Raw genomic sequence first — 41552 nt, 5'->3', positions numbered from 1 at the left:
GCCCCTGAGGGCGCCACGGCAAGCAAAAGAACAACAGTCAGATCAGAGCTTGCAACCGGTCTCTTCGACGGTGCGGGCTACTTTCTCGCCGTCAAATATCTGCAGGTTGTTCAGCGTGCGGATGCCATGCTCTGGATGCATGGAGCCGGAAACACCCCAGTTCGGGCTGACCATGGCCTGGTTATCGCCTTTGCGGAACGTCACCGTGCCGTTCGGGGCGTCCATGCTCATGCCGCTGAGCGCCTTGGCAACAGCCGGCCCCTCGGTGCTGCCGGCCGCTTCCATCGCCTGCTTATAGGCGTAGATGGCAGCGTACGCACCCTCAGCGTTATAGCTCGGAGGGTTGCCGTAGGCATCAAGGTAGGCTTTCACGAAGCGGTCGTTAATGTCGTTGTCGTAGGCCTCGTACCAGTAACGTGTAGACAGGTGCACTCCCTCAGGCATTTCCTCGCCCAGTGCGGTCAGTACTTCAGTCGCTGCGCCCACGGTAAACATGACCTCCAGGTCCTCTTCGAAGAACCCGCGGGTGTTTGCCTGGCGGACAAAATTGACCAGGTCACCACCCCAGACAGAGATCAGAACGCCCTCGGCGTCAGAGTCCATGACCCTGTCAATGAACGGGGTGAAATCCTCGGCGCCGAAGCGCGGGAAGTTGGTCTCCGACATCAGGTTGACGTCCGGATTGATCTCTTTGAGGTAGTTTCCGAAGAATTCCCAGGACTGATGGCCGAAGGCATAGTCCGGACCGATGGTGGTCCAGTTGGTGGCATCGGTTTCTGCAGCCACCAGCGCGGCGGCCTTCATATTCTGGGCCACGTTGACACTGATACGGTAGGTGAACGAATTACACAACTTGCCGGTGACATCCGGCGTGGCAGCGTGGGTAATGATCAGGGGTTTCTGTAACTCCGGCATGGTTGGAACCATACCCTGTGCCACGCCAGAGCTGTCCAGGCCCACGAGGGCGTCCACACCCTCCGAGTAGACCAGTTTGCGAGCGGCCTGGATGGCTACTGAAGCCTTCCCCTGGGTGTCCTCATAGACCATTTCGACCTGACGACCCAGAATGCCGCCGGAGCTGTTGATTTCATCCACTGCCAGGTTGATGCCCTTCTGGGCAAACTCACCATAGGTGGCAGCACTGCCAGAGAGGATGTAGAGGCCCCCGAGCCGAATTGGCTCCTCAGCATAACTGATACCAGCGGTACCAAGCGTAGCGGTTGCGGTCATCGCAACCAGCAGTTTCTTGATGCTTGATGTTTTCATGGTAATGCTCCTGTGTTCTTGTCTTTTTTGTCACTGGAACTTTCTGGCCTGTTAAATCAAGCCACGATTTCATTGTCATAAGTTCGTCGTTCGCGTTATCGCAACCTCCTGCTGACCATGGCCAGCGTAGTCATCAGGACAACGTGTCCCTTAGAATGTTTTTTCGGATCTTGCCAGTGGCGGTCTTGGGCAATTCACCCAACACGACCTTCCGCGGCGCCTTGAAGTGCGCCATTTGCGCCCGACAAAAGGCGATGATCTCCTCGGGCGTGGGTTCTTCGCCATCATCGATCGGATTGATAAAGGCGCAGGGAACCTCGCCCCATTTTTCGTCGGCCATCGCCACCACTGCAGCCTCAGACACTTTCGGGTGCCGGTATAGCACCTCCTCCACTTCCAGGCTGGAGATGTTTTCGCCGCCGGAGATGATCACATCCTTGGCCCGGTCGCGGATTTCGACATAATGATCCGGGTGCATGACGGCCAGATCACCGGTGTGGAACCAGCCGTCGCTGAAGGCCTTTTCGGTGGCTTCCTCATTTTTCAGGTAGCCCTTCATCACCGTGTTGCCACGAATACAGATCTCGCCCATGGCTTTTCCGTCTGCAGGCACCGCCTCCCCGCTGACCATATCCAGCACCGCAACTTCATCCAGGCCGTGCGTGGAAACGCCCTGGCGGGACATTTTTAACGCCCGTTCTTCCAGCGGCAATTGCTGCCATTCCGGCTGAGGCACACAGAGTGTCGAAGGGCCAAACGTTTCGGTCAGGCCATACAGGTGGGTGATCTGGAAGCCAATTTCCTCAGCCTTGCGAATCACACTACTGGGAGGCGCTGCGCCGCCCAGAGCAAACTGGGCTGGCCGGGAAAGTGTCAGGCTGGCGCGCCCCAGCTCCTGTATCAGCAGGTTCATCACCACCGGCGCCCCACACATGTGGGTCACGCCGTAGTCTTCGATCCGCCGGTAGATCTCCCTGCTATCCACCTCCCGAAGACACACATGGGTGCCGCCAACGGCGGTGATTGCCCAGGTATAAGCCCAGCCATTGCAGTGGAACATTGGCAGGGTCCACAGGTAGACGGTCTCGGCCGTCATGTCGAAAGCCATGGCGTTGGTCATGGCCGCCAGGTAGGCACCGCGATGGTGGTAAACCACGCCTTTGGGATTGCCTGTCGTTCCAGAGGTGTAGTTCAGGGAAATGGCATCCCACTCGTCTGTGGCATGCTGCCAGCCGGCTTCCGCATCGCCTTCCTGCAGCAAAGTTTCGTAATCAAGATCCGCCAGACCCTGGCTCTTCCCTGCCTTGCTATCGATGGCAACCAACAAGGGATTAACCTCAAGCTCGGCTACGGCGGCTCGGACCTGCTCTTCCCACTGGGTGTCGTAAAACAGAACCCGTGCTTCACCATGGGCCAGGATAAAGGACAGGGCCCCGGCATCCAGACGGATGTTGATGGCGTTCAGTACCGCACCCGACATAGGCACGGAGTAATGGGCCTCAAGCATTTCGTGGGAGTTGGGACACAGGATTGCTACCGTGTCGCCCGTCTCGATACCGCGTCGACACAGGGCACTGGCCATCTGACGGCAGCGGGCGTAAAGCTCCCGATAGGACAGGTTCATGTCATCATCAATCACCGCCAGCTTGTCCGGGTACACCCGAGCGGACCGCTGCAGCAGCGTGAGCGGGGTGAGTGGCGAATAGTTTGCGGTGGTCTTGTTCAGGTTCTTGTACTTGTTCATTTCACACCCATGTCACACCATCCGGGATTGTTCGGGTTATTTCAGGTAGCCCGGATTGTTTACTTTCAGCCGAGTCTCCGTAATTGCGCGAAGAACCGCCCGCAACTCACGGTCGCCGCCGTCGACAACGCGTTCACGAAGCGCCCTGGCCAGCGTCCGATCACCCTGCCCCGGGTCCTCCGGAAGCACGTGCCCGGCCAGAAAACGGGAGAGCATGACGTCGGTTGATTCAGGCTCTCCCGCCTCTCGCTGTTCCTGTTCGCGGATGGCCATGCCCATTGCATTGGCGATCATCAATGCCTCGTATTTGCGCTCTCCACTAAGCTTGGGAGCCAGAGAATCGAGCAACACCTGGCGAGCCTCGGCCAGCAGGTCACGAGTCTCAGGTCGATTGATCATTGCCATCCTCCAGTTCCTGAATCTGGTTCAACAGGTCATATTCCATCTGAGCGACCATGCGGCCGGTTAACGCCAGCTCGAGCGAGCGCTGCTCACCCGACATGTGACGACGCGCCTGTTGCAGGGCAATGGCGGCCCAGCGCACCAGCGCCATGACCTCCCAGTAGTTGACCCTTGCTGGACTAATGCTGGCTCCGGTTACCTCCCGGTAGCCGTCCAGAAGATCCTGTTTATCTCCAATTCCGCCCACTTCCCGTTCATCAGCGCCGAAACGCCAACTGCGACTGCAGAGCCACCCCAGGTCTTCGCAAGGGTCGCTCCAGGCGGCGAATTCCCAATCCAGAATGGCAGTCAGTCTGTCGCCGCTTATCATGTAATTGCCGGTTCGGAAATCGCAGTGGCATAGAACAGTGAGATCTGGTTCCGGGGCGTTATCCTCAAGCCAGTTCAGTGCCCACTCCAGCACCGGGTGTGGCTCACCAATCTCTTCCAGATAGCGGCGGTAAAGGGCGACCCGGCTAAGGGCCGGATTATCCGGGTTGGGCATCGCCAGAAAGTCCAGCGAATCGTCCGGCGGCCTGACGCTGTGAAGTCTCGCAAGCTCTGCGCCAAACGTTCGAACAAGAGCGCGGCGCTGCTCGTCAGTAAACTCCGACTTGACCAGCTTGCGTGGTGACGCACTCCCGGCAGCCCGAGCCATGACATAGAACACCTGCCCGGTGACCGCAGTATCCTCGCACAGCCAGAGAGGTTCAGGCGCCGTTACCCCGGCACCGAAAGCGGCCTGCAACACCCGAAATTCCTGCGGCCTGGTCAAGCTCTCGGCCACCCCGGACGGTGCGTCCTGCCTCACCACAAATTCGTGCCGCCCAGGACGGTTACCGCCCTCCAAATCCAGCGTTAGCCCGAAGTTATCCTGGATCGCCCCTCCGGAAAGCTTGTCGAAAGAGACGACCGTTGCGTCGGAGGCTCCAGTCTGCCGCACGATAAAAGTGGCAAAGGTATCCTCAAGTGCAGACATCAGGCTTCGACTCCCCAGTGCCAGAAGTCTGTACGCTCAGCCAGGAGTGTTCTCGAGAACACCATTTTGTGCACTTCCGATGCGCCATCCACCAGCCTTGCCTGGCGGGCATAGCGATAGATCCACTCCAACGGGGTATCCTTGGAGTACCCCCTGGCGCCGCAGAGCTGGATTGCCGTGTCTACCGCCTTGTGCAAGGTATCGGCCACCGACACTTTGGCCATGGAAACCTCTTTTCGGGCAAAATCACCCTGGTCCAGTTTCCAGGCAGCGTGCATGGTCAGTAATCGGCCGATCTGAATCTCCATTGCCGCCTCTCCCAGCAGCCACTGCACCCCTTCGCGTTGTGCCAGGGGCTGACCAAAGGATTCCCGGTTATCCACATAGTCGGTGGCAATCTCCAGGGAGCGTCTCGCCAGGCCCAGCCATCGCATGCAGTGGGTAAGACGGGCCGTGCCCAGTCGAATCTGGGTCACTTTGAGACCGTCACCCACCTCCATCAGCCGATTCTCGTCCGGGATTTCCAGGCCATCAAAGCGCAGCTCGCAGTGGCCGCCGTGTTCTTCCGGCCCCATGATTGGAATACGCCGGATGATCTCCCAGCCCGGATCGTCTTTGTGAAACAGGAAAGCACTCAGACCTTTGCGAGTATCTTCAGACGTGCGCGCAATCAGAATGAAATGGGAGGCTTCTGCTGCTCCGGTGATGAAGTGCTTGTGGCCATGAATCACCCAACGATCGCCCTTGCGCGTCGCGGTAGTCTGCATCATGCCGGGGTCCGAGCCACAACCGGGAGGTGGCTCGGTCATGACGAAAGACGAACGCACCCTGCCCTCAACGATGGGTTTGAGCCAACGCTCCTGTTGGGCCTCTGTCCCGACTTTCGCAAGCACGGTCATGTTGCCGTCGTCCGGTGCCGCGGAATTGAACACCACCGGCCCGAAAATCGAACGGTTCATTTCCTCGTAACAGGCAGCCATACCCGAGATATCGAGCCCCTGACCGCCCAGGCGCTCGGGAATCTGCAAGCACCACAGGCTTTGCTGCTTTGCCTTTGCACGCATCTTCTCAAGATAGTCTGTCGCAATGTTCTCGTGCTCATCGTAGGCTAACGGGTTCTGCTCCAGCGGCAATAGCTCCTGTTCGACGAAATCCCGGATGCGTTTTCGGTACGACTCGTTCCTGGGGTCCAAATTGAAATCCACAGCCCACTCCTTACAACGAGGATTGAAGATGGCCGCCATCCACCACAAGGGTGCTGCCGGTCATATAGTCGGAAAGTCCGGAAGCCAGCAGCAACAACGGACCACTCAAGTCATCAGCCTGCCCCAATCGACGCTGAGGAATACGGCGGATCATTTTCTGGCCGGGTTCACTGGCAAAGAAATCGCGGTTCAGATCGGTTTCTATGTATCCCGGCGCCAGTGCGTTAACGCGAATTCCGTAACGGGCCCATTCCAGCGCAAGGGCACGGGTCAGTTGCTCGACACCAGCTTTGGCGGCGGCATAAGGCGCCACGTTGCCGGCCACGCGATGACCAAGGATGGAAGAAATCATGATGATGCTCCCGCCCCGATTGATTGCCGAGAGACGACGGGCGGCTTCGTTGCCAACCAGCCAGCATCCCTTGAGGTTTGTGTCGATCACCCGGTCCCAATCCTGACCATTAAGATCCAGAGCCTTCTTGCTCGTTGCCACACCGGCATTGGAAACGACAACGTCCGGGATGGCGACCTCATCAGCCATGGTATTGAAGGCTTCAGAGACACTGGACTCGTTGGTGACATCCATAGTGACTACGTGGATACGATCAGCATGTTCCGGAAATTCGGCCTTGAGGGACTCAAGTGCCTCTCGGCGACGGCCACTGACAATGACGCTGGCGCCGGCTTCAACGAGACAACGAGTAAAGCTCTGACCCAAGCCACCAGCAGCACCCGTTACCAGAGCAGTCTTGCCGTCTAGCCGCATTGACCCATTTGCGTTGCCTGAATTCGTTTGATTGGAATTGTTCATATCGCGACCTCCGCCAACAAAAATAGAACGAGCGCTCGTTTTATTCAACCCTTAAATTAAATTGTTAATAAACTGGAGGCGGAAGTGCGTCACAAAGACAAGGCTCTGACTGAGACCATCTTGCTTCTGGTGTGAAAAAACTGAATCAACAACGCCGGTAGATTCAGGCGACAATGTACTATAGGCGTCACTGCCACCCTCCCTTTATGGGAGGTCTGGCATCAAACCAAAGGACATCCATTATGACGAAACTCGCCCTGGTAACCGGTGCCAGCGCCGGAATTGGCCGCGAGGCCTGCGCTCTCTTTGCCCGGGAAGGTTGTAGGGTTATCGCCCTGTCCCGACAGCCCAGTGGCATTGAATTCGCAGATCTGGAGATGACGCTGGATCTTGAGTCCTTTGAGAAAATCGAGGGGCTTGCGGGCGAGCTGGAAACCGAAATTGCAGCAGCCGAGCGGGTTATTCTGGTCAACAACTCCGGTTACGGGCAATTCGGCGCGCTTCGCGATCTGTCCGAATCCATGTGGCAAAAGCAGTTCTGCACCCACGTATTCGGCCCCATCAAGCTGGCCGCCGTCTGTCTGAGGCTCTGCGAGCAACATGAAGTACCCTTACGGGTCATCGCGGTGAGCTCCGTCTTATCCATAGCGCCCCAGAAAATGAAAGGCGCCTACTGTGCCGCCAAATCCGCGATGAACGCGGCTCACGACAGCTTCTGGTTTGATGAGCAGGACAGCAAAAGCCTGGAAAGTGTCTCGCTTGTGCTTCCCGGGCCCGTGGCGACCCGGTTCAGAGAACATGCCCTGGCCGCTCTGCAGCCCGTGATTGACCGGGCAAGTGCGGTGCATCGGGAAAAGTACAAAGCAATGGAAGCAGCGCTCGCACCTGGCGCCAGAATCAAGCCGTTTACAGCCAGTGCGTTGGATGTTGCCGAAAAAATTTACCAGGCTGCGGAAGTGGGACGTCCCAAGCCAAGGTATCTGGTTACGCCTCAGACTTACATTGCTGCGTTTGTCACGCGGTTTATGCCGCACTCTGTCCAGCGGAGAATTCTGGGGTAGTTGAATCTAAGGTAGAAAAATTGGAGGCGCGGGTCGGAATCGAACCGGCGTACACGGAGTTGCAGTCCGCTGCATAACCACTCTGCCACCGCGCCGGGAAAAGTTCGAAGGGGATTCGATACTTTTATGCTCTCAGGTGGGCATTGAGAGACTGTGTTAATTGGAGCGGGAAACGAGATTCGAACTCGCGACCCCAACCTTGGCAAGGTTGTGCTCTACCAACTGAGCTATTCCCGCTTGATCAACGAGGGCGTATTCTACGGATTAGGCCGTTTGCGTCAACCACTTTTTTCAACTTTCTGTTTTAGTTCAGATTCTGATCGATTGCACTCGAACGCAGCAACCCCCAACACGCGAATTTGAGCTAGTATCAAGGAACACCCATCGCCAATCCTCAACAAAGGAGACGGGATTTCCAGATGCCCTCCCCTGGCAAGCTTGAATTCCAGAACGGCCAATTGACCGTCTCGGGCGACTGGACGCTTCCGAACTACGGCCGCTTGAAGCGGGATGTCCAAAAAGCCACCGCAATGGAGTTACCTAACGGGCATTCGGTCAATCTGGCAACAATCAATGCGCTGGATACCGCCGGCGCATCCCTGTTGGTGGACCTTCTGGGTGCCAGTCAACTCCATGAGCTTACCGAGTTAACCCCCGGGCTTTCCAGCGAACGTCAGGAACTGCTGCGCCTGGTTGCCAACGCGATGGCCAGCCCTGAAGGAGAAAAATCCCTCCGATCCAACCCGATCACTGAGTTCCTGGCGGGTGTTGGCGAAAAAATCGAAGACTTCTGGCATCAACAACGGCTGTTGATTGGGTTTACCGGCCAGATACTGGCGACATTGGCGAGCATTCTTGCAACACCCTGGCGATGGCGTATCACATCGCTGGTGGCCCATGTCCATCAGACCGGGCTCAATGCCCTTCCCATCGTGGCGCTGCTGACGTTTCTGGTGGGCGCGGTGGTTGCATTTCTGGGCGCCACCATTCTCGATGATTTCGGCGCCACCATTTACACCGTGAACCTGGTGGCCTTCTCGTTCCTGCGGGAATTCGGCGTTCTGCTGGCCGCTATCCTGCTGGCTGGCCGCACGGCCAGCGCCTTTACCGCGCAACTGGGCTCCATGAAAGCCAATGAGGAGATTGACGCTCTACGCACGTTCGGCCTGAGCCCCGTGGAACTGTTGGTTATCCCCCGGGTGCTGGCGATGGTGGTTTCGCTTCCGATATTGACCTTCGTCGGCATGATCAGTGGCATTATTGGTGGTTCGCTGGTGTGCGTCGTGGCGCTGGATATCTCGGTTCCGCAAATCCTGAATATCCTCGAAACCAAGGTAAAGGTCGTCCACCTTCTGGTTGGGCTCGGAAAAGCCCCGGTCTTTGCGTTTGTGATTGCCGTTATTGGTTGCCTGGAGGGCTTCAAGGCTAGTGGAAGTGCCCAGTCCGTCGGTGAGCACACCACCTCCGCCGTGGTACAGTCGATCTTTATGGTGATTCTGCTGGATTCCATAGCAGCGATATTCTTCATGGAGATGGGCTGGTGAGAAAAGAGGCCGCGCACCAGGATGTGGTTATCAGCGTGAAGGGCCTTTGTAACCGCTTCGGTAGTCATGAGGTACATACGGATCTCAATCTTGACCTTTATCACCGGGAAATACTGGGGGTGGTTGGCGGCTCGGGAACCGGAAAATCAGTATTGATGAGAAGCATTGTCGGGCTTCACGCTGCGGATTCCGGGACCATAGAGGTCTTTGGTGAGCAGTTGCAGGCTCTTTCTCAACAACAACGCTCCCGTGTAGAACGGCGCTTTGGCGTGCTGTTTCAGAGCGGTGCCCTGTTCAGCTCCCTGACTCTCCAGGAAAACGTTGCCCTGCCGCTGATTGAGCATGCCAAACTGTCCCGTACTGACGCGGAACACTTGGCCCGGGTGAAGCTCGCACTGGTCGGCCTGCCAGCCAACGCGGCCGGAAAGTACCCCGCCCAGCTGTCAGGTGGCATGGTCAAAAGAGCCTCGCTCGCAAGGGCCCTGGCGCTGGACCCGGAGGTGTTGTTTCTGGACGAGCCCACGGCCGGGCTCGATCCGATTGGCGCCGCTGCCTTTGACCGACTGATTGTTACGCTTCGGGACGCCCTTGGCTTCAGCGTGTTCCTGGTGACACACGATCTGGATACGCTGTACACGACCTGCGACCGGATTGCCGTGTTGGCGGCCCGGCATGTCTTGGTTGCGGACCGACTGGCGGTGGTGGAAGCCACGGACGACCCCTGGATTCGCGACTACTTCCACGGGCCAAGAGGCCGCGCCGTCAATCGCATCCGGCCGGCCACGGGGCAATAAACATAAACAACCGGAAAGTAGCAAGGAAGTCGGGAGAGGCACGCTGTTATGGAACCCAGAGCACATCACGTCCTGATTGGGCTGTTCACATTGGTTGCGCTTGCCAGTGCACTCGCGTTCGCCTTGTGGCTGGGCCAGGCGGGCAACGACCGCGATTATGCCTGGTACGAAATCATTTTTGATCGGGGCGTCAGCGGGCTATCGGAGGGCAGCCCGGTCAAATACAGCGGCATTGAGGTGGGCGACGTGGCCGAACTGAGCCTCGACCCAAATGACCCGCGCAACGTCAGGGTGCTCATTCGGGTATACGACGATGTGCCCATTAAGGAAGACACCCGGGCTGGCCTGGCGTTAACCAACATTACCGGCAGCATGAACATCGAATTGAAGGGCGGCACCCCCGGAAGCCAGAAGCTGACAGGAAGCCGTGAAACCCCACCGACCATCCAGGCCGAACCCTCGGCCTTTACCACCCTGATGGCTTCCAGTGAGGAACTGTTTGCCAAGCTTGATCAATTCCTCACCAACGCAAATGCCATGGTGTCCAAGGAAAACTCCCGCAACCTCACCCGCAGCCTCAAGAACATCGAGGCCGTGTCGTCTGGGTTGATGGATCAACGCAGCGAACTGAGCAATCTGGTGACGAGTTTCGATCAACTCAGTGTACAAACCGAGGCCACGCTGAAAACCTTCCGTCAATTTGGCAGCACAGCGAACACTTTGCTGGACAAGGAAGGCCGCCAGTTGATGGCCACTGCCCAGAGCGCCATGGATTCACTGGAGACCGCTACCGCGCGACTTGAAGCACTCACCGCCCGCAACGGGGGCTCCCTGGACCAGGGAATGCAGGGCATCGGTGAACTGGCGCCCGCCATGCGGGAACTGAGATCAACGCTGCAAAACATGGACAGTCTTATCCACCGCCTGGAGGACGACCCGGCCGGCCTTCTGCTGGGCCGCGAGCCGATACAGGAGTTTAATCCATGACACTGACTGCATCACGGGCACTGCTCTGCATGGTCGTTGCCGCCACGTTATCCGCTTGTACTCTGTTCCCGGATCGACCGGCCAATCGAATATTTCAGTTACCGGCTTCCACGGTTGAGGAATCCATCACTGACAACAAACCATTCAGCACAACCCTTCGGTTCGTAACGCCCCTGGCCGAAGGCCCTGTTGATAGCTCGCGTATTCTGGTGAAACCGGAGGGCAACGAAATAAAGGCCTATCAGGGAGCGCGCTGGAGTAAGAAGTCTCCCATCCTGGTTCGGGACCAACTGATCGATGCCTTTCGCCGGGATGGCCGCTTCGCTGGCGTTATTACCGGAACCAGTCCGGCCCGCAGTGATCTGACCATGGCAGGAGAACTAAGCGCGTTCCAGAGTGAGTATCAGGACGGCATGCCGGTAGCGCTGATCAGGCTGGACCTGCATCTCATCGACGAGCGCACCCGCAATACCCTTGCCAGCAAACGCTTTGAGTACCAGCATCCGGCGACAGGGGAACAAGTTGAAGCAGTCGTGGAGGCATTTGGCGAGGCCAGTAACGCACTGGCCAACGAGGTGATTCGCTGGACGGTCGAACAGCGCCCCTAACCCGTTAACCCTGGTGTTTTTCCGGAAAAAGGTCCGGCCAGGCGGCCTTTAGATAGAGAATCATCGACCAGAACGTCAGTACCGCTGCCACGTACAACAGGGCCGTACCGGCCTGGGCCCAGACGACACCAGGAGGAAATGCCAGCAGCATGATAATGGCCACCATCTGCGCTGTTGTCTTGATCTTGCCAATGTAGGAAACCGCCACACTCGCACGGCTGCCGATTTCCGCCATCCACTCCCGCAATGCTGAAATCACGATTTCACGACCGATAATCACCGTGGCGGGAATCGTCAGAATGAAACTCGCGTGGGCTTCAATCAGCACGGTCAACGCTACCGCTACCATGAGTTTGTCTGCGACGGGGTCCAGGAAGGCACCAAAAGGTGTGCTCTGGTTCAGTTTCCGGGCCAGGTAACCATCCAACCAGTCCGTCGCCGCCGCCAGCGCAAACAGGCCGGCACTGACGAGGTAGCTCCATTGCGCCGGCAGGTAGTAGATAATCACGAAAACCGGGATCATCAGAATCCGGGAAAGGGTGAGAATGTTCGGTAAATTCATGCTATCCCTACTCGTCATGCAGTACTGCGTAGATGGTTTCTGCCAGGTTCCTGCTGATTCCCTGAACCTTGGACATTTCGTCGATACTCGCCTTGCGTAGCTCCTGGATACCGCCAAAATAACGTATCAGATCGCGGCGGCGTTTGGGCCCTACACCTTCGATTCCCTCAAGGGTGGATTGCCGGCGTTTCTTGTCACGCCGGGCCCGATGGCCAGTGATGGCGAAACGGTGCGACTCGTCTCGGATATGCTGGATCAGGTGCAGTGCCGGCGAGTCTGCGGGAACCCGATAGAGGTCGCCGGTCATGGCATCAATCAACTGTTCCATACCCGCACGCCGGGTGACCCCCTTGGCAACACCAATCAGCGGAATGTCCGTAACACCAAGTTCATCAAACACTTCCCGGGCAATGTTCAACTGGCCCTTACCACCGTCGATGAACACCAGGTCCGGGCGTTTGCCCTCACCTGCCACCATGCGTTTATATCGGCGCGTCAGAACCTGGCGCATGGCTCCATAGTCATCACCGCCGGTGACACCCTCGATATTGTAGAGCCGGTAGTCGCTTTTCAGCGGCCCATTCTCGTCGAAAACCACGCAGGATGCGACCGTGTTTTCACCATGGCTATGACTGATGTCAAAGCACTCCATACGTGACGGCGTTTCAGCGAGATCCAGCAGGTCGCGCAGGGCCAGCAGGCGGCGATAGACCGTTTCCTTGCTGGCCAGGTGGGTCAGCAATGTCTGCCTGGCATTCGTCATGGCCAGATCCAGCCAGCGCCGGCGTTCTCCACGCACATTCTTGCGTACCCGGGTGTCACGACCGGCGGATTCTGTCAGCGCCTGGGACAGCAGTTCCTGGCCGTCGACGTCCACCGGCACCAGGATGTCCGGTGGAATTTCCCGGCGGGTGCTACCGCCGAAATAATACTGCCCCAGAAAAGCACTTAACAACTCAGCTTCGGACTGCTCAATGCTGTATCGCGGAAAATAGTCCTTGGTACCGAGCACGCGCCCACCGCGCACGATGATCACCACGATGCACACCACACCAGCATCCTGGGCTATGGCCACCACGTCGGCATCACCCCCTTCGCCGTCCACGCTTTGCTGCTCCTGAACGTGCCGCAGGTGATTTATCTGGTCGCGGTAGACACCGGCTTTCTCAAATTCCAGATTCTTCGCCGCGGTTTCCATGGCCGCCATCAGATCCCGCAGGATCGCGGGGTTCTTGCCTTCGAGGAACATGGTGGCGTGGCGCATGTCTTCCCGATAATCCTCGGGGGAAATATAACCGACACAGGGTGCCGTGCAACGGTTGATCTGATACTGAAGACAAGGACGTGTGCGGTTTCGGAAATAGCTTTCACTACAGGATCTTATACGGAAAATCTTTTGTAGAATATTAAGACTTTCCTTGACCGCCCCGGAACTCGGAAACGGTCCATACCAGGTACCGCCGCCTTTCTTCGTGCGCCCCCTGCGAAACGTCAGGGAGGGATAGTCATCGTGCGAGGACAGATATATATAAGGGTAGGATTTATCATCCCGCAGCAGGATATTGTATGGCGGCCGCAGGGATTTGATCAGGTTCTGTTCAAGCAGGAGTGCTTCGGTTTCACTGCTGGTGATGGTGACTTCGATGGAGTCAATTCGGGAGACCAGGGCTTCGGTCTTGGGCGCCAGGCCGGATTTGCGGAAGTAGCTGGTCACCCGTTTCTTGAGGTTCCGGGCCTTACCCACATACAGCACATTACCAGCGGCGTCGTACATGCGGTAAACGCCGGGCCGCTCGGTTAACTGCTTCAGGAAGCTTTTGGTGTCGAACTCCCTGTTGTTCCCTGCCTCGGCAGAATCAGCCGATGCGTCAGACCTTGTCGGCATCGAGCAACCCGAGCCTGACCGCCATCAGCGCCAACTCAACGTCACTGGAAATTTCCAGCTTCTCGAAAATGCGGTAGCGGTAACTGTTTACAGTTTTTGGGCTGAGGCAAAGCTTGTCGGAAATGTCCTGCACTTTCTGGCAGTCCACCACCATCATGGCAATCTGCATTTCGCGCTCGGACAAACGGTCAAACAGGGATAGCTCGCCGTCTTCGTCCCTCGCATCGCCGCCTCCAAGCTGCTTGAGCGCCATTTTCTGGGCAATTTCCGGGCTGATGTAACGCTGTCCGGAATGCGCCATGCGGATGGCACGCACCATTTCCTTGATGTCGGCGCCCTTGGTGATATAAGCCGATGCGCCGGCCTGCATCACCCTGGTTGGATAGGGGTCATCGGCACAGGCAGTCACCACGATCACCCGCACAGCGTCGTCAATGCGCAGGATTCGCCGTGTCGCTTCCAGCCCCCCGATACCAGGCATGCGGATGTCCATCAACACGATATCCGGGCTGTCTTTACGCACAGAATCAATAGCATCCTCGCCTGAAGATGCTTCGCCGATGACTTCAATATCGGGGTTGTCCGCCAGCATCCGGGTAATACCGGACCTGACCAGTTCATGGTCGTCAACAACCAATACCCTGATCAAAACTCACCTCGCACGCGGCTTTTATGGGAATTTACGAATTGTACCGGTTAAGGGTTCCCGACGGTAGATGCATCCATCAATACCGGGACCCACTGCTCAGGACACAATCATCAGCGGGGCACGCCCAGGCTTGCGGTATTCTCTACCGGATCGAACCAGACCACCAGATCCCCCCGCCGAGCCGCCGATTTTACCCGCTCACGCTCTGCCATGGGGTTCTCAGTGTCGTTCAGGCCGTGGTACCGAGTGCAGTATTCGTCAACCAGCCCGTCAAGCTGGTCCTCTGAAAGCAGCCCCACATCCACTACGAATTTCTCTTCACGTGGGTCCGGCTGGGGCTCGTGGCCTGCTTCGTCGGTCATTTTCAACTCCACCTCAAAGCAGCCATGGTAATGGGTTTGGCGAGGCTGTAGAAGACCGATTATCAGGCTTTTTTTTCACCACTTGGCGTTGACCGGTCGGTCAGGCTGCCTTAAACCGGGAAATCAGCTGACGCATGGTGACCGATTCCTGTCTCAGGTATTCACTGATCTGGCGGGTGTTATCAACACTGGTGATCAGGGAACCCGAACTGTCATCAAGCGCCCTTGACCGCCGACCGACACGGTCAATCTCTTCCCTCTGAACCACAACCGCATCCCCAATTTCAGCACTGCGAAGCTCCAGCTCCGTGAACTGACTCGCGAGACGCTCCAGGTGGTTTTTCAGGGCATCAAGGTTCCGCCGGTTCATGCCACCGGCATCGCGCATCTCGTCCAGCAGACCCTCAACGCCGGAAACCCCGGTTACCAGGTCGGTCACCCATTGGCGAATTTCCCTGGTGGAGTCCGACGTACGCTTCGACAGGGTGCGCACTTCGTCTGCCACCACGGCAAATCCCCGACCGTGTTCGCCGGCACGGGCCGCTTCAATCGCTGCATTCAATGCCAGCAAATTGGTCTGCTCCGCGATATCGGCAATGACGCCGATCACGCTCTCGATTTTGCCCGAGGATTCACTCAATGCCTGGATAGATAGGGACACCCGCCCAATCACCTCCACCGTGTGTTCAGCTGCCTGCTCACTGTTTCTGAGCCCTTCCTGAACCACCGCATTGGCCGCCACGGCATCTCGTACCGTAGTGGCTGAGTTCTCGGTGGCTAAATCAATGGCCGACGCCTGGTTCGCAATGGCCGCCATTGACTGGCTGACATCATGAATCTGCCGGCGGGTAGTATCAGTGGACGCCTGGACGTCCTCTGCCTGAGAGTCCAACGATGTGGACCGGTCATTGATGCTGTGGGCAGCCGTCCTCACTTCTCCGATAAAGAGCTCAAACCGGCTAACCAACCCTACCAGCGCGCGCGTCACACCAGCCACTTCATCGTGTCCGGTAATAACCGGGCGCCGGGAAAGATCTGAGGTCTCGTCCATTTCCCGGAGGCCGGACTCCAGCAACTGCAGGCGGCCAATCACTGAGCGCCGAAGCCAGAGCGTCATCAAGACCACAGACATCAGGAATACAGCAGAGCCGGCCAACAGCCAGATTTTCTGGGTATCCAGAAAGGCCAGCAGGTCCTGACTACGAACTTCAATGATGTTGCGGCTGGCTTCCTTACGGTTGTTGATCGCCGTGAGCATCGGGCCGAGGGCCGGGAACAAGTCAAAATCCACCACTTGCCCTACTCGATAGTAGCTCCGCCCTTCGATACCCGGTCTCATGGATTCGATGAGCGCCAGCACGCTCTCAAACAACGCTCGATTATCCGTCGCCCACTCGCTCAGCCCGGCATTGTCCTCGATTGCACGCCAGTGCTCCGGCAGCACCTCGGTCAATGCCTGGAATTCCGCATCGATTTCATCCCAGAGCATCAGTTGCGCCTTGATCTTGTAGGCGAGGTCCTGCAACCGGCGATGGTCCTGTTCAAGATCTTCCAGCAGCCACGACTCCATAAGACTTTCCCGAACCAATGCCTCTGAAGCGGACTCCGCACGGGTCATAATGCTCGATGACAGGGCCGCCAATGCGGCCAAAGCAAACACCGATAGAAAGGAAAAGAACAGAATACGGCTGCGGACAGTTCTGAGCATGGTATCTCCACTGGGGGTATCGTCCAATGGAGCTTATGCCTGTTTTGTGACACTTTTATGTCGCGGAAGGCGCCATTTTCCAGTCGGCAAGCCTCCGATAGACCATCATCGAATGTCGAATACGCGGGAAATCCCCTACGCTCATTCTTTTACCCATTGCGCCCAGCGCGATATTCTTTAGGTTGGCATTGATTCCGAACAGGCGTAAACGATGGTCCACAGCAAGCCTTTCTCACAGGCCTGTGTAAATAACAGGCAACCAATACTGGAATGCATCAAAACGGTGTTCACCGAGCCGGCCACCATATTGGAAATTGGAACGGGAACGGGGCAACACGCTGTTTATTTTGCAGCGGAGCTCCCCCACCTGACGTGGCAGCCCAGTGATCGGCCTGGAGGCGCCGATCATTCGCTCGGCTGGATCCAGGAGGCTGACCTTGCCAATATTCGCCCACCTCTAGAACTGGACGTTTCCCTGGGAAGCTGGCCGGTAGACACCATTGATGGCGCCTATTCCGCCAACACGGCTCACATCATGTCGTGGGAAGAGGTAGAGGCAATGTTCGCCGGGCTGGCTAAACGCCTCATTGCCGGCGGCCTGTTCTGCCTCTATGGGCCGTTTAATTATGAGGGGCAATTTACCAGCGACAGCAATCGCCAGTTCGATCACCACCTACGGAGTCAGGCCCCGCACATGGGCATCAGGAACATGGATGACATGCTGGAACTGGCGGGCCGAGTTCGGTTCGGGCTTGAAAGCGATTTCGAAATGCCTGCCAACAATCGACTGCTGGTATGGCGCAAACTGTAAAAAGCCACTCGATGTCAGGAGGGATCACGCAATGAGCCACCAGAGACTCACAATGCTGATCAGCGGCAAGGTCCAGGGCGTCTGCTATCGCGCCTCCGCGGCCGACATGGCCAACAGCCTGGGTGTTACCGGCTACGCCAGAAACCTGCCGGATGGCCGCGTAGAAATTGTTGCAGAGGGCTCACCGGCGTCACTGGTTTCGCTCAGACAGTGGTGCCGGGACGGCCCTCCCTCGGCAATCGTCGACAAAATCAACACCACCGAAGACTCTGCAACCGGTGAGTTCACTAACTTTGGAGTTCGGTAACCACCGGCTGGATGACACTACTCGGAACATTTCTTCACACCCTTGAGACCACGCTGCCGGTATTCGCCATGGTGTTTATCGGCCTTGGTCTCAGGCGGCTCGGCTGGATCAATACCAACTTTATCAATACAGCGTCGGCACTGGTCTTCCGCGCGACTCTGCCAACCCTGGTATTCCTCAGTATTGTACGCGCGGACCTGGATACCACCCTCAACCCCGCACTGCTTGGATTCTTCGTAGCCGCCACCCTCGCCAGCTTCCTCTTCTGCTGGCTTTGGGCCATACGTACCGCACCAGCGATGGACCGGGGTGTGTATGTGCAGGGCGCTTTCAGGGGCAACTGCGGTATTGTGGGCCTCGCCCTGGCGGCAAGCCTCTATGGCGACTTCGGGCTTTCCGCCGGGGGCCTTCTCCTGGGCGTGGTCATTATTTCCTACAATGCGCTCTCTGTGGTTGTCCTGACAGCCTACCAGCCGGGTCAGGCGGCCAGCTGGGGGCGCATTCTCGGTGATATCGGGCGCAACCCGCTCATTCTGGCGGTGGTCATCGCCGTTCCCTTCGCCTGGTCCGGGTTACAACTGCCGAACTGGCTGATGACCAGCGGTGACTATTTCGCCTCACTTACCTTGCCCCTGGCGCTGATGTGCATTGGCGGCACGCTCTCCTTGAGCGCCATGCGTACCGATCGCAAGCTGGCGATCAGTGCCAGTGTGATGAAGATGGTGACGTTACCGGTATTGTGTACATTCGCTGCCTGGCTGGCCGGGTTTGAAGGGCGCGAACTTGGGCTGATGTTCCTGTTCTTCGCCAGCCCGACAGCCGCCGCCAGTTTTGTCATGGTCAAGGCGCTGGGCGGCAACGACCGCCTGGCAGCCAATATCGTGGCTTTGACCACGTTAATGGCCAGTGTAACGGTTACGGCGGGGGTGTTTGTGTTGCGGACGGCAGGGGTGGCTTAAGTGGCATGCAATAAAAAACCCCAGCATCTCTGCTGGGGTTTTGTATTGGCGGAGAGGGAGGGATTCGAACCCCCACACACACCCGGACATAGATGGACTATCCTGTAAAATCAGCCCATTAGAAAAATGTTGCAGGACATTGGCGGACAACATAGGCTTTATTTTTGCCCCAAATCTGCCCCAAATCCTTGCGGGAAAAGTAGCTAAGAAAGGGACAATCGAATGCCGGAAGACAGTAACGACATTTTCAAAAGGATTCAGGAACGTATTTCAAAGTACTCTTGGTGGCTAAACAGGCCTAACCCACCGGACCTCAAGCACGAAATTAATCGCTTGATCGAGGAAGCTATCACGGTGACTGCTCGTGAGTATCCCAAGAATGATGGGCGAACAGATGAACTCAAGCCGATCGTGGAGGAGTTGGTGCGAAAAAATGGCACCTACCAAAGCATTGTAGCGGCGGTTGCTACTTACGAAAAGAGACATACCGAGCACAATAACCAGCACTTGGAACTACGAAAGATAGAGAACGCTCAAGGGCTAAGGACCCTTATGTGGCGTACTGTCTCAACGTTCGCATTCGCTTCCGTAATCTTTTTCTTCTATTGGTTGGCAGGTTGCTTAGGCGTGCAACTTCCCTTATCTCGATTCGGAATGTAACACCCGTTACAGCGCTCCCTTGACATGGTAGAGGTCCCCAGTTCGAATCTGGGTGGTCCTACCAAACCTGCAAAAGTATCAGCACCTTACGAACCACCTCTTTTCGTGCCTCGTTTCTTTCCCAACAGTTTCCCAATATTTTCCCAAAATAGATCGCTTATACAGTACTCTCCGTAGCCTTATTCGAACTCCATACTAGAACGGGTCACAGGCGTGAGAATCACAACGAAGATGATGCTGCAACTGGAGCAATCTATAGCCCCCGACGCCCAGGCAGAAGTCCGTATCTATTCCGGTGGATGCGATATCAGGGTGACATGGAATAAGGGGTTGAGAGAGGCAAACCAGAACCTGGGGGCCCAGCAACTGTCGACGATTGAGGAATTCAGGGATGAGCAGATGGATAGAGCGTGGCAAAAATTGATCAGAAAGTTCCAGGGCTTGCGCGACCACAAGCGCTGACGGCCACTGTAAGAGATCTCCTACACAAAGCTAATCCATTTCCAGCAGATATCGTGTCCGTACCAGGTAAACTATCTCCGGGCTCATGACGGGCCCAGCGCCGGCAAGGATGCCATGGCAAACGCGACACCTGCCCAGTGGTGTGACTTCGGCGAGAGAGCTGCCTGTGAGTGATTGCGGAGGGGTCGGACCCCCTCCGCCTTTTTGGCCATAGGATGGCCAGCGTTAATCCTCTATGCCACCAGTAATGCCCCAGATTACCTGGAGCACAACCGCTATCACTTCCCCTGGATCCCTTGCCGGGACATTCTGAAGGTAGAACGAAAGCAGGTTCAGCACAGCCTTGATGAATTGAACTTCCATAATCAACTCCTATTCATTGTGTTGGTATCAATAAGACACCGGCCTGTGCTGAAAAACTGAAGAATTTGTTTTACTCTTAGTTTGCGGTAAGGAAGCGACCAACTTTTAAACCGCTCTCAACAAGCAGGCCTTAGTGCCTGCTTTCTTTTTATACACTAACCGCAAAATCCGCAAGCATTAGTTGCTGTCAACTTATCTTGGTTACTCGTTGTTTTTAATATATTTTCCATTTAATTATGAGTATACAATATGATAACGTGTCGTCTACTGCGACAAGGGTTTAACGAGGGTCTGAGCATTCGTTTAACAATATTGACTACAAACTGTAATGGTCTTTGTGACAATTAATCGCGCTCGAAAACAACCAAACTGACATTATTGTTTTGTGATATGCATCACACTTTTGGCAAAACAAATACAATCTTTACCTGGTGATGTGCGCCTCCTTATATGAGGCCAACCGAACAAAGTAGATATCCGCCCGCCTCAGTTCGCTCCAGTATCTCTTCAACAGGGTCATTGTATCCGCTGACCTCATTGAATGTGACAAGGCTCCGCTGATCAAACGCGACCGGATAGTTCATGGCTAAACCCGTTATTGAATGTGGACCAGTGGTGTATGATGCTGCAGTCATCAAAAACTTACTGCCAATTTCCAGGGGCATCTGGGGAAGAACATCGATAGTGGTATTCGTATTGGACCCAGTAATGCCCACTTGAGACGCGATGTCTACTCCGTAACTTTTATGCTCGATGCCTGACGGCAACGTAAGTGCCTCGATCTCTTTAATGCGCTCACCGTTTCGCCAGATCTCTACGATCTCTCTCATGGGCTCAGAATCAATGCTGCCAGAAGCGGTTAGATATCCGCCGTTGGCCGCCTGAGCAGTGTATGTGTCATCAACACTTTCGTTCAGGCTGTAGGTAAAACCGCCCAGTACAACTGCGCAAAATCCGAAGCGAACATCAATGGCCAGTAGATCCTCTGCCCACCTGATTCCTCCGCGCTTCTCCGACTCCGAATTGGTAACAGACACACTGTCTCCGGCACTACCTCTGATAGTTCTCATATGCAGATCGGTATTGATAAAGGGGGGATCGCCTTCGCTAAACAATGTAACCGCATCGCTAGTGAATATCTCGAAAGCCGAGTCTCGATCTGTGCTTGTTATCCTGGTTCCTGTTGTGTCAAACCCTGGCCCCTCGATCTCAATCCAGTCGGAATCAATAGAAGTCTCGCTGCCGGGGCGGCGCTCATAGGCGATAACTTCTCGGTCCCCAACGAAATCACAGTATATTGGCACGTCATGCGAGACGACTTGCTCGGAAACATCCACCGTACCCGTCTTGATAATGGACGCAGGAGGCGGCGGATCTATATCAACGACATAGGTATCAACGGTTGTTCGTGACCCCACAGGCTCCGCCCTGGTCCATAGCTGCTCAAGCGAAAAGCCGGTGTTGATGTCATACCGGACCAGATCGATGTGCAGGTTTTCGTCATCTTCCAGATCGCCAACAATCGTGCAAACAGCCTTGGTGCCATTTTGAGAAAAATAGAAGTGGCTCTGCGGAGCCATCCCAGTCATAAGCGTAGTCTCGTGCATAAACTGCAGGAGCCCGAAGGGTTGAAGCAAGGCGTCTACTGTTATCCGAAACACCTTAAAGGTCTGACCCGTTGCGTAAGACTCGTCAGACGCCACCACCACCAGCCACCGCTGACCGCCTGCGTCTTCGTATACGGAAGCGCCATGAACGTTGACAAATGCCCCGGCTTCAAGCTGTTCCGACAGGTCAAGAATGACCTCCAAGTCGTGATATATATTGGGTCCAGTTTTCCAGGCTGCCAGGAAACCGGTGAAGCTGAAATCGATCTGGTCAAGGCGATGAGCCCGGCCAGGCGGGCCGTCCCAAGATAGAACAAGCTTTTCCGTATTGAACCAGTTTTTGGTTCCATAGCTCCTGGCATTGCCGCGCTGAATGACAAGCTCGCTTGCGTCCGGCTTGGCAGTCCATGCGCTGCTTGTGCCATCATCCGTCCCCAGCGGCGGATTAATCTGGCCGCTCATGTCCTCGAAAGGCTCGCCGTAAGTCTGCTTCGCAGCTTTATAGGTGGGGGCCGGGCCTGGCTCCCATTTTGCCGGCTCAAATACAAACCCAAACAATGAGCACGGAACCGGATCAGATTCGAAACCTATTACCAGCGGCCCATTGGATGTGAATCGTACCAATACTCGATCGCCTTCCTTGAACGCCGAGCCATTGCAGTCCATGTAGACGATGGGTACATCCATCAACAATTCCGCTTCGTTGATCGGTAGCCCCTGGGCGCTGGACCTTGCATCATCAAGGCGAAGAGTACACAGGTCCGTCTGGAGCCTCGTGATCTCGCCCACTCTATAACGCGGAAACCACTTCTGAACACCTGGCAACACAGCTGCATTGAAGTAAATCTGCACTCCGGACTGCGCAAGATTGGGAAATAGAGCGCCATCCCGCGCAGGCTGATAGCCGGCTTCGCTGTCGTAACCAGGTTGGATCACAACACCCTGGCCACCCTCATCATTTATGTCGACAAGCCCTACATCGCCAGAGAGGTTCAGGGTGTAATCAGCACACCAGGCGTCAATCTCATAACCTTCCGGGACCGCCTCAAGCCGCCCTCGACGCTTCAGGGCTGACAGGTTCTCAGAGATCAGAGTGGTTACCGTTATTTCAGCCAATCGAACAGCGGTTTGTAGCCGAACCAACTCACTCTGCAGTTGGGTGATCTGTTCCCGGACTCCTGCGGTACCAGCCTGCAGACCTGGAATTAACAGGTCTATATCTCTCGCCTTGTCTTCAACCAACGCCTGGGCCTGCAACAGCTCAAGTTTGGCAGTGGGGAGCTCCACAGCGAGTTCTGCGATCCGCTCATTCAGTTTGACCAGCTCCAACTGAATGCGATCAACCGCCAACTTCTGTCGTACGCGATACTTGCCCTCACCCAGGTGGCTTACGATCTCACCTTTTGACATTATCGCTCACCCACTTCGCAGAACTTGTCAGTCTGATTAACGTAATAGTTGATGTAGTCTGCCTGGAAGGAATCATTCAACGCGGTAACGGTCATGCCCGGCTGCAGGAAGAGATCAATGTCACAGAAAACCCGGCGTTTTCCATTGGGTTTGCTGGTGCTCCTTATCCCTGTAAGCGCCCGGCTCCCAACCGAAAACGGCTTCCCTCGCATATACCCGGAAACTGTCAGTGTGAGTGAGGAACGCCCCTGGTCTGGCCTCGCATCGTCAAATGCGGAGCGTAAGATTTCCTCAAACTGCACCTGACCAGTAGCAAGCTTGTACCCCTTTTGGATAACCAGTTCACCGTTGGATCGAGCTTCAATATCGTCAACGTACTGATCCGCAGCCGGGATCACCGCCTGCACATACGCCGAACGGCTCCCAGCCTGGTTAGTGGCCTGCCAACTGGAGATTCCGCCAATGTACAGATCATCCAATCCGTCCGGTGCGCCAGTGAGGACCAAGCGATAGAGTTCCTGAATTTGCGTGGGCGGCAGTTTTGACACCCAATCCTGAAAGGCTGCCGCCTGGAAACGGATTGGAAATAGAGCATCCATCGAGACAACGACAGGATCGACGTAGACGCTGAACTCCGCATGGATTGGCAAAGTGGCATCAAGAGCTGCATCGTAAGTGATCGGCGAAGTATCGGTTATCAGAGGCTCAGCGATTCCGGCACTGTTTAAATCGGTAATCTCTTGCTCTGTGAATTTGCGATCCCAGATCGAAGCATCCTGGAAGATCCCGTCCACAGTCGTCCCAAGCAAATAGTATTCGCCATCTGGGCTAGCCCCGAAAAACGATCTCGCTGTGTAGCTTGCCGTGTTATAAATCAGGAAATTACCGGATCCAGGAAGTGAGTAAATCAGACTCCCGTTGACGTAGAGCCCGGTACCGTTCACGTCCCCCGCAACCACTACGTCGTGCCATTCACCAACTTCAAATGGATCCGGAATGAAATCGGAACCACTGTTGAGATCACCTGCGGCAAAGAATACCTGGCCACTCTCAACGCTGATCAGCACCCCGTAATTGTTGACCTGGCCAAGCTGGAAAAGACTCATCGAGTGAGACGAATTAACGTCCTCGACCAACGAGGTGTGAAAATACCGGATTCTGACAGTAATTGCTGAAAACGCTGGTAATAGCTCCGACTGAGGCAGTCGCAACGTGGCGATCTTCTCGAGATCTCCAGATGTCCCGTCCCAATTCACCGCCATGTCTCGGCCGAGACCTCCGGGGGTGGCGACCACCGTGGCATCATACTCTGCAGGGCTGAGCTCTGGGCCCGAGAAGCTATCTCCAAAACACTCAGCATTCCATCCGCCAACCACGTCGGCAACCCCGGTGCCGCTGGCCTCGTCCATCGGCCAATGATGGACAATTCCGTCCGCGGTTGCTGCAGCAAGATCAGAATACTTCGCCATCAGACAGGCATCCGGATAACGCCGGAAGTCAGATTGACCGGCTCACCTTCTACAACGGTAACCGGGCTCACAATCACGGATGCGCCACTTCCAGAGCCTCCCGCAGACAGGTACATGATCTCTGTGCCGCTTTTGTTGAGCAATCGCACCCAACCTGCATCACCACCTGCAGGTGCCTCATCCTCATCCGTCCAGCCGCTGAATGTGATGACCCCGTTCAACTCACTACCAACGGCAGAGCTCAAGGTAAAAGTAGCCAACAGAGTATCCGTTATAGTATTGCCCAGGCTGGCAGGCATTGTGCCGGTGTACAGCTCCATCACCGGATCAGATCCGCTACCAGAGGCAAGATCCGCCAGAACGGCTTGGGCCAGAGTCTGGCCGAGTGATACACGGATTTTCATTGATCAATCCTCTTCTCGATCAGAATCTTGATTTGGGCTTCACCATTGCTGATATTAAACGGGCCAGGCGCACCGATGAAACAGCCCTCCTTTGTGGAAACAATCAGCCGGCTATAGGTCTTGGCCAGGCGTCGAACGTTCTCAACAACCTCCTCTGAACGTGCTCTCCAGCGGATATCAAAAGTTCTATCCGCATCGGAGTATCCGAAATCAGGAATGGCAGCCCCTCCATCCAATGTGGGGATTCGGTTGTTCCGCCGTTCGAATCCCAGAAGTCCATCCGGCGATACATCAGCAAGATGCACATGCCCGTTCAGATCAAACAAAGGTGCCGTGATAGAAACGTTCATGATCCAAGCCCCAGCAGCATTTCCTCACCCTCGGCATTCACCTTGACTTGGAGGTTTTGAAGAATGTCGTACCAGATGGCTTCCAGGTGGGGGGCCAGTCCTGGCGCTTCCACCTTCAATAGCGCATCTCCTCTGGACAGCTGCCTGGTTTTCTCTCGGATGTAGGCTGCCTGTGCTTGGCTGATCTCGCTTTGATCGTCGAGGGCTTGCTGTCGAAACTCCTGTTCCTTTCGGATCTGACTGGCTATTTCAATCTGAGTGGACCGGCTGGCATCATCAAACCCACCAAACAGTTCCGTAATAACTGAGCCGGTGTTCTCAAAAGTTTTTCCAATCGTCTCCGCAATGGCCTCCACCTGCTTTGCGTTGGCCTCAACCTCCGCGATATCCAGCGAGATGCTGGCCTCGATGTTCTTGATCCGCTCGTTACTGGCAATGCTTTCCATCTCGATACGGAATTTTTCCGATTCCTCAACGGCCTTTTCCGTTTTCTTCGCCGTGTCTTCCAGGGCTTTACCACTCTGGATGATGGTTCCAGAGAAAGAATTGATCTTGCCGGTGGCCTCGTCGTAACCCAACTCAAGGCTCTTGTTGTTGTCGACGAGCTTCTGTGTATTTCTGGATACGTTCTCAAGCGCTCCGCCACTGCTCTGAGCAGTCTTATTCAGATCATCGATCGCACCAGCGATGCCACGCTGGCTTTCTGCCGCCTGATCACTGGAGTTCGCCGCAGCAAAAAGTTCATCTGCGTATTTCTGCCAAGCAACCTGTTGATCATTTGTCGCTACGGTCGCTTCACCCAGGGAACGATTCAGAATCTCGTTGATCTCTTTAAGGTCTGCAGAATCCTTCGCCGCCCTGCGAACTTCCGATGAATACCCCTGCCACTTGGCCTCTGCCAAAGCGACTTCATCAGCATTCACATACTCCGCGATCCTGACGCCAATCGAACCAATACTTTCCTCGATCAAATCATTGATCACCGTACCGATACCGAACCCAGCAGCCGCAGAGCCCACCAGCGCAGTACCAATCAAGCCAAACTTGCCAGCCCCGGAAGCGATAGCTTTAACCGAGTCCAGATTGCCAATGACCGCTTTGAATCCTTGAGCACCGGCCAAGGCAGTCAAGCCAGTCCCAACCGAACTCAGGCCGCCGGCCAGGCCACCTATTGCCGGAAGAACCGTGTCAATGGCCTTACCAACACCCAGGATCTCACCGATACTTCTTTTCGTGCTGTCGTCCAGGGATTCGAATTGTTCGATGCCTTCACCAATGGCATCAAATAAAGGCTGCAGGCCATCAGCGATTCCGGCAGAAATAGAAACCAAAGCCGTGAACGCATCCACCACACGCTGCATGGCAGCCTGCAGTCCTTCCACGGTCGACAGATCCACATTGCCAAAGAGTCCTACGAACAGGTCATCGAGCTCGCTGCCCAGGTCACCAAAGGACGCAAGAAGATCAGAGAAATCCAACCCCGAGAGAGCCTCAGGGAAGTTTTCGGCGATAACCTGAAGCTTCTGGTCGATGTCCTGAGCGAGCCCCTCCAGTCCATCCAGGATCGGAGCAAACGCGCCATCGTCCAGGCGTATCTCATCACCCAGAGAATTGAAGATGCTGGTAACACTTTTGACGGCGGACCGGGTTTCATCGGTAAGGCGGCCACCCAGGCCAATCAGAGCGGATTCAACGTTGTTTCGGAGGGTCTGGCCAAGGTTGGCCAGCGTGTCGGAAAGCTCCTGAGCGGCCGTTCTTGAAGCCCCAGCATTGTTATTGAACGCTTCCAGGTTCTCTGCGAATTTCTCGGCAGCATTCCCGGTGAGCGCCAGAACAGGAGCAAGCGCCTCAACGGACCCGAACAGCTTGGCGATGATCTCAGTGTTTCCGCCGGTAGCTTCATACACATCCTGAAGAACACCTGCAAAGCCCTTGCTCTCCAAAGCGGCTGCATTGAATTCCAGGCCCAATCCCTTGGCCAGATCGCTGGCTTCCTTGGAGGGCTTTAGAATTGAGTTAATAGCAGCACGAATACCGGTAATGGCTTCCGCTGTTCCGGTACCAGTCTCAGCGGTAATGGTTGCGATGGCACCAGCCATCTCGTCGAACGACAGTCCCGCTGCGGCTGCGATAGGCGCAAGGCGGCCAATGGCAGCAGACAACTCAGGAATAGTGGTCTGACCCAGCTGGACGGCCGTGAAGAAGGAATCAGCATAAGCGCCCGCCTCATCCGCAGACGCCCCAAACGCGTTCATTACGCTGACCAGGGCTGTGGTGGTGTCTCCCAGGTCTGCCTTGCCTGCAATCGCCAGCTGCTCAGCCGCCGCAATCAGCTCCAACGAATTCTGATAATCGACACCAGCAGAGATAGCGCCATAAGTGGCACTGGTGATTTGCTCAAGTGATGCGGTAGAAGTTTCGGAATACGCGAGGATCTGTGCCTGGAAATCACGGAGGTTGTCCGCCGGCTGCCCAATCAGCGTGGCAATTTCCCCGAACGCTGTATCAAAGTCATCAGACAGCTTCACCGCAAAGGCTGTAATCCCAACACCAGCCGCAGCCAGCGCCAGGTCCAGCTTAACGATGCTGTCTGTGATATTGGCCAGAACGCCTGTGACGCTACCAGTCTTATCAACCAGGCTATCGAGCCCACGACCAACTGAACTGATCGCGCCCCCAGTGTTGTCCACACCGCCGAAGATCAGCTCTACCGTTTTCTTAAGGTCCGCCATGTTTTCTCCGGGCATAAAAAAACCCCGCCGGAGCGGGGTTCTGGTTTAATTCGGGATTTATCTAACTACAGTAGTAAGCCACTTCTGATTCCCAACGGGTAACTCGGTCTTCAGCGTCTCTTCGTTCACTTTGCTGGTAGCCACGCCTAAGCAACAGGTCTAGTTCGCTTTCGTATCTCTGAAGAACGATCTTCGCTCTCCGGCAAGACTGAGATTCCGACGGGCTCTGCCGGGAAGTAGGAGCATAGTCCACGTCAGCTTTGTGCCCTGCCCTTTCCTCATCAATCTGCTCGAGCATCTTCCTCTGCCGGTCAGTGACCATCGTCCCTGTTTTGCTCTCTCTAATCTCCACCTCCTCCTGCTGACCAGGCGGAGGCTGCGTGCCAAAGTGAACATTCCCGTTTTCATCGGTCCACTTATAAACCTGGCCATAAGCGGTTGATGCGAGGAGTAATAAGAGGGTAAAGAGAATGCGCATGGATTACCTCCGTGTAACGTTTTGTAAAACCATAGCACATCAATTCTTGCTGTGCGCCTCAAGCCACAGCCGCCAAAGGCTCACTTCCGTTTCGGTAAGGTAGCCCTCTGGAAACACATCAGGCCGGATTTCGAACAAAAACCGGCCCTTGCGATCCGCCAGGGCTAGGCTGGCTTGGATGTCTGGCTCTTTCCAGAGGGCTTTCGCTTTACCTGGGCAACCTTCCCTTGGCCAGTCAGGTTGTAGATATGAACCGTAAGCTCCAAGAAATCCATCGGGTACGCATCGGCGATGCGAACCACATCCTGAATCTTCAAACTCGGCTTAAGTACCGCCATCTGTACGTGAGACAGCTTCTTAGCCAGGGCTTTCGGGGTGCCATCACCAAGTCCCAATCCATCAAGCAACCCCTTCGCTCTTTCAGATTCAGTGCCCGCCAGTCGCTCTGCGACTTCCAACAGTAGCTTGCTGTTGTCCGCTTCCTGGTCGGCTTTAGCCAGCTCTTCGGCGGTTAGGCCGCGCACCTGAAAGACAACTGGTAGTGCCTTAGTCTCTTCACCTTCTCCCTCATACCCACCAAAGCCGCTGGCAGTGAGCCCAGAAAGCGGGACATCCTCCACCCGCTCCTGGAACTTGGCCTTTCTGAAATTGGCCAGGTCAAAATTGCTCACAGCGAGACCTCTTTGCCCTTCTCATCCACGTTGATGGTGCAGCTCGCAACGATGTCACCACCGGCCGGGAAGGTCCGAGCAATGGACAGCACGCCCTGTTCAATGAAGTGCTGCGGCCGGTTCTTGTCCGGATAGAAGCGGAAGTAAAGGTTTTCACCCTGAACAGAGGCGATGGTGTCACTGATGCCATCAGTGAGATCCACACTGAACGTAGCGTTGTTCAGGCTCTGAGAACGGGAGTTCTTCACCCGGGTGTAGGTCTGTTTACTGGATGAAGAATATCCAACCTCAGAAGGCACGAAGTCGTAGGCATCGAACGCTTCGATGAACTCCGGAGTGGCAAAACTCGCATAAACCCCTTTTGCCACCTGACCAGTATGGATCTTCTTCAGCGCCGAACTGAAGCTAACCTCACCGCTCACGTAGTCAATGGTCGGGATGGGGAACACCGCACTTTCCATGTGGACGTTGACCAGCTGGAAGATCTCGCCCGCTGCAACAGCACCAGAGCTCCCGCTGCTGAGGCGCACCTGGGAAAGTTCAATCGAACCAACCGGGATTAGCGGAGGCCCGCCGGCATCTGCTCGGGTTTCAGAGAACCCGGTACCCTCGGAACCAGCGATCGCTGTTACATCACCAGCACTGTCACAGACAATGCTGTTGATGATATGCGTATCCGAGGCGGCCCGAGTTACAGAAACACTCGCCTGGGCGGCCACAGCCAGTTCAACACCGGAAACAAAGGCGGTGAATGCTGCGATCGCAACTGCATCGCTGCCAGCAGCTGGCGTGCAGGCGGCCCCAGTGACCACGCCATCAGGCCGAACAACAGGCGCAAAGCCCGCAGCCTGCGACCAAAGTTCCTCACCGGACTCAAAGGTTTGAGCATCGCCGGAATCAGACAATGCAGTCATGGGAAAGGCGTTCTGCCCGCCTTCGAATTCGAGCAGCGCGTTATCTGTAGACATGTGGTTTCTCCTGGTTTTCGAGCGCCACCGGGCGCGGGGTTTGTCTGTTCGGGAGTGTTACTCGTAAGGGGTGGTATTGCTGGTCTCGTAAACGATCTGGAAGGTCACCAGAATGATCATTTCCGTTTGGCCCGGGTCCGGGGAATCCAGAACCGAATCCGTATAATTGATGTGCTTGCACAGCCCGCCAAGGGTGTGGGTATCGTTCAGGGCGTTGTCCAGCATCGATGCCAGCATCTGGTTACCCTGTACGCTGGGGTTAACTGTAAAGTCCCGTTTTGCCATCTCCCCAACATTGAGCGTCAAGGTCATTTCATACTTGCGGTATTTCAGTTTCTCCGCTGTCTCCGTGGGATCCCAGAGTACCCGCATCGGCAGATCTTCACGGCTATCAAGCTGCTGGCCACGTTCAGCACCCAATCGGTCAGCGAAGGCCTGAACGATCTGTTCACGAATACTGTCCGGCATTAGAAGCCCCTCAGAATGGCGTCAATTTCATTTTCGAATTGCTGCATCTGGTATAAGGCCAGCGGCCCGGCGATATCTTCTTTCACATCGGTGAACACCTGGGACAGTGAAGGGCCATAGAACACCTTGATCCTCCCGCCAGCACTGCCGATTTTTGAGCGCCGGCCCACAATCGCGACCCGGCCGGACGTACCTGGTAACACCATGTAGAAGGGCTTGCCCTGTATCTCGCTATCGCTGGCCAGTACCTTGGCGCCACCAGACGGCTTGACCTTCACCCGGATCCCCCGGGGCGGGAGCGGCGGAGGTTTCAGCCAACTCGTCTTGTCACCGGCAATACTGGTATCCGTGGAAAAGCGAGACAGCAAAAGGCCCCGGGACGGCGTGGAAATCTTCGCCTGCAGGTTTTTCTGTGACGCCTTGGTGATCGTCATCAGGCTCTTTACATAGGCCGCATTGAGCCGAACCTGCTTCCGGATCTCCTTGCTGGATTCCGTCCGGCTCTTCGTGACTGTCTTGTTCAGCGAACGGGCATGAGCACGGGTGGCTCCATCTGAGAACTTTGCCAGCAACGCCCGCACTTCCTGCAGGCTGCTTCGATCAACTCTCGCTTCCATACACCCAGTGCCTCGTCACATAGCCGTCATCGGTGATCAGGCCGTCAAACACCCAGGTGGCGCTACCGACAACAACCTTGTCACCACGCTTGGGCCTGGCCACATACACCTTCCGGATTTCCAGTTCATCGCGGTGCGTTGGCAAGTTGCTCTCGAAGGCCTGGCGTTGCTCAACCTGCAGATCAATGATCACCCTCACCTCGAAAGGCGGATTGGTGCCATCGTCGTAGAGGCCAGCGTCACCGAACTGATCATCAATGGCGGACTCAAGCCGGCCCGCCATTGAATCGAACTTACTCACCGTCAGTCGCCTGTGGCGCCGTCGCCGCCAGTCTCGTCGTCTCCTTCGCCTTCATCGGATGCGTCACCACTGGCATCAGGTGCGGCACCGGAAGCAAGAACCGGGCGGGAGTCTTCTTTGGCATCGTCTTCGATGACTCGAACACGTGTCTTGTTTTTCTTGATCTCAGCAGCCGTCATTTCGGTTTTGGTACCAGCCTTAATAACGGTCTTTGCGCCGGTGGTTTTATCCCGGTCTTCAACCCGCTTGATAAACACCACCTTGGTTTTCTTAGCAGCCATGTGATTCACCTTTCAGTTTGCAATTCAGATATGAAAAAGCCGGCACTACAGCCGGCTTAGATCAGCGTTTTAGTGCTGCGATTACGGAGTTGGCAGGACCTGGGCACACAGAGTTGCGTCAATCCGGCGCAGGATGGGGAGCGGCCCGGACTGAGTCATGATGTACTCAATGCCGGGATCGTCTGTGGTGAAGTTCTTAGGCCACATCTCCGTTTCCTGGTATTGCGCATTGGCATCCAGAATCGCGCCATAGGCGCGAACACCACTGGCACCCGCAGCGCTAACAATCACCACGTGGCCATAGGGAATGAAGTACTGCTTATTACCCTGGGAATCCTTGTACCAGCCCTTGTATTCCCAGAGTTCCGGACCAGTTTCGCCAAAGCGGCCACGATAGAACGCATCAGTTTCCGCAGGAGCCATCTCGAAGGTGGTTTCGGACCCGCGACGAGTACTAGCCAGTTCTTTGAACTCTTCGTCACCAACGGCGGCCCGGAAGGTTCCAGGGCCAAAGATCACATGAGTGGCCGGCGCTTCCAGGAGGTCAAACCAGTCCTCGATATCCTCCACTGGATTTGCAGTGGTCTGGTTCCATGCACCAGCACCCCCAGAGATATCGATCGTTAGGTTTGCATCACGGCGGAAGTCCAGCAGCTGCTCTGGATACTTCGGGCCAGAGACAACGACCTGGCCCGTCTGCAGTGCCTGTGAAAGCATCCACTCCTCACGGCGGCGAATTTTCTTACGATGAGTAGCGAGCAGGTCAACGCGGATAGCATCCGCACGCTGTTCAGGCGTCAGCGGGCCATTAAAGCCTTCACCAGGGCGACGTTCGAGCACGCGAGAGGGATCTACCACATCCTTCGGTTTGAGGTAGGGTGGCACGAATTTCCGGAGCTCTCCTCCTGGCTGCTGGCTTACCTGGCCAGGCACGTACGGGCTCACGAAAGGAGCCAGCTTAAAGTCCTCATCCCAGGCATCAAATGCAATTTCCTTGGTACCGAACGTCACGAATCCTGGGCAAAGCAGGTTCAGCAAGAACGGCATGAACGGATCCAGACGGCGGGTACCGTCCAGCAACTCAACGGTGCTGTAAGTCATGGGGTGATCTCCTCAGATCTGGTTAATCAGGTGATGCTGGTAACGCAGTGCTACCGGGCGATCACTCCGGGGTTACAAGTGAAATCGGGGTGCCATCGAAAGCAGCCAGTTGCTCAACTGCGCTCCAGCTGCTGTGGAAGCTCACCTGGGTTTTGTCCAGATCGCCGCCCTTGGCATAGACCACATTCATGGACGCACTGGTCGCGTCCGCGTCATGGTTCAAAACACCAACTGGAATCTGCGAACCATCCGAAGCATCCTGCTGGGATTCAACCAGGTTACCGGTCGCTGAAACCCGCCCGATCACGGTTCCACGTTCAAGGTTCTGTCCACTGGCGAGCGTGCCACTGTCGAATGCCACTAGCCCGCCGAGAATGAACGGGGCTGGCTGGTAAGGCACGAATGAAGAGCCTGCATAGATATCAGACATGATTGTTTCCTCTCGTTAAAACGGGTTGACGAACCGCCCGCCAGCGGCGAGCCGTTACGGTTCAGTGGACTTTCTTGCCGCAGCCAGTCGCAGCTGTATAGGCAGCCGCCAGTTTGGCCCCGCCTTTCAGCTCGCCACCCTCGCCTGCGCCATCAGCATCCGCGCCAATCTCCGGCTGCTTGGTGTTGTTCATGGCAGCGCTCAGAAGGCCACTTGGGCCAGATGCTTTCTGCTCCGGCACTTCAGCTGCAGCCAGAGCGGCCTTCGCTTCCTCAACCGACATCTTCGTGTTGAATGCGAAGTGTTGGGCCAGCTTGCTGCGGCCTTCCGCTTCGTCGCACTGAAGAATGCCGGAAATACGGGCCTGCTCAGCAGCGGCGGCATCAGTGGCCACCTTGTTGGTGTCAACAGTTTCCGGTTGCTCAGTGCTGGCGTCCGGGGCGGGGGCCGGTGCAGTTGCCGCCGGCTTGGTCTTTGATTCAACCGTCATAGTGCTAACTCCGATTGTCGTGGTGGTTTGGATGTAGTCAGAGAAGGCGGCCAACATGTCGTGGCCATTAATGAGCTCGTCCGCAAATCCAACATCGATCGCGTCCTGCCCGGTGTAGATGGCCGCCTCAGTGGCAAGCACATCCGATGCAGAAAGGCCGATATGAACGCCCACCATTTCCGCAAACTCATTGCGAAGACGGTCAGACTCGGCCTGGAATCTTGCGAGCACCTGCTCAGGCAAGTTTTCGTAAGGGTTGCCATCCACTTTGAAAGCACCCGAGTGGATCAACGTCACGTCGATACCGTTGGCTTTCAGCTGCTCTTCAAAACTGGCATGCATCATCACAACACCCACAGAACCTGTGCGGGCGCTAGTGGTGGTGTAGCGGTAATCGGTGGCGCTATGCAGGGCCATGCCGGCGCTGCAGGCCATATCGTAGGAGATCGAAGCGATAGGCTTCTCACCGCGCAATTCATTCAGCCTGCGGGCTGTATCAAAGCAGCCAGACACCTCACCACCTGGTGTATCCATGTCCAGCAGAATGCCGTTAACAGTGGGATCAGCCAGCGCTTCCTCTACCCGGGCAATGATGCCGTCATAGCCAGTCATCCCGGAGTACGGTTGCAGGTGGCCAAACTTATGCACCAGAGTGCCTGACACTGGGATAACAGCGATGCCACCCAGCACTTCATAAGGCCGGTTTCGCGGGCGATCCGATCCAAACGAATCAGCCCGCATCCTCAGCTTTTCCTGAGATTCAATCAGACCGAATTCATCCTGAAGGCTGGCAATGCCCAACCGGGGCGCCAGTGCGCCAAGAAATACCCGGGCATACCCAGGCTCCAGCAACAGCGGCTGATTCAGCACACGGGCTGCAATATTCTGGTTTCGCATAGTTTTCTCCGGGCATTAAAAAACCCCGCCGGGGCGGGGTCGCTGGTTAGATCTTCAACTAGAAAAAGTCGGGCTTTGCTATGGACCTGGTTAGGGCCATGAAACCTTTCTGTAGGTCCGTCTTACCAATCGCGAGCCAGCGACCGTCCGGAGGTGTCGAGCCATCCGCCCCGTTTGTCTTTACGCGCCCTTCGAGATCGGCGATAAGATCTCCCACCTCTGCAGCCTTCTCTTTAATCGCGTTCATCATTGCGATCTCCTGGCCGTTCAACTCTCGATATCCTTTGATCTTCCGGTGCTGATTATCCACAGTATCGTTCCTCCGAATTGGTTGCAGGGGCGGGACTCGAACCCGCGACCTTCGGGATATGAGCCCGACGAGCTACCACTGCTCCACCCTGACATAACTCACGTTGCGGCCACTTCCTCCGGTTCTTCCTGATCGGGGGCAAGCGCCAATGCCTTGACCCAGCTGGGCGGTGGCAGGCCGGCTTTACGCCGCTCATCCATCTCCCGCACTTGCTGGGCAAACACTTCCTGGTAATCCTCGCCCATCTTCGCCAGCTCTTTCTCATAGGTGGAAAGGCCAGACTCAATGAGCAAGATGGCTTCCTTCACTTCCTTCAGGCCATCGATCGCAATGCGGCCAGAGCCGATCCATTCACAGTTGCACCAGGAAGCCTTGGCTTCGTAGAAGGTCCGTGACGCGGAGCTCGGTAGGCGGATGCGCCCACTATCAATGGCCTCTTCCAGCCAGAGCGCAAACACCATCGAGGCAAAGCGGCTGGGAATGATCTTCCGGCGCCCCATGAAGTACCGCCAGCTTTCCATCATGCTGGCCCGGGCCGTGCTGTAGCTCAGTTGCCGGTAATCCTTCGTCAGCGATTCGCTGGATGTATTGGTGCCGGCTGCGATCCAGCGTGTAATAGACGATTCCAGTTCGCTGAAACCGTTGTCTGCATTGCCACTGGTGAGAAGGTTCAGGTTCTCGCCAGGCATCAGGTGGGGGATCTTCACACCGTTCAGGCGAATGTCCGCGCCTTCGTGGTAGTCCGCCAGCGTGCTCATGTAGTTGGTCAGTTTATCGGGACTGATATCACCGCCAATGATCTCCATGGCAGCTTCACTGCCCAGCTCGCTTTCAATCACCGCCGCGTACATCGCGTTCACGATGGCGTTCTGCAGCTTGGTCTGTTGCAACTTGCTCAGCTGGGGGAGCTGTTCCATAACGCTCAGGAACTGGTTTTCACCACGCGTTTGCCCATCGCCACGGGGTTCGAAAACGTGCAGGAACTGTTGCCGCCCCCAAGCCGTTTCCCGTGGCACAAACGTCCAGCTATTCCCCATCCCATCGGATAGGCCGTAGCCAGAGATGTCATGGTTGCGAACCCAGTACCCAGTGGCCGCACCAAAGCGGTCCACCCGAACGCCCGCCCGCTGGCTGTTGCTGTCCGGGCCATGGTGCGGGTTACACACGCGGTGATGGTTGACCAACTTGATAGCCGTGTTGAAGAGCGCACCAGGGCGATCCGTGATCCACTCAGCGGAGGCCATGCCCTCACCGGCGCTGGTATGGGTTGCCGTGATCTCACGGCACATCATCGTCAGGGTGCGCTTGCGCTCTGCATCCACGTAGCAGTTGATCGGGTCTTCCGCATACTCTGTGAACGCGTCCTCAACCTCTTTAGCGAAGGCCCGGGCGTCCTCTTCACTCATGCCGAGGGCCCGCCACTTTGGCTTGTAGCTCAGCCGGAACATGTGGCCAACGATGTTATCAACGTGCAGCTGCACACCGTTTTTGGCCAGGGCGTGGTTACGAACCAGGTCCTCTGCCCTTGCGTTACCCCGCTTCAGGTCTGGCAGGAGCGCAGCATCAGCGGTGCGCGCACGCGGATTCCAGCGCTGGAGCTGGCCACCAAAGCCCCCACCCGTGCCGGTGTAGCTCTCAGCCTTACGCATGGGCTGGCCAGTCGCATCCAAAAAGGTAATGTCAGGCGCTTTCACAGGATGAACCTCGCAGGCCCACGGCGGCGGCCGGCGCCACCAAGCTGGCTTTCCAGGCTGGCAATGTACGCGGCAAGGTCTCTTTTACTGGCCTGAGAGAATTCCACCATTCGTCCGTTGCGCTCAATCCGCACAACAGCCTGCCCAGTCAGCAGATTGTGGTATGCCTCCCGGGCTTCGAGCAGCTGGGTTTCAAGACTCATCGCATTCTCCGGGCAATATCAGCCAGGCTTCCGCCCTCGGAACTGGCCTTGGAAGTTTTTACGGGTGCCGCTGCCGGGCGCTCTTCAGCCACCCTGGTTGGCGCAGCGGGCGCCAGGAGGTCGCCCTGCTTCAGCGAAGCCTCGCGGGTGTCCCATTGATCCGGCTTGCGCACATGCAGTTTCAGAACACGGGCCGCGTGCAGCGCGTAGACCTCGCAGTCCAGCGCCTCGTTTCGAACACCTGATTTCTTCTGGTACACCTTGCGGCCCCCGCGTTGCCGTGACGGTGCCTTGATCTCACTCAGTACCTGGGTGAAGTAATCCGAGCGAACCTGGTCATAGAAGTGAATCCGACCCGCGCCGTGGCCTTCCAGTTTCAAGCGGCCAAAGAACAGGTCCTTCGCTTTGTGGGTACCGATGATGTGAACCTGAAGGCCGTATTTGCTGGCCTTCGTCGTCTTGTTGTTCAGGTCCACCTTCTTCGGCGGGCTGACAATTTCACGGTTCAGGTTGTTGGATTCACCCTTGCCGGCCATCACTTTCACGCCACGGCGCCGGCGCGATCGCACATAGTTGTAGATCGCATCGTTGGTCTGGCCGTCTGATGAGTCGATCGTTGCCGCCGATACGTGGATCGGGAAGCCCAGAGCATGCTGATACTCTCCGAAAATGTACCGGTCGAGCTCGTCATACACTGGGTCTTTCGGGTCAATGCAGGTGCGCGCGGCGGAGATCTCGCCCCAGAACACCAACCAGCTTTCCTCTCCCCGGCCCCAGGCACGAACCACAATGGCCAAACGGTCATGCTGAACGTCGACACCAACCGTCAGTTCCAATCCACCAGCTGGTACCGAGAACTCTGGGTACTCATCCGCCCTCTCCCGGAGCGTGTCTTCACCAGGTACATCGGTGCGGTATTCATAAGCCAGGCCAAGGCAACTGTTCTCGAAAACGATCATGTCGCTTTCGTCGCCTTGCTCCAGTTCCCTGCGGGCCTTCAGGTAACGCTCAACGAGCATGGCCAGCTTGGAACCCGGGAACGGGCTATAGAGCTCGTTGATGTAGAACCCAGCCACGCCACGGAACGGCTTCTGAGCCTTCCAATATCCCTTGCGAACATTCCGGTTTTTGTCCACGTCCCGCCAGGGCACACCACAGTGCGGGCAGACATACCGGGCGGTGCTGGGCTGCGCGGTACCAAGGATCTCGTCGGGCACCTCTGCCCCTTCATCCCACACCATGTTTTCCCATGCCAGGACATGCTCATCACCACACTCATGGCACGGCACCATGAACATGCGCTGATCACTCGCCTGAAAGGCCTTATCAACGCGGGACAATCCCTTGACCGTGGGCGTTCCGCCGAAGATCACCTTGCGGTATTCGTACGTCTTCGCCCGCTCCTCGAGCAGCTTGACCGAGTCGCCCTGCCCCCTGACGTTGGTGTTACAGTCGTCAGGCTCTTCGACACAGACCACCGGGGCGGAAAGTGACTTCACATTGTCGGGTGCGTTGGAGGCCACCAGGGCCAGGAATCCGCCCGGGAACTTCTTAAAGTCAGTCCGGTTGCCGGTGCTCCTGGACGTGGACACATCCACCAGCGGCCGCAGCACAGGTGATGCTTCCACCATCGGCACAAACTTCTGATCCAGATACTTCCGGATCGTCTTGTCCTTTGGGAACAGCAGCACGATTGGGCACGGATCGTTGTGGATCCGGCGGGCCAGGTAGTTGTTCCACACGCCGTCAGTCCACGCCACCTGGGCAGACTTCCGGCAGACCACCTCTTTAACCTTGGGATCGTCCAGCGCATCCAGCATGCCAGGCACCCACGGCGTGAGATCCGTGGAGTACTTGCCCGGCATCGGGCTGCTTTCTTGCGCAAGCCAGCGGTGGCGATTAGCCCATTCAGTTGAGCTGATCTTCTCCGGTGGCTCGAACTTCGCCAGCGCCTGTGCTATCACCCGCTCCAGGTTCGCTGCCAAGGCCTGCCAACTGGCGGAGGATTGATCGAGAATGCTCATTCAGAAGCTCGATATCGAGATCGATGTCATACAACGTATCGATCTCAGTCTTGAGTTTAGGGTTACCTGTCAGGACACCTGTCCTGATTGACAACACCACCTGTTCCAATCGAGCCCCTACCAGTGCCGCTGGCACCAGTTCTTTCATATCCTGCGCATAACCCAGCTCTTCCCGATCGCCTTTGATGCGCTCCAGGCGCTCACGCGCAGACTCGTGACGGGCGCCGTGTACCGCACGCTCCATCAGCCAGTCGTGAACATCCTGGGTGTCGTACTCGTTTGCCTGACCCCGGCCGCCAGCCTTGGCGATCGGGAAAGAATGGTCCTTCTGGTAAGCGGTGAACGACCTTTCGGAGATGCCGAAGATCTCAGCGAGTTCCCGCTTGTTGACTCGCTTACCCATCGCTAACTCTCTGATTCAAAACCAAGGAAGGAAGGCTAAGGGTGCGCTAAGTCTGCGAAAAATCCGCGAGTCTGCGCCCCCTCAGTGGAGCCACCTGCCAGAAGGACCCGTGCCAATCAGGCAGTGACCTTGAATTCAGCCGCCCCGCCCGTAGCAACGCACCGGATAGCGGTAACGGCGTTCACCATCAAAGAATCCGTGTACCCGCTAACATCGCCCTCCGCCCAGGGCTTACCCACTGCGGTTTCATTAAGAACAGCTGTGACATCATCCTGTGTGTATTCAACACGAGCGTTACCATCCGCCGGATCTACACTCACCAGCACGTGGTCGATACCGGGAGGGAGGAACAACCACTCCCCTGTAGCCGTATCCACCGTCTCATTGTGTAGGAAGCGCTGCCGGTGGACTGCTCGGTTGTTGGAGAACTGCTGGTCCTGCAGGTCTGGAGAGAGCGTCTTTGCCATGGGTTCACCTGAAGAGTGTTTGGTTAACTGATCCAGACAGCGAACGGAAAAGCGGCTGAAACAAGCCCCGGGGGGATGTAGCAACCGACTCCACCACATTGAGGGCGGCCGTCACAACGGTCTCATTACCGGCGCTATCGACGCCTGTTAGCGTCATCAAGTACTCACCTAGCGCGAGTTCCGGAAACTGTTGACTCCAAGATCCTGCCGACGGTGTGATGTTGTAGCTTGAACTGTGAGTGACATCGACTCCCTCCAGGTCAAGCACCAGACTATCCGCATCACCTGCACTGCCAGATGCAATTGGAGTGGTATCAGTTGTGTTCAGAGCTCCAATCGAGATAACCGGAGCAATGTCGTCGACGACCGTGACCTCGAACACGTCCTGGGTGCTTCCGTCTGCACTGAAGGCCGTGGCCGTCAGGTTGAACGGTGAAGCCGCGATATCGTCCTTGTTGGTGGTCCCGGACAGAACCGAACCGCTGAAAGATAGTCCAGAGTCGGCCGGTATCCCGCCAATACTGTAGGCCGCCGCCCCGGAGAAATAATCGTCCAAGTCGAGCGATACAACATCCTCCTCGCCAAGACTTAGATCCGGTATCGGCGTATCCAAGACAGGAAGAACCGCTGCCCGGGTAGTAGCAGACAGACTGGAGGACTCACTACCGATTGAGATCGAACCGGTTGCCTCCGACGAGAAGTCGTCAATGGTCCTGATTCTCGGCTTAACCAGGTCGCCGGCTTGCACATTGGTACTGGTAGCGCTGAACCCGCCATAGCCAGAGCCGGAATCCACCGCGTACTGAACATCGGTACCAGAGACAACCACGGCAATTTGTTCGCCGGCGTCAATGCCGCTCACCAGAATCGGATCGAACTCAACCCACTGGTCGAGCGCCTGGTTGGTCAACGGATCGACTGTGAAGGGGTCAGGGGTTGTGTCCACCTGCTCTTCAACAGTGATCGTCGCTGTCCACTGAGCCGTGGCGCCATCCGCGTATAGGATCTCAAGGGTTACCGTGTCATCACCCGTGAAGCCCTCATCCGGGGTGTAGATATCGTCAACATCGTTGCCCCAGAGGCTGCTGGTTTCAGCAGTAGCAGCATCAATGGTTCCGTTGCTTGGTGGCGTCACAATCCGAAAGTAACTGTCCTCCGTGAGCGACTGACCAGCGAAAAGGCTGTTGTCATCCACCGGCGAGTATGGCGCTGTGTACTGGTGCGTGATCGCGTAGGCCACACCGGAGATCGTGTCCGTCTCAGTGGCACCAGAGATCGTCACGTCATAGGTGCCCGCAGCCAGGGTTACCGGCATACGAACCTGAATCACATCATCGGCTGGATCGTTGTCAGGAATGTTCGGGAACGCCACACCGTCGATGTCACCGGAAGTGATGGACTCGGTGAAGTCAGAGACATTGATGTTGACCAGTTGCCCTTGGTTTACGGCGTTGTCGCCGTCTACGTTGGAGATTGTTGGCGTATCAGTCGGATATGTGACCGGCGCAAAATCCGTGTCTGCAGTCACCGTGCCAGACGGCGTAAGTACTAGGCCGCCCACCTGGTCGGTCCATGACGTAACATTGTCACTACCGTCAACAGCCAACCC

General features: G+C 56.3%; 44 protein-coding genes and 3 tRNA genes. 10 read left to right on the top strand and 37 right to left on the bottom strand.

Annotation, left to right across the window (positions count from 1 at the left end; translation table 11 throughout):
- Positions 1-42 precede the first annotated feature (42 nt).
- The 6 genes from JJO78_RS07820 to JJO78_RS07795 form a co-directional block, all read right to left on the bottom strand.
- Positions 43-1266, bottom strand: a complete 1224-nt coding sequence (locus tag JJO78_RS07820) for an ABC transporter substrate-binding protein (RefSeq protein WP_085680781.1) — start codon at positions 1264-1266, stop codon at positions 43-45.
- Between the two features lie 133 nt (positions 1267-1399).
- Complete coding sequence (locus JJO78_RS07815) at positions 1400-3010, bottom strand: long-chain-fatty-acid--CoA ligase (RefSeq protein ID WP_273623282.1); 1611 nt, start codon at positions 3008-3010, stop codon at positions 1400-1402.
- Positions 3011-3046: 36 nt separating this feature from the next.
- Positions 3047-3409, bottom strand: coding sequence for a DUF6285 domain-containing protein (locus tag JJO78_RS07810; protein WP_273623281.1), 363 nt, complete (start codon positions 3407-3409; stop codon positions 3047-3049).
- Entirely contained in the window at positions 3393-4430 is a 1038-nt protein-coding gene (locus JJO78_RS07805) for a phosphotransferase family protein (protein ID WP_273623280.1), read from the bottom strand. The genes JJO78_RS07810 and JJO78_RS07805 overlap by 17 nt, the downstream gene beginning before the upstream one ends.
- Positions 4430-5635, bottom strand: coding sequence for an acyl-CoA dehydrogenase family protein (locus JJO78_RS07800; RefSeq protein WP_273623279.1), 1206 nt, complete (start codon positions 5633-5635; stop codon positions 4430-4432). Before JJO78_RS07800 ends, JJO78_RS07805 begins: the two co-directional genes overlap by 1 nt.
- A gap of 10 nt (positions 5636-5645) precedes the next feature.
- Positions 5646-6446 (bottom strand): SDR family NAD(P)-dependent oxidoreductase, encoded by an 801-nt coding sequence (locus JJO78_RS07795; protein WP_085680789.1) that lies wholly within the window; start codon positions 6444-6446, stop codon positions 5646-5648.
- A 242-nt stretch (positions 6447-6688) separates the two neighbouring features.
- Between JJO78_RS07795 and JJO78_RS07790 the strand changes: the two genes are divergently transcribed.
- Positions 6689-7507, top strand: coding sequence for an SDR family NAD(P)-dependent oxidoreductase (locus tag JJO78_RS07790; RefSeq protein WP_273623277.1), 819 nt, complete (start codon positions 6689-6691; stop codon positions 7505-7507).
- A gap of 21 nt (positions 7508-7528) precedes the next feature.
- On the opposite strand, the gene JJO78_RS07785 is transcribed toward JJO78_RS07790, so the two are convergent.
- Positions 7529-7602, bottom strand: a tRNA-Cys gene (locus JJO78_RS07785).
- Positions 7603-7668: 66 nt separating this feature from the next.
- A tRNA-Gly gene (locus tag JJO78_RS07780) sits at positions 7669-7744 on the bottom strand.
- A 182-nt stretch (positions 7745-7926) separates the two neighbouring features.
- On the opposite strand from JJO78_RS07780, the gene JJO78_RS07775 reads away from it, so the two are divergent.
- From JJO78_RS07775 to JJO78_RS07760, 4 genes are read left to right on the top strand one after another with little or no spacing between them, the layout of a single operon-like run.
- Entirely contained in the window at positions 7927-9051 is a 1125-nt protein-coding gene (locus tag JJO78_RS07775; RefSeq protein WP_273623275.1) for an MlaE family ABC transporter permease, read from the top strand.
- On the top strand, positions 9048-9845 hold the full coding sequence (locus JJO78_RS07770; protein ID WP_273623273.1) for an ABC transporter ATP-binding protein: 798 nt from the start codon (positions 9048-9050) through the stop codon (positions 9843-9845). Before JJO78_RS07775 ends, JJO78_RS07770 begins: the two co-directional genes overlap by 4 nt.
- Before the next feature lie 48 nt (positions 9846-9893).
- The gene (locus tag JJO78_RS07765) at positions 9894-10832 is read left to right on the top strand and encodes an MlaD family protein (protein ID WP_273623271.1); all 939 of its coding nucleotides are present in this window, start codon (positions 9894-9896) and stop codon (positions 10830-10832) included.
- The gene (locus JJO78_RS07760) at positions 10829-11440 is read left to right on the top strand and encodes an ABC-type transport auxiliary lipoprotein family protein (protein ID WP_085680799.1); all 612 of its coding nucleotides are present in this window, start codon (positions 10829-10831) and stop codon (positions 11438-11440) included. The genes JJO78_RS07765 and JJO78_RS07760 overlap by 4 nt, the downstream gene beginning before the upstream one ends.
- 4 nt (positions 11441-11444) lie before the next feature.
- Here the strand turns inward: JJO78_RS07760 and pgsA are convergent, their stop codons facing one another.
- The 5 genes from pgsA to JJO78_RS07735 all read right to left on the bottom strand — a co-directional run bounded on the left by pgsA (position 11445) and on the right by JJO78_RS07735 (position 16606).
- Complete coding sequence (gene pgsA, locus JJO78_RS07755) at positions 11445-12002, bottom strand: CDP-diacylglycerol--glycerol-3-phosphate 3-phosphatidyltransferase (RefSeq protein WP_036207967.1); 558 nt, start codon at positions 12000-12002, stop codon at positions 11445-11447.
- A 7-nt stretch (positions 12003-12009) separates the two neighbouring features.
- The gene (uvrC, locus tag JJO78_RS07750) at positions 12010-13887 is read right to left on the bottom strand and encodes an excinuclease ABC subunit UvrC (protein ID WP_273623269.1); all 1878 of its coding nucleotides are present in this window, start codon (positions 13885-13887) and stop codon (positions 12010-12012) included.
- Complete coding sequence (gene uvrY / locus JJO78_RS07745; RefSeq protein ID WP_036207973.1) at positions 13871-14536, bottom strand: UvrY/SirA/GacA family response regulator transcription factor; 666 nt, start codon at positions 14534-14536, stop codon at positions 13871-13873. The genes uvrC and uvrY overlap by 17 nt, the downstream gene beginning before the upstream one ends.
- A 110-nt stretch (positions 14537-14646) precedes the next feature.
- Positions 14647-14898: a hypothetical protein gene (locus tag JJO78_RS07740; RefSeq protein WP_036208476.1), complete on the bottom strand. Its 252-nt coding sequence runs from the start codon at positions 14896-14898 to the stop codon at positions 14647-14649.
- A 100-nt stretch (positions 14899-14998) separates the two neighbouring features.
- A complete protein-coding gene (locus JJO78_RS07735; protein WP_273623267.1) occupies positions 14999-16606 on the bottom strand; it encodes a methyl-accepting chemotaxis protein in 1608 nt (535 codons plus the stop codon).
- A gap of 211 nt (positions 16607-16817) precedes the next feature.
- Between JJO78_RS07735 and JJO78_RS07730 the strand changes: the two genes are divergently transcribed.
- The 5 genes from JJO78_RS07730 to JJO78_RS07710 all read left to right on the top strand — a co-directional run bounded on the left by JJO78_RS07730 (position 16818) and on the right by JJO78_RS07710 (position 19805).
- On the top strand, positions 16818-17417 hold the full coding sequence (locus tag JJO78_RS07730) for a DUF938 domain-containing protein (protein WP_126812824.1): 600 nt from the start codon (positions 16818-16820) through the stop codon (positions 17415-17417).
- Between the two features lie 31 nt (positions 17418-17448).
- Complete coding sequence (locus tag JJO78_RS07725) at positions 17449-17724, top strand: acylphosphatase (protein WP_036207982.1); 276 nt, start codon at positions 17449-17451, stop codon at positions 17722-17724.
- Positions 17725-17735: 11 nt separating this feature from the next.
- On the top strand, positions 17736-18683 hold the full coding sequence (locus JJO78_RS07720) for an AEC family transporter (RefSeq protein WP_273623266.1): 948 nt from the start codon (positions 17736-17738) through the stop codon (positions 18681-18683).
- Between the two features lie 222 nt (positions 18684-18905).
- On the top strand, positions 18906-19343 hold the full coding sequence (locus tag JJO78_RS07715; RefSeq protein ID WP_273623265.1) for a hypothetical protein: 438 nt from the start codon (positions 18906-18908) through the stop codon (positions 19341-19343).
- Positions 19344-19556: 213 nt separating this feature from the next.
- Positions 19557-19805, top strand: coding sequence for a hypothetical protein (locus JJO78_RS07710; protein ID WP_273623263.1), 249 nt, complete (start codon positions 19557-19559; stop codon positions 19803-19805).
- A gap of 225 nt (positions 19806-20030) precedes the next feature.
- Here JJO78_RS07710 and JJO78_RS07705 read toward each other — a convergent pair whose 3' ends face one another.
- The 24 genes from JJO78_RS07705 to JJO78_RS07595 form a co-directional block, all read right to left on the bottom strand.
- Positions 20031-20168, bottom strand: coding sequence for a hypothetical protein (locus JJO78_RS07705; protein ID WP_273623262.1), 138 nt, complete (start codon positions 20166-20168; stop codon positions 20031-20033).
- Positions 20169-20614: 446 nt separating this feature from the next.
- Complete coding sequence (locus tag JJO78_RS07700) at positions 20615-23185, bottom strand: hypothetical protein (protein WP_273623246.1); 2571 nt, start codon at positions 23183-23185, stop codon at positions 20615-20617.
- Positions 23185-24654: a LamG domain-containing protein gene (locus JJO78_RS07695; protein WP_273623245.1), complete on the bottom strand. Its 1470-nt coding sequence runs from the start codon at positions 24652-24654 to the stop codon at positions 23185-23187. Before JJO78_RS07695 ends, JJO78_RS07700 begins: the two co-directional genes overlap by 1 nt.
- Positions 24654-25058: a hypothetical protein gene (locus JJO78_RS07690; protein WP_151982370.1), complete on the bottom strand. Its 405-nt coding sequence runs from the start codon at positions 25056-25058 to the stop codon at positions 24654-24656. The genes JJO78_RS07695 and JJO78_RS07690 overlap by 1 nt, the downstream gene beginning before the upstream one ends.
- Positions 25055-25408, bottom strand: coding sequence for a hypothetical protein (locus tag JJO78_RS07685; protein ID WP_151982372.1), 354 nt, complete (start codon positions 25406-25408; stop codon positions 25055-25057). Before JJO78_RS07685 ends, JJO78_RS07690 begins: the two co-directional genes overlap by 4 nt.
- Positions 25405-28140, bottom strand: coding sequence for a phage tail tape measure protein (locus JJO78_RS07680; RefSeq protein ID WP_273623243.1), 2736 nt, complete (start codon positions 28138-28140; stop codon positions 25405-25407). The genes JJO78_RS07685 and JJO78_RS07680 overlap by 4 nt, the downstream gene beginning before the upstream one ends.
- Positions 28141-28201: 61 nt before the next feature.
- Positions 28202-28618, bottom strand: coding sequence for a DUF4124 domain-containing protein (locus tag JJO78_RS20585; RefSeq protein ID WP_443094025.1), 417 nt, complete (start codon positions 28616-28618; stop codon positions 28202-28204).
- A gap of 164 nt (positions 28619-28782) precedes the next feature.
- Positions 28783-29289 (bottom strand): hypothetical protein, encoded by a 507-nt coding sequence (locus tag JJO78_RS07675; protein ID WP_273623241.1) that lies wholly within the window; start codon positions 29287-29289, stop codon positions 28783-28785.
- Entirely contained in the window at positions 29286-30257 is a 972-nt protein-coding gene (locus JJO78_RS07670; protein WP_273623239.1) for a hypothetical protein, read from the bottom strand. The genes JJO78_RS07675 and JJO78_RS07670 overlap by 4 nt, the downstream gene beginning before the upstream one ends.
- A gap of 57 nt (positions 30258-30314) precedes the next feature.
- Positions 30315-30725 carry a hypothetical protein gene (locus JJO78_RS07665; protein WP_273623237.1) on the bottom strand — a complete coding sequence of 137 codons (411 nt, stop codon included), beginning with the start codon at positions 30723-30725 and terminating at the stop codon, positions 30315-30317.
- The gene (locus JJO78_RS07660) at positions 30725-31342 is read right to left on the bottom strand and encodes a phage tail protein (RefSeq protein ID WP_151982384.1); all 618 of its coding nucleotides are present in this window, start codon (positions 31340-31342) and stop codon (positions 30725-30727) included. The genes JJO78_RS07665 and JJO78_RS07660 overlap by 1 nt, the downstream gene beginning before the upstream one ends.
- Positions 31326-31643, bottom strand: a complete 318-nt coding sequence (locus tag JJO78_RS07655) for a head-tail joining protein (RefSeq protein ID WP_273623236.1) — start codon at positions 31641-31643, stop codon at positions 31326-31328. Before JJO78_RS07655 ends, JJO78_RS07660 begins: the two co-directional genes overlap by 17 nt.
- Before the next feature lie 2 nt (positions 31644-31645).
- Positions 31646-31924, bottom strand: coding sequence for a hypothetical protein (locus tag JJO78_RS07650; protein WP_273623235.1), 279 nt, complete (start codon positions 31922-31924; stop codon positions 31646-31648).
- A gap of 81 nt (positions 31925-32005) precedes the next feature.
- On the bottom strand, positions 32006-33025 hold the full coding sequence (locus JJO78_RS07645; protein WP_273623234.1) for a major capsid protein: 1020 nt from the start codon (positions 33023-33025) through the stop codon (positions 32006-32008).
- A 61-nt stretch (positions 33026-33086) separates the two neighbouring features.
- Positions 33087-33455 (bottom strand): head decoration protein, encoded by a 369-nt coding sequence (locus tag JJO78_RS07640; protein ID WP_273623233.1) that lies wholly within the window; start codon positions 33453-33455, stop codon positions 33087-33089.
- A gap of 61 nt (positions 33456-33516) precedes the next feature.
- On the bottom strand, positions 33517-34842 hold the full coding sequence (locus JJO78_RS07635; protein ID WP_273623231.1) for a S49 family peptidase: 1326 nt from the start codon (positions 34840-34842) through the stop codon (positions 33517-33519).
- 58 nt (positions 34843-34900) lie between these two features.
- A complete protein-coding gene (locus JJO78_RS07630) occupies positions 34901-35152 on the bottom strand; it encodes an Acb2/Tad1 domain-containing protein (protein ID WP_273623230.1) in 252 nt (83 codons plus the stop codon).
- Between the two features lie 18 nt (positions 35153-35170).
- Positions 35171-35246: transfer RNA gene (locus JJO78_RS07625), tRNA-Met, on the bottom strand.
- 4 nt (positions 35247-35250) lie between these two features.
- A complete protein-coding gene (locus JJO78_RS07620; RefSeq protein ID WP_273623229.1) occupies positions 35251-36846 on the bottom strand; it encodes a phage portal protein in 1596 nt (531 codons plus the stop codon).
- Complete coding sequence (gene gpW / locus JJO78_RS07615) at positions 36843-37049, bottom strand: gpW family head-tail joining protein (RefSeq protein ID WP_273623228.1); 207 nt, start codon at positions 37047-37049, stop codon at positions 36843-36845. Before gpW ends, JJO78_RS07620 begins: the two co-directional genes overlap by 4 nt.
- The gene (locus tag JJO78_RS07610; RefSeq protein ID WP_273623227.1) at positions 37046-39073 is read right to left on the bottom strand and encodes a phage terminase large subunit family protein; all 2028 of its coding nucleotides are present in this window, start codon (positions 39071-39073) and stop codon (positions 37046-37048) included. The genes gpW and JJO78_RS07610 overlap by 4 nt, the downstream gene beginning before the upstream one ends.
- Positions 38958-39476, bottom strand: coding sequence for a terminase small subunit (locus JJO78_RS07605; protein ID WP_273623225.1), 519 nt, complete (start codon positions 39474-39476; stop codon positions 38958-38960). The genes JJO78_RS07610 and JJO78_RS07605 overlap by 116 nt, the downstream gene beginning before the upstream one ends.
- A gap of 116 nt (positions 39477-39592) precedes the next feature.
- Positions 39593-39943, bottom strand: a complete 351-nt coding sequence (locus JJO78_RS07600; RefSeq protein WP_273623223.1) for a hypothetical protein — start codon at positions 39941-39943, stop codon at positions 39593-39595.
- 4 nt (positions 39944-39947) lie between these two features.
- On the bottom strand, positions 39948-41552 hold a 1605-nt coding region (locus JJO78_RS07595), incomplete at its 5' end, for a hypothetical protein (RefSeq protein WP_273623221.1).

Origin of the sequence: Marinobacter sp. DS40M6 (assembly GCF_028581595.1) — a bacterium.
Lineage (GTDB): Bacteria > Pseudomonadota > Gammaproteobacteria > Pseudomonadales > Oleiphilaceae > Marinobacter > Marinobacter salarius.
Note: the sequence above shows the minus strand (reverse complement) of the source record. Positions and strands in the feature narration are given on the sequence as shown.

What these genes read in the sequence shown, in the direction of transcription:
- JJO78_RS07685 (WP_151982372.1), bottom strand. Translation starts at nt 25,408, where the DNA reads ATGAACGTTTCTATCACGGCACCTTTGTTTGATCTGAACGGGCATGTG.
- JJO78_RS07760 (WP_085680799.1), top strand. Translation starts at nt 10,829, where the DNA reads ATGACACTGACTGCATCACGGGCACTGCTCTGCATGGTCGTTGCCGCC.
- JJO78_RS07805 (WP_273623280.1), bottom strand. Translation starts at nt 4,430, where the DNA reads ATGTCTGCACTTGAGGATACCTTTGCCACTTTTATCGTGCGGCAGACT.
- uvrC (WP_273623269.1), bottom strand. Translation starts at nt 13,887, where the DNA reads ATGCCGACAAGGTCTGACGCATCGGCTGATTCTGCCGAGGCAGGGAAC.
- JJO78_RS07810 (WP_273623281.1), bottom strand. Translation starts at nt 3,409, where the DNA reads ATGATCAATCGACCTGAGACTCGTGACCTGCTGGCCGAGGCTCGCCAG.
- JJO78_RS20585 (WP_443094025.1), bottom strand. Translation starts at nt 28,618, where the DNA reads ATGCGCATTCTCTTTACCCTCTTATTACTCCTCGCATCAACCGCTTAT.
- JJO78_RS07815 (WP_273623282.1), bottom strand. Translation starts at nt 3,010, where the DNA reads ATGAACAAGTACAAGAACCTGAACAAGACCACCGCAAACTATTCGCCA.
- gpW (WP_273623228.1), bottom strand. Translation starts at nt 37,049, where the DNA reads ATGAGTCTTGAAACCCAGCTGCTCGAAGCCCGGGAGGCATACCACAAT.
- JJO78_RS07635 (WP_273623231.1), bottom strand. Translation starts at nt 34,842, where the DNA reads ATGCGAAACCAGAATATTGCAGCCCGTGTGCTGAATCAGCCGCTGTTG.
- JJO78_RS07705 (WP_273623262.1), bottom strand. Translation starts at nt 20,168, where the DNA reads ATGGAAGTTCAATTCATCAAGGCTGTGCTGAACCTGCTTTCGTTCTAC.
- JJO78_RS07680 (WP_273623243.1), bottom strand. Translation starts at nt 28,140, where the DNA reads ATGGCGGACCTTAAGAAAACGGTAGAGCTGATCTTCGGCGGTGTGGAC.
- JJO78_RS07725 (WP_036207982.1), top strand. Translation starts at nt 17,449, where the DNA reads ATGAGCCACCAGAGACTCACAATGCTGATCAGCGGCAAGGTCCAGGGC.
- JJO78_RS07605 (WP_273623225.1), bottom strand. Translation starts at nt 39,476, where the DNA reads ATGGGTAAGCGAGTCAACAAGCGGGAACTCGCTGAGATCTTCGGCATC.
- JJO78_RS07665 (WP_273623237.1), bottom strand. Translation starts at nt 30,725, where the DNA reads ATGCCGGACAGTATTCGTGAACAGATCGTTCAGGCCTTCGCTGACCGA.
- JJO78_RS07795 (WP_085680789.1), bottom strand. Translation starts at nt 6,446, where the DNA reads ATGAACAATTCCAATCAAACGAATTCAGGCAACGCAAATGGGTCAATG.
- JJO78_RS07610 (WP_273623227.1), bottom strand. Translation starts at nt 39,073, where the DNA reads ATGAGCATTCTCGATCAATCCTCCGCCAGTTGGCAGGCCTTGGCAGCG.
- JJO78_RS07640 (WP_273623233.1), bottom strand. Translation starts at nt 33,455, where the DNA reads ATGTCTGATATCTATGCAGGCTCTTCATTCGTGCCTTACCAGCCAGCC.
- JJO78_RS07700 (WP_273623246.1), bottom strand. Translation starts at nt 23,185, where the DNA reads ATGTCAAAAGGTGAGATCGTAAGCCACCTGGGTGAGGGCAAGTATCGC.
- JJO78_RS07715 (WP_273623265.1), top strand. Translation starts at nt 18,906, where the DNA reads ATGCCGGAAGACAGTAACGACATTTTCAAAAGGATTCAGGAACGTATT.
- JJO78_RS07775 (WP_273623275.1), top strand. Translation starts at nt 7,927, where the DNA reads ATGCCCTCCCCTGGCAAGCTTGAATTCCAGAACGGCCAATTGACCGTC.
- JJO78_RS07730 (WP_126812824.1), top strand. Translation starts at nt 16,818, where the DNA reads ATGGTCCACAGCAAGCCTTTCTCACAGGCCTGTGTAAATAACAGGCAA.
- pgsA (WP_036207967.1), bottom strand. Translation starts at nt 12,002, where the DNA reads ATGAATTTACCGAACATTCTCACCCTTTCCCGGATTCTGATGATCCCG.
- JJO78_RS07740 (WP_036208476.1), bottom strand. Translation starts at nt 14,898, where the DNA reads ATGACCGACGAAGCAGGCCACGAGCCCCAGCCGGACCCACGTGAAGAG.
- JJO78_RS07600 (WP_273623223.1), bottom strand. Translation starts at nt 39,943, where the DNA reads ATGGCAAAGACGCTCTCTCCAGACCTGCAGGACCAGCAGTTCTCCAAC.
- JJO78_RS07650 (WP_273623235.1), bottom strand. Translation starts at nt 31,924, where the DNA reads ATGGCTGCTAAGAAAACCAAGGTGGTGTTTATCAAGCGGGTTGAAGAC.
- JJO78_RS07720 (WP_273623266.1), top strand. Translation starts at nt 17,736, where the DNA reads ATGACACTACTCGGAACATTTCTTCACACCCTTGAGACCACGCTGCCG.
- JJO78_RS07765 (WP_273623271.1), top strand. Translation starts at nt 9,894, where the DNA reads ATGGAACCCAGAGCACATCACGTCCTGATTGGGCTGTTCACATTGGTT.
- JJO78_RS07790 (WP_273623277.1), top strand. Translation starts at nt 6,689, where the DNA reads ATGACGAAACTCGCCCTGGTAACCGGTGCCAGCGCCGGAATTGGCCGC.
- JJO78_RS07670 (WP_273623239.1), bottom strand. Translation starts at nt 30,257, where the DNA reads ATGTCTACAGATAACGCGCTGCTCGAATTCGAAGGCGGGCAGAACGCC.
- JJO78_RS07645 (WP_273623234.1), bottom strand. Translation starts at nt 33,025, where the DNA reads ATGACTTACAGCACCGTTGAGTTGCTGGACGGTACCCGCCGTCTGGAT.
- JJO78_RS07820 (WP_085680781.1), bottom strand. Translation starts at nt 1,266, where the DNA reads ATGAAAACATCAAGCATCAAGAAACTGCTGGTTGCGATGACCGCAACC.
- JJO78_RS07660 (WP_151982384.1), bottom strand. Translation starts at nt 31,342, where the DNA reads ATGGAAGCGAGAGTTGATCGAAGCAGCCTGCAGGAAGTGCGGGCGTTG.
- JJO78_RS07735 (WP_273623267.1), bottom strand. Translation starts at nt 16,606, where the DNA reads ATGCTCAGAACTGTCCGCAGCCGTATTCTGTTCTTTTCCTTTCTATCG.
- JJO78_RS07690 (WP_151982370.1), bottom strand. Translation starts at nt 25,058, where the DNA reads ATGAAAATCCGTGTATCACTCGGCCAGACTCTGGCCCAAGCCGTTCTG.
- JJO78_RS07695 (WP_273623245.1), bottom strand. Translation starts at nt 24,654, where the DNA reads ATGGCGAAGTATTCTGATCTTGCTGCAGCAACCGCGGACGGAATTGTC.